At 63.4% G+C, this 57,671-nt stretch carries 42 protein-coding genes (2 of these 42 only partly in view); 29 read left to right on the forward strand and 13 right to left on the reverse strand.

All coding sequences use genetic code 11. The features are described from left to right. Window positions 1-383 carry the 5' portion of a helix-turn-helix domain-containing protein gene (locus B5D38_RS05560; protein ID WP_078707378.1) on the reverse strand. It extends 457 nt beyond the left edge of the window, so 383 of the gene's 840 nt are visible here — the first part of the coding sequence; the start codon lies at window positions 381-383; its stop codon lies off the left edge, out of view. A 273-nt stretch (window positions 384-656) separates the two neighbouring features. Here B5D38_RS05560 and rhaB point away from each other — a divergent pair, with 273 nt between their 5' ends. The 4 genes from rhaB (at window position 657) to rhaM (ending at window position 4,673) form a co-directional block, all read left to right on the forward strand. After that, window positions 657-2,105 carry a rhamnulokinase gene (gene rhaB / locus B5D38_RS05565; RefSeq protein ID WP_078707379.1) on the forward strand — a complete coding sequence of 483 codons (1,449 nt, stop codon included), beginning with the start codon at window positions 657-659 and terminating at the stop codon, window positions 2,103-2,105. A gap of 17 nt (window positions 2,106-2,122) precedes the next feature. Further along, window positions 2,123-3,394, forward strand: coding sequence for an L-rhamnose isomerase (locus B5D38_RS05570; protein WP_078707380.1), 1,272 nt, complete (start codon window positions 2,123-2,125; stop codon window positions 3,392-3,394). Continuing rightward, window positions 3,391-4,245, forward strand: a complete 855-nt coding sequence (gene rhaD, locus B5D38_RS05575) for a rhamnulose-1-phosphate aldolase (RefSeq protein ID WP_078707381.1) — start codon at window positions 3,391-3,393, stop codon at window positions 4,243-4,245. The genes B5D38_RS05570 and rhaD overlap by 4 nt, the downstream gene beginning before the upstream one ends. A 113-nt stretch (window positions 4,246-4,358) precedes the next feature. After that, entirely contained in the window at window positions 4,359-4,673 is a 315-nt protein-coding gene (rhaM, locus tag B5D38_RS05580) for an L-rhamnose mutarotase (protein WP_078707382.1), read from the forward strand. 596 nt (window positions 4,674-5,269) lie between these two features. On the opposite strand, the gene B5D38_RS22170 is transcribed toward rhaM, so the two are convergent. Then, complete coding sequence (locus B5D38_RS22170; RefSeq protein WP_165690793.1) at window positions 5,270-5,851, reverse strand: hypothetical protein; 582 nt, start codon at window positions 5,849-5,851, stop codon at window positions 5,270-5,272. Between the two features lie 63 nt (window positions 5,852-5,914). Between B5D38_RS22170 and B5D38_RS22175 the strand changes: the two genes are divergently transcribed. The 5 genes from B5D38_RS22175 to B5D38_RS05605 all read left to right on the forward strand — a co-directional run bounded on the left by B5D38_RS22175 (window position 5,915) and on the right by B5D38_RS05605 (window position 19,246). Then, window positions 5,915-6,391 (forward strand): helix-turn-helix transcriptional regulator, encoded by a 477-nt coding sequence (locus B5D38_RS22175; protein ID WP_165690794.1) that lies wholly within the window; start codon window positions 5,915-5,917, stop codon window positions 6,389-6,391. 280 nt (window positions 6,392-6,671) lie between these two features. Continuing rightward, a complete protein-coding gene (locus B5D38_RS22705; RefSeq protein ID WP_078707384.1) occupies window positions 6,672-12,296 on the forward strand; it encodes a beta strand repeat-containing protein in 5,625 nt (1,874 codons plus the stop codon). A 276-nt stretch (window positions 12,297-12,572) separates the two neighbouring features. Next, on the forward strand, window positions 12,573-14,306 hold the full coding sequence (locus B5D38_RS05595; protein ID WP_165690795.1) for a type I secretion system permease/ATPase: 1,734 nt from the start codon (window positions 12,573-12,575) through the stop codon (window positions 14,304-14,306). A gap of 156 nt (window positions 14,307-14,462) precedes the next feature. Next, a complete protein-coding gene (locus tag B5D38_RS05600; RefSeq protein WP_078707386.1) occupies window positions 14,463-15,788 on the forward strand; it encodes an HlyD family type I secretion periplasmic adaptor subunit in 1,326 nt (441 codons plus the stop codon). 1,112 nt (window positions 15,789-16,900) lie between these two features. Continuing rightward, window positions 16,901-19,246 (forward strand): hypothetical protein, encoded by a 2,346-nt coding sequence (locus tag B5D38_RS05605; RefSeq protein ID WP_078707387.1) that lies wholly within the window; start codon window positions 16,901-16,903, stop codon window positions 19,244-19,246. Window positions 19,247-19,417: 171 nt separating this feature from the next. Here B5D38_RS05605 and B5D38_RS05610 read toward each other — a convergent pair whose 3' ends face one another. Continuing rightward, window positions 19,418-19,660 carry a hypothetical protein gene (locus B5D38_RS05610; protein WP_078707388.1) on the reverse strand — a complete coding sequence of 81 codons (243 nt, stop codon included), beginning with the start codon at window positions 19,658-19,660 and terminating at the stop codon, window positions 19,418-19,420. 1,049 nt (window positions 19,661-20,709) lie between these two features. Here B5D38_RS05610 and B5D38_RS05615 point away from each other — a divergent pair. From B5D38_RS05615 to B5D38_RS05635, 5 genes are all read left to right on the forward strand, one after another. Then, window positions 20,710-21,519: an ABC transporter permease gene (locus B5D38_RS05615; protein WP_078707389.1), complete on the forward strand. Its 810-nt coding sequence runs from the start codon at window positions 20,710-20,712 to the stop codon at window positions 21,517-21,519. Further along, window positions 21,509-22,834, forward strand: a complete 1,326-nt coding sequence (locus B5D38_RS05620; RefSeq protein ID WP_078707390.1) for an ABC transporter ATP-binding protein — start codon at window positions 21,509-21,511, stop codon at window positions 22,832-22,834. The genes B5D38_RS05615 and B5D38_RS05620 overlap by 11 nt, the downstream gene beginning before the upstream one ends. Before the next feature lie 97 nt (window positions 22,835-22,931). After that, window positions 22,932-24,227 (forward strand): class I SAM-dependent methyltransferase, encoded by a 1,296-nt coding sequence (locus B5D38_RS05625; protein ID WP_165690796.1) that lies wholly within the window; start codon window positions 22,932-22,934, stop codon window positions 24,225-24,227. A 126-nt stretch (window positions 24,228-24,353) separates the two neighbouring features. Next, window positions 24,354-25,511, forward strand: a complete 1,158-nt coding sequence (locus tag B5D38_RS05630) for a DUF2793 domain-containing protein (RefSeq protein ID WP_165690797.1) — start codon at window positions 24,354-24,356, stop codon at window positions 25,509-25,511. A 123-nt stretch (window positions 25,512-25,634) separates the two neighbouring features. Beyond that, window positions 25,635-27,101, forward strand: coding sequence for a glucosyltransferase domain-containing protein (locus tag B5D38_RS05635; protein ID WP_078707393.1), 1,467 nt, complete (start codon window positions 25,635-25,637; stop codon window positions 27,099-27,101). A gap of 101 nt (window positions 27,102-27,202) precedes the next feature. On the opposite strand, the gene B5D38_RS05640 is transcribed toward B5D38_RS05635, so the two are convergent. Genes B5D38_RS05640 through B5D38_RS05655 form a run of 4 tightly spaced genes read right to left on the reverse strand, consistent with a single transcriptional unit; the run spans window position 27,203 to window position 30,567 of the window. Further along, a complete protein-coding gene (locus B5D38_RS05640; RefSeq protein ID WP_078707394.1) occupies window positions 27,203-27,583 on the reverse strand; it encodes a GtrA family protein in 381 nt (126 codons plus the stop codon). Further along, the gene (locus B5D38_RS22710) at window positions 27,567-28,511 is read right to left on the reverse strand and encodes a WxcM-like domain-containing protein (protein WP_078707395.1); all 945 of its coding nucleotides are present in this window, start codon (window positions 28,509-28,511) and stop codon (window positions 27,567-27,569) included. Before B5D38_RS22710 ends, B5D38_RS05640 begins: the two co-directional genes overlap by 17 nt. Further along, window positions 28,508-29,440 carry a glycosyltransferase family 2 protein gene (locus B5D38_RS05650; RefSeq protein WP_078707396.1) on the reverse strand — a complete coding sequence of 311 codons (933 nt, stop codon included), beginning with the start codon at window positions 29,438-29,440 and terminating at the stop codon, window positions 28,508-28,510. Before B5D38_RS05650 ends, B5D38_RS22710 begins: the two co-directional genes overlap by 4 nt. Then, complete coding sequence (locus B5D38_RS05655; RefSeq protein WP_078707397.1) at window positions 29,437-30,567, reverse strand: DegT/DnrJ/EryC1/StrS family aminotransferase; 1,131 nt, start codon at window positions 30,565-30,567, stop codon at window positions 29,437-29,439. The genes B5D38_RS05650 and B5D38_RS05655 overlap by 4 nt, the downstream gene beginning before the upstream one ends. Before the next feature lie 423 nt (window positions 30,568-30,990). Between B5D38_RS05655 and B5D38_RS05660 the strand changes: the two genes are divergently transcribed. The 7 genes from B5D38_RS05660 to B5D38_RS05695 all read left to right on the forward strand — a co-directional run bounded on the left by B5D38_RS05660 (window position 30,991) and on the right by B5D38_RS05695 (window position 40,366). Next, the gene (locus tag B5D38_RS05660) at window positions 30,991-33,738 is read left to right on the forward strand and encodes a rhamnosyltransferase WsaF family glycosyltransferase (RefSeq protein WP_165690798.1); all 2,748 of its coding nucleotides are present in this window, start codon (window positions 30,991-30,993) and stop codon (window positions 33,736-33,738) included. Window positions 33,739-34,019: 281 nt separating this feature from the next. Further along, window positions 34,020-34,601, forward strand: a complete 582-nt coding sequence (gene rfbC, locus B5D38_RS05665) for a dTDP-4-dehydrorhamnose 3,5-epimerase (protein WP_078707399.1) — start codon at window positions 34,020-34,022, stop codon at window positions 34,599-34,601. Then, window positions 34,598-35,662 (forward strand): dTDP-glucose 4,6-dehydratase, encoded by a 1,065-nt coding sequence (rfbB, locus tag B5D38_RS05670; RefSeq protein ID WP_078707400.1) that lies wholly within the window; start codon window positions 34,598-34,600, stop codon window positions 35,660-35,662. Before rfbC ends, rfbB begins: the two co-directional genes overlap by 4 nt. 4 nt (window positions 35,663-35,666) lie before the next feature. Further along, window positions 35,667-36,548 carry a dTDP-4-dehydrorhamnose reductase gene (gene rfbD, locus B5D38_RS05675; protein ID WP_078707401.1) on the forward strand — a complete coding sequence of 294 codons (882 nt, stop codon included), beginning with the start codon at window positions 35,667-35,669 and terminating at the stop codon, window positions 36,546-36,548. Then, a complete protein-coding gene (locus tag B5D38_RS05680) occupies window positions 36,538-37,509 on the forward strand; it encodes a rhamnan synthesis F family protein (protein WP_165690799.1) in 972 nt (323 codons plus the stop codon). The genes rfbD and B5D38_RS05680 overlap by 11 nt, the downstream gene beginning before the upstream one ends. Before the next feature lie 165 nt (window positions 37,510-37,674). Further along, the gene (gene rfbA, locus B5D38_RS05685; RefSeq protein ID WP_078707546.1) at window positions 37,675-38,547 is read left to right on the forward strand and encodes a glucose-1-phosphate thymidylyltransferase RfbA; all 873 of its coding nucleotides are present in this window, start codon (window positions 37,675-37,677) and stop codon (window positions 38,545-38,547) included. A 667-nt stretch (window positions 38,548-39,214) separates the two neighbouring features. Beyond that, entirely contained in the window at window positions 39,215-40,366 is a 1,152-nt protein-coding gene (locus B5D38_RS05695) for a glycosyltransferase family 4 protein (protein WP_245318845.1), read from the forward strand. 198 nt (window positions 40,367-40,564) lie between these two features. Here the strand turns inward: B5D38_RS05695 and B5D38_RS05700 are convergent, their stop codons facing one another. Beyond that, window positions 40,565-40,999 (reverse strand): hypothetical protein, encoded by a 435-nt coding sequence (locus tag B5D38_RS05700; RefSeq protein WP_078707404.1) that lies wholly within the window; start codon window positions 40,997-40,999, stop codon window positions 40,565-40,567. 72 nt (window positions 41,000-41,071) lie between these two features. Then, window positions 41,072-41,920 (reverse strand): 23S rRNA (adenine(2030)-N(6))-methyltransferase RlmJ, encoded by an 849-nt coding sequence (locus B5D38_RS05705; protein WP_078707405.1) that lies wholly within the window; start codon window positions 41,918-41,920, stop codon window positions 41,072-41,074. A gap of 212 nt (window positions 41,921-42,132) precedes the next feature. On the opposite strand from B5D38_RS05705, the gene B5D38_RS05710 reads away from it, so the two are divergent. Next, window positions 42,133-43,245 (forward strand): alkene reductase, encoded by a 1,113-nt coding sequence (locus B5D38_RS05710; protein WP_078707406.1) that lies wholly within the window; start codon window positions 42,133-42,135, stop codon window positions 43,243-43,245. Window positions 43,246-43,336: 91 nt separating this feature from the next. On the opposite strand, the gene B5D38_RS22500 is transcribed toward B5D38_RS05710, so the two are convergent. Then, entirely contained in the window at window positions 43,337-44,083 is a 747-nt protein-coding gene (locus B5D38_RS22500; protein ID WP_245318846.1) for a PadR family transcriptional regulator, read from the reverse strand. Between the two features lie 315 nt (window positions 44,084-44,398). Between B5D38_RS22500 and B5D38_RS05720 the strand changes: the two genes are divergently transcribed. Together B5D38_RS05720 and B5D38_RS05725 are read left to right on the forward strand one after the other, a co-directional pair. Continuing rightward, complete coding sequence (locus tag B5D38_RS05720; RefSeq protein WP_078707407.1) at window positions 44,399-45,634, forward strand: sensor domain-containing phosphodiesterase; 1,236 nt, start codon at window positions 44,399-44,401, stop codon at window positions 45,632-45,634. A 79-nt stretch (window positions 45,635-45,713) separates the two neighbouring features. Further along, entirely contained in the window at window positions 45,714-47,822 is a 2,109-nt protein-coding gene (locus tag B5D38_RS05725) for a molybdopterin-containing oxidoreductase family protein (protein ID WP_078707408.1), read from the forward strand. Between the two features lie 3 nt (window positions 47,823-47,825). Here the strand turns inward: B5D38_RS05725 and purN are convergent, their stop codons facing one another. Together purN and purM are read right to left on the reverse strand one after the other, a co-directional pair. Further along, a complete protein-coding gene (gene purN / locus B5D38_RS05730) occupies window positions 47,826-48,536 on the reverse strand; it encodes a phosphoribosylglycinamide formyltransferase (RefSeq protein WP_078707409.1) in 711 nt (236 codons plus the stop codon). Further along, window positions 48,533-49,603: a phosphoribosylformylglycinamidine cyclo-ligase gene (purM, locus tag B5D38_RS05735; RefSeq protein WP_078707410.1), complete on the reverse strand. Its 1,071-nt coding sequence runs from the start codon at window positions 49,601-49,603 to the stop codon at window positions 48,533-48,535. The genes purN and purM overlap by 4 nt, the downstream gene beginning before the upstream one ends. Before the next feature lie 114 nt (window positions 49,604-49,717). On the opposite strand from purM, the gene B5D38_RS05740 reads away from it, so the two are divergent. From B5D38_RS05740 to B5D38_RS05760, 5 genes are all read left to right on the forward strand, one after another. Beyond that, window positions 49,718-50,278, forward strand: coding sequence for a CDP-alcohol phosphatidyltransferase family protein (locus B5D38_RS05740; protein ID WP_078707411.1), 561 nt, complete (start codon window positions 49,718-49,720; stop codon window positions 50,276-50,278). Further along, entirely contained in the window at window positions 50,275-51,453 is a 1,179-nt protein-coding gene (locus tag B5D38_RS05745) for an AI-2E family transporter (RefSeq protein ID WP_078707412.1), read from the forward strand. The genes B5D38_RS05740 and B5D38_RS05745 overlap by 4 nt, the downstream gene beginning before the upstream one ends. Beyond that, a complete protein-coding gene (locus B5D38_RS05750; RefSeq protein ID WP_078707413.1) occupies window positions 51,450-52,190 on the forward strand; it encodes a P-loop NTPase family protein in 741 nt (246 codons plus the stop codon). The genes B5D38_RS05745 and B5D38_RS05750 overlap by 4 nt, the downstream gene beginning before the upstream one ends. Window positions 52,191-52,347: 157 nt before the next feature. Beyond that, a complete protein-coding gene (locus B5D38_RS05755; RefSeq protein ID WP_078707548.1) occupies window positions 52,348-54,552 on the forward strand; it encodes an RNA degradosome polyphosphate kinase in 2,205 nt (734 codons plus the stop codon). Continuing rightward, window positions 54,536-56,065 carry a Ppx/GppA family phosphatase gene (locus tag B5D38_RS05760; RefSeq protein ID WP_116002589.1) on the forward strand — a complete coding sequence of 510 codons (1,530 nt, stop codon included), beginning with the start codon at window positions 54,536-54,538 and terminating at the stop codon, window positions 56,063-56,065. Before B5D38_RS05755 ends, B5D38_RS05760 begins: the two co-directional genes overlap by 17 nt. A 33-nt stretch (window positions 56,066-56,098) precedes the next feature. On the opposite strand, the gene B5D38_RS05765 is transcribed toward B5D38_RS05760, so the two are convergent. Beyond that, window positions 56,099-57,671, reverse strand: partial view of an ArnT family glycosyltransferase gene (locus B5D38_RS05765; RefSeq protein ID WP_078707414.1) — the 3' portion only. Its footprint extends 110 nt past the window's final position; 1,573 of the gene's 1,683 nt are visible here — the last part of the coding sequence; its start codon lies off the right edge, out of view; its stop codon occupies window positions 56,099-56,101.

Raw genomic sequence — 57,671 nt, forward strand, 5'->3', positions numbered from 1 at the left:
GCGATCAGTGGTGCGATCTCGCCCAGCACGTCCTCCGTCACCTGCCAATGCCGGCGCACATTGTCCTCGCCGGCCGGCGCGCCGAGCATCACGCGCAGGAAATCGGGCGAGGGGGTGCGCTCGGGTCTAAAGAGGATGTTCGTGAGGTAGAGGTCGCTCACCTTTTCGTAGGAATGGTGGTCGTCCGCCTTGATATAGAAGAGTTCGCCGCAGGTGATGAAGTGCGGCTGCTCGTTGAGGATGTGCCAGCCGTTTCCGGAAAGCACGATCATGATCTCGTAGAACTCGTGATCGTGAAGCGGGAACGGGTCCTGCGGCGCTCTGGGTTCGACAACGACGGATTGCCTGTCGGACTCGAAAAATTCTCTGGCCAGCAGCTTCATTGCGAACCCACGGGGACCCCTGGAGCGGGACTCGCGGCGACTGTCGTGGAAGGGGCGCCGGCACCGCGCGATGCCGCTGATCTCCTCCTCCGCCCAACAGCCGTTCTTCTATCCCGTCGGCTTCATATGTGAGTGATTGTGCCCGAATTTCGCGGCCCCGTCGATATCTTCGATTTGCGCGCGAGGGCCGGGGGGATTTTGGCCGCATCTTCAAGGCGCGCCGCGCGCCGCGCGGCCATTGTCGCCACGTAGGGAAGAACCCACGGGGCAGACATGACATCGGGAAGCGTCGCGGTCGACATTGGTGCCAGCAGCGGCCGGGTTATCCTCGGCCATCTGGTCGACGGCCGCCTTGCCCTGACCGAAACCCACCGCTTTGAGACGCCTCTGGTGAGGGACCCTGCAACGGGTCTCCAGTCATGGGATCTCGTGCGGATCGAAGCCGAGATCCGCGCCGGCATCTCGGCCGCCGAAAGGCTCGGGCCGGTCGAGAGCGTCGGCATCGATACCTGGGGCGTCGACTATGTGCTTCTCGATGCGGCGGAGAATCCGGTCGGGCCGGCGGTGTCCTACCGCGACCACCGCACCGACGGTGTCATGGAAAGGATGGTGGAGCGGCTGTCGGCCGGCGACATCTACCGGCGCACGGGCATCCAGTTCATGCCGTTCAACACCATCTATCAGCTTGCGGCGACAGCCGAGACCCACCCGGAATGGCTGGCGCGGGCCCACCGCTTCGCGATGATCCCGGACTACCTCCACTTCCGTCTCTGCGGCGTTCTGGCGAACGAGTACACCAACGCGACAACGACACAGATCTTCAACGTTTCGACCGACAACTGGGACTCAGAGCTTTTGGCCGCGGCTGGCGTCCGCCGACCGCTCATGAGCCGGCCCGTCGAGGCCGGCACTACTCTCGGCGAATTCGTCTCGGCGGCGAGCGGGCGCGCGATCAAGGTCATTGCGCCAGCCACTCACGACACCGGGTCGGCGGTGGCCGCCACACCGCTGATGTCGGCCGACGAGGCCTTCATCAGTTCGGGCACGTGGTCGCTCATGGGCTTCGAGAGCCGCGTTCCCTTCCTCGATGAACAGGCGCGAGCGCTCAACTTCTCCAACGAAGGCGGCGCGGAGCGACGGTTTCGCGTCCTCAAAAACATCATGGGCCTTTGGCTTATCCAGCGCGTGCGCGCCGAGTTGGGGAGCCCAAGCCATGCCGATCTCGTCGCCTCGGCGGCCTCCTCACGTCCCTTTGCCGCGATCATCGATCCCGCCGATCAGCGCTTCCTCAACCCCGACAGCATGATTGAGGCGATCCGCGCGGCCTGCATCGAGACGGAGCAAGAGCCGCCGGCCGATGCCGCGACCCTGGCGCGCTGCGTCTTCGACAGTCTGGCGCTTTCCTATCGCCGGGTGAAGGAGGAGATCGAGGCGTTGCGTGGGCAGAGCCTGCGGCGCGTGCGCATCGTCGGCGGTGGATGCCACAACGAGCTGCTCGACCAGCTGTGCGCCGACGCGTGCGGCGTGCCGGTGACGGCCGGCCCGGTCGAGACGACGGCGCTCGGCAATCTCGCTGTTCAGCTGATGGCGCTCGGCCGCATCGCGTCTCTCGACGAGGCGCGGGCCATCGTTCTCGAATCCTTTCCACCCAGACAGTTCCTGCCGCGCGAGGCGGTGCCGGACGAGATCTGGCATCGCTTTTGTTCGCTTGCGAAGAAATGAGGGATCAGCAACCTTCGATGACAGACAACAAGACCATTGAATCCGTCTATGGTTCGGCGTGCGAGCGCTTCTCCGCTTTCGGGATCGACGTGGAAGGGGCGCTGGAGCGCCTGGACGCCATCCCGATCTCGATGCATTGCTGGCAGGGCGACGACGTACTCGGCTTCGAGAAGGGCGCCGGGCCGCTGACGGGCGGCATTCAGGCGACGGGAAACTATCCGGGTCGGGCAAGGACTGCCGACGAGCTGCGCGCCGATCTGGATTTGGCAATGGCGCAGATCCCAGGCGCGAAGCGGCTGAACCTTCACGCGATCTATCTGGAGAGCGAGGCGCCGGTGGCGCGGGAAGCCATCGAGCCGAGGCATTTTACCGGCTGGGTGGACTGGGCGAAGGAGCGCAAGGTCGGCCTCGACTTCAACCCCACCTGCTTCTCCCATCCCTTGAGTGCGGACGGAATGACGCTGAGCCATCCCGACGCGGCAGTGCGCGATTTCTGGATCGCCCACTGTCAGGCGAGCCGCAAGGTCAGTGCCTTCTTCGGCGAGACGCTCGGCACGCCCTCGGTCATGAACATCTGGCTGCCGGACGGCATGAAGGACCTGCCGGCCGACCGCTTCGCACCCCGCGAACGCATGGCGGACGCGCTCGACGCCGTCATCGCGGACAAGCTGCCGCGCGAGCACCACAAGGATGCCATCGAGAGCAAGCTCTTCGGCCTGGGGCTCGAGAGCTACACCGTCGTCTCGGGCGAGTTCGCGCTCGGCTATGCCACGAGCCGCGACATCCTTCTGTGTCTCGACGCTGGCCATTTCCATCCGACCGAGGTCATCTCCGACAAGATCTCCTCGACCCTTCAGTTCGTCCCCGAGTTGCTGCTCCACGTCTCCCGCCCGGTCCGCTGGGACAGCGACCATGTGGTGCTGCTCGACGACGAGCTCCAGGCGATCGCCGTTGAGATCGTGCGCGGCGGCGCGCTCGACCGGGTGAATATCGGCCTCGACTTCTTCGACGCCTCGATCAACCGCGTGGCGGCTTGGGTCATCGGCACACGCAACATGCGAAAGGCGCTTCTGCGCGCCCTTCTCGATCCGACGACGGCGCTGAGAAAGGCCGAGGCGGAACGTGACTTCACCACGCGCCTCGCCACCATGGAAGAGATGAAGTCGATGCCTTGGGGCGCCGTCTGGGACTTCTACTGCCTCAGCCGGAACGTGCCCGTCGGGCTCGACTGGCTCGAACCGATCAGAACTTACGAAAGAACCGTGCTCAGCAAGCGGAAGGCTGCATGACGATGGCACTGCATACCGAAGAATCCTGGTTCGTTGCCGGCATGGTCAAGGCCACGTCGGACATGTGGCTGAAGGGCTGGGACGAGCGCAACGGCGGCAACGTCTCCATGCGCCTGATGCCAGAGGACGTGGAGCCCTATCTCTCCTCCTGGAGCGGCACGCGGCTTTCACCGCTGGGAGAGCCCGTTCCCGAGCTTGCCGGCCAGTATTTCATCGTCACCGGCACCGGCAAATACTTCCGCAACGTCCAGCTCGACCCGGAAGCCAATCTTGGCGTCGTCCGCGTGCGGCCGGACGGTGCGGCAGTCGAGATCCTATGGGGCTATAGCGACGGCGGCGGCCCGACCTCCGAGCTTGCCTCGCACTTCAAGTCGCACCGCACCCGCCAGAAAGTGAGCGGCGGCACCGACCGCGTCATCATGCACTGCCACGCGACCAACCTCCTGGCGCTGACTTACGTGCTCGACCTCGACCCGGTGAACGTGACGCGCGCCCTCTGGGAGGCGAGCACCGAATGTCTCGTCGTCTTCCCGCAAGGGGTCGGCACGATGCCGTGGCTGGTGCCCGGCACTGACGTTATCGGCGACGCGACGGCCGGAGAGATGGCGAGTCACACGCTGGTCCTTTGGCCCTTCCATGGCGTCTTCGGCACCGGGGCAAGCCTCGACGAAGCGTTCGGGCTGATCGACACGGCGGAGAAGGCCTCCGAGGTGCTGGTCAAGGTGCTTTCGATGGGTGGGCCGCGCCAGACAATTTCCACGCAGAACCTCATCGACCTCGGCAAGCGCTTCGCCGTCCAGCCGATGCCGGAAGCGATCGCCCTGGAGAAGTGGAAACTCGCCGGCGAATGATACCGGCGAACCTTTGAAGCAGCGTTTTCAAAGGTTCACTGGAAGGCTCGCGCCGATGCGCGAAGCGGCCCGGGCGCGAGCTCGTGCCGCCTACCATTCGACAGGAGAGGACGATGATCCGCAAAGCCTTCGTCATGCAGGTCTTTCCCGACAGGCATGAGGAATATGAACGGCGACACGACGCGATCTGGCCGGACCTCGCGCGTACCCTCAAGGAGCACGGCGCCCATTCCTACGGCATCTGGCTGGACGCGAAGCGCAGCCTTCTCTTCGCGCACGTCGAGATCGAGTCGGAGGAGCGTTGGGCGGCCGTCGCCAAGACCGAAGTTTGCCAGCGCTGGTGGGCCTTCATGGCCGACGTGATGCCCGCCAATCCCGACAACAGCCCGGTCTCAGAGGATCTGAGGGCGGTGTTCTTCCTGCCCTGACGGTTACCGGACCGATCCTCGAGAGTTATTCGGCGTCTTTGGCGGCATTGACGAAGGCGATGGCCGCGAAGCTGCTGGCATACTCCGCAACCGCTCCCGTTTCGGGGGCAAGGGCCTGCGGCTAGAAATTGTTGGCGGCGCTACGCCGACCCGTTTCGGCAGCATCGCATCATCAATTGGTGGTGCTTTCTTGAATTGGCGTCAGAACGTCTCCCGGCACGTCGACGGCGTTCCTGGGCAGGCTTGCCGAACGCCGCACTACCTTCGACTTCATCGTAAGAAGCTTGCCCTCCTCGCGGATTTTGCCCGCAATGAGTCGGGTTTCGCTCCGCTTGAGGACGAGAGGGGTATGCGATGGGCCTGCCGTTTATTTGCCAGCAATCCAATGGCGGTGTTGCTCGCGTGAGTGTGTCGGATAGCCTCACTTCTTCAAGATAGTGACCTGCGGCGCTGACCAAACAACGGGCCTGTTCATTGCAATCAGGCCAGGAAGGCGACCGAACGGAAGTCTGTCTGACACAAGACTTTCTTCCTCATGATGCAAGTTGCGGTTGACTCTCCTCGACGAATTCTCAGATAGTAGTCCTAATTGACGCTTATGAAGAGAGATCGGCGCGATGGATCGGGCCAAGTGGAGGGCCGTCGCTGCCCTTATCGACTCGATCTACGACGGCGCTCTGAACGGGAATTTTCAGCCAGTCATCGATAGGCTTGCCGATGTGGCGCCGGAAGCGCTCGATGCGCTGCGCTTCCAGGGATGCGCTCTTGGCTGGGACCCCGCCCAAGCGGCCGGCGAGGCGATCTCGGCCCACGAATCCGACGAGGCTGTCGTCGCGCGATGCGCGGAATACAATCACGCCGTTAGCTCGACTCGTCCGACACGTCAGTCCATGGCGGCGAGGGATGATCGGGATGAGCGCGTCGCGCGTCAGAACCTCGAGAAGGACGAACACCGAGCCGGAGGGCGCCGTCTGCAACAGAATGGCCAGATCGGCGGCGGCGCCAACGAACGAAGGCCCGTCCATGAGCTCGCGCAGATCCTGTTGCCGCACCTTCGCCGCGCGAGCGAGTTGCGTCGCCGACTCGGACATGCCGAACTCCTGATGGGCGCGGAGGTCACGCTCGATCAACTCCGGCAGCCGGCCGCCATCCTTCGGGCGAATCGCGAAGTCGTTCATTCCAATCCTGTCGCAGAGAATCTAGCCGCACGTGGCATCCTGGCGATTCGGCAGGACAGGCTCGTGTTGAGCCCGCCCCAAGCCGACGATCAATTCGCCCAACTCGTGGAACAGGCGTGCAGTGGCAACGAAGATCCCGGCCGCCAGCCAGGATTCGTCATGGCGCAAGCGGCGGAAAGCGCGCGGCTTTGCATCGTCGTGGCGCGCCTACCTCTGGATCGTGCCGCAAGCCCGACAACGCCGTTCGATCGCTTCGGGGGAGACCCGTTGGCAGTCGCATTCATCACCGAGCTGAAAGGAACATCGATCGTTCCGCGAACCGTTCTGGAATCGGCCTTCGGACTCTCTCCGGCCGAGGCGCGGGTTGCCGTCGCGCTTGCCCAGGGACAGACGCTTGGTGAAATTGCCAAGAGCAGCCAGTTGTCGCGCAACACCGTGCGCAACCAGCTCGCCGCCGTCTTCGAGAAAACGGAGACCCGGCGGCAGGCCGAATTGATGCGCCTGATCGGTAAGTTGGGGCAAATTTTGCCCATCTTATAGTACATTTGTACCTTTTGGTTACGGTTCCATCACCCTTAGTCTGGCCAACGACACGATTTGGGAGGTGTCAGGCTGGCGGCGATTGCGGATGGAGGACTCGGAAGCGCTGCGTCGACTGCCTGCTGATGCTCAATCATAAATAGCAATATCTGGCGCGGAGGCATGCCTCCTCCGCGCCAGCTGATCAGCCTTACCCTGACGAGAGCAATACGGGGTGCATTCGCACCGGGATCGGCACTGGCGTCCGGCAACGGATCCAGGCGAACAAGGAGACTTTGCCGTGGCCACCTTCACCGTTTCGGACAGCACATTCTTCAGCATCGGCAATGCAGATTTGCATGACTACCTGAGTACCGATCTGCATTCGAGCACTCTGTTCATCTACACCACGACCGGCGGCAATCAGGTGGCCATTTCCGGAACCGGATTCACCTACACCGGGAATACGCCGACGGGCGGCACGGTGACCGGGATCCAAATCTTCAACGGTGAAGGCGATCTTGCGGTCGACATCTCGGGCCTCGACGATGCGTTGGCCGGCCCCGGTGGCGTGTTCAGCCACAACGGCACCGAACAGTTCTACGCCGATCTGCTCGACGGAGCAGACACGGTGACTGGGGCTGACGGGGACGACGCTTTGTTCGGCGGGACGGGCGACGATACCATCGACGGCGGCGCCGGCCAGGATGTGGCGGAATTCGCAGGCGCGCGGGGCGACTACACGATCACCGCCGACGGCAACGGCGGCTACACGATCACCGGCGCTGACGGGACGGACACCCTCACCGGCATCGAGGGCGTGCGGTTTAGCGGCGAGCCGGGCATCGTCTATGGTCTCGACGCGAACAGCCCTGACTATTCCGCCGGCCTGTTGCGGTTCACCGAGGATTTTAGCGACGGGTCGGGCAGCGGATCGTTCTTCACGGGTGAGGGCTATGGCAACCTGACCGTGTCCAACGGCACGGACGGCATTCCTGCCTTGGATGGAGCCTTCGCGATCCTGGAGGAGAGCGGCGGCTCAGGGCCATTTTCCAAGTTCGACGGCTACCGCCTGGATCTTGGCGGCGGTCTGCAGACGACCATGCAGGTCTATCTCGATCCCAACTGGCTGCCGGGCCAGGGCTTCGACGTCTCGCTGGCGGCGAACCGGCAAAGTGGCACTTTTCTGCGTGACTATGTGATCCATGTCGCGGCGGATGCGAGCACCGAGCAGCTGCTCATCGGGGCGAGCAACAATTCGGGCGCTCCGCTTGAGAATCTCGAGACCATGAATCACGGCGTGGTCACCGAAGCGGGCTGGTACACCTTCCAGTGGGGGATGTACGAAGGGGCAAACGGCGCTCTCGAGGTCGCGATCAACGTCTATGATCAGGACGGGGGCTTCGTCTTTTCGCAGGTTCTGAACACGCCGGACGATTTGGTCGCGGACCTCGCGGGCGGCAACCGCTATCTCTGGTTCACCGATATCAACGTGGACGGCGGCATCGGCGTCGACAACATCACGCTCACCACGCTCGACACCAACCCGGTTCAGCTCGTGCTGGGCGAGGGAACGCAGGAGTCGGTCGACAGTTCGACGATCCTCGACAGCTATGCAACGGTCGCCGATGCGCTGGAGGATGCGCAGGGCGGCAACATCGTCGATCTCGCGGCCGGCGACTATTCCGCCGAAGGGGCGGTTACGGTCGCTACGGAAGGCCTCACCTTCCGCGGCCCGGACGGCGCGACCGGTCTCGACCTCGTTCTCGGCGAAAACATCGTATCGCTCCATCTCGACGGATCGGCGCCGATCGACGTCACGGGCAACGAAGGGGCGAACATCATCCTCGGCAATGACGGGGCCAACACCCTTTCCGGCGGCGGTGGCGAGGATCAGATCGCTGGCGGCGGCGGCAACGACGATATCCGCGGCGGTGACGGCAACGACACAGCTGTCTACCAGGGAGCAGCGAGCGGTTATCAGTTCACCGTCACGCTCGACGACAGCGGTCGCGCGGTCAGCTTCGCCTCGGTGACGGACAACAATGCCAACGACGGCGACGACGGCACCGACACGCTCTCCGGCGTGGAGAGCTTGACCTTCGGCGACACTACGACCGTCTCCGTGCTCGGCGCCGTCCAGGTGTTCGACGCGGACGGCAATTTCGTCAACAGCTACGCCACCATCCAGGAGGCGGTGAACGCCGCGGGCGAGAACTACACGATCAACGTCGCCGCGCGCGAGTACAATGAGGACGTAACGATCACCGTCGCCGGGCTGACGATCGTCGGCGCCAATGCCGGCGTCTCGGCCTCAGGCGTGCGCGGCGAAGAGTCGGCGATCCACGGCGGCATCCGCATCACGGGTGTGGCCGGCGTGACCATCGACGGCTTCACCATCGACGGGTCGATCGCCAGCAACGAGAACTCCAACATCTTCGTCCAGGGCGACGACGCGTCGATCCTGAACAACATCGTCACGGCCGATACCGAGGCGGACACCGGCATCGTCAACAGCTCCGGGATCGACGGGCTGACGGTGTCGGGCAATTCGATCACCGGCTTCAGCGCCGGCGTCTACGTCAATCCGAACGACGACCACGACGTGGTGGTGACCAACAACACCTTCGCGGACAACTACGAGGGGCTGATCTTCGAGGCCGGGCCGAGCGTCGGCGACGTCAGCGGCAACATCTTCGTCAACAGCGACGAGAACGACATCCGCGTCTCGCTGCGCACTTCGGGCACCACCGACCTGTCGACCGTGATCGGCCTGAATACCTATTCAGGCGACGGAACGACCGAGGTGTTTGTCCGGTCCTCCGGCGCATCCGAGGTCACGGGAACGGTCTTCAATGATTACATGGAGGTCTCGACCTACGACACCTATGAGAACACCAGCCTCGGCGTGACCTTCCACGGCGCCGGCGGCGATGATGTGCTCACCGGCGGGGTCGGCAACGACGTGCTCTACGGTGACGCCGGGAATGACACGCTCATCGGCGGTGCCGGCTACGACACGCTCTTTGGCGGCGAGGGTGACGACCAGTTCGTATACAGCACCTTCGGAGCCCTCGACTTCCGCGTCGCGGCGGACTACGGCAGCGGCCAGGACACGATGGACGGCGGGGCCGGCAGCGACACGCTGTTCCTCGTCGACGAGCCGGTCTTCACCCCATCCCTAGTGTCCAACATCGCCTCCGAGCCCGGCTCGATCATCGCCGTCTCCGTCAATGACGGCACCGGCGCGGTGGAGGTCGATGTCGCGTCGATCGGAGCCGAGGGGCCGGAAGTTACCGCCACGAACATCGAGACTCTGAATATCGATCTCCGCTCGGGCGCCGATCATCTGACGCTCAGCGGCGATCTCGGGGCGGCAGGCGTTACCACCATCACCGTCAACGCCGATCAGTTTGCTGCCCGCCAAAGCTCTCCCGTTGCTGCGCCTGAGCTGACGGAAGACGACGACTCGGTCGATGCGTCCGGCCTCACCGGCTCGACCGGCGTGACCTTCAATGCCGGCGACGGCAATGACACCTTCGTTCTCAGCGCGGCGAACGATGTCTTCCGCGGCGGCCAGGGAACCGACACGGCCGTCTTTGCCGACGCCTTCGCCAAGGACGCCCTCGTCTTCGACGCCAATGCGGGCACGATCACGGTGACGACCCAGTCCGGCGGCACCGATATCCTCGATTCGGTCGAGATGCTGCGGTTCAACGGCCAGACCGTCCGCATCGTCGACGCGTCGGGCACGTTCGGCCAGTACACCTCGATCCAGGCCGCCGTCGACGCGGCCGGCGAGGGCGACCTGATCTACGTGCTCGGGGGCGACTACGAGGAGAATGTCTCGATCAGCACTGCCGGGCTGACGATCGTCGGCGCCAATGCCGGCGTCTCGGCCTCAGGCGTGCGGGGCGAAGAGTCGGCGATCCACGGCGGCATCCGCATCACGGGTGCGGCCGGCGTGACCATCGACGGCTTCACCATCGACGGGTCGATCGCCAGCAACGAGAACTCCAACATCTTCGTCCAGGGCGACGACGCGTCGATCCTGAACAACATCGTCACGGCCGACACCGCGGCGGAGACCGGCATCGTCCACAGCACCGGGATCGACGGGCTGACTGTGTCGGGCAATTCGATCACCGGTTTCCACTACGGCGTCTACGTCAATCCGAACGACGACCACGATGTGGTGGTGACCAACAACACCTTCACAAACAACGATGAGGGTTTGATCTTCGAAGCCGGGCCGAGCGTCGGCGACGTCAGCGGCAACGTCTTCGTCAACAGCGACGAGAACGACATCCGCGTCTCGCTGCGCACTTCGGGCACCACCGACCTGTCGACCGTAATCGGCCTGAATACCTATTCGGGCGATGGCACGCCCGAAGTGCTGATCCGGTCCGCCGGCGCATCCGAGGTCACGGGAACGGTCTTCAACGATCATATGGAGGTCCCGACCGACGGCGTTTACGATAACATCAGCCTCGGCGTGACCTTCCACGGCGCCGGCGGCGATGATGTGCTCACCGGCGGGGTCGGCAACGACGCGCTCTACGGTGACGCCGGCGACGACATGCTTGTCGGCGGCGCCGGCGACGATCTGCTCGACGGCGGCGCCGGCATCGACATGATGCAGGGGGGCATCGGAAACGACACCTATGTGGTCGACGACGAAAGCGATCTGGTGTTCGAGCTGCCGGGGCAGGGCACCGACACGGTGGAGTCCTCGATCTCCTACGCGCTGGCCGCCAGCCTGGAGAACCTGACGCTGACGGGCGACGACGCCATCAACGGCACGGGCAACAACGTCGCCAACGTGATCCTTGGCAACGACGCGGCCAACACGCTGCGTGGCCGCGGCGGTGCCGACGTGTTGAACGGCGGTCTTGGCGACGACACGCTCGACGGCGGCACCGGCAACGACCGGTTGCAGGGCGGGCTGGGCAACGATCACCTGGACGGTGGTGCCGACAACGACATCGCGGTGCTGCGGGGGTTGAACGGTGGGGGCTTCGACATCATCCGGGTCGACGACACGGTCTATGCCCTCGACCGGGCCAATCATTCCTTCGATACCATCGTCAATGTCGAAAGTTTCGAAGGTGTGGGGCAGACGATCGGGTTGGCCGGCGTGGAGGGCTTCGACGCGCTCGCCTACGCCGCTTCCTACAACGACCTTGCCCAGGCGTTCGGAACCAACACAGGCAGCGCGCTTGACCAGTACCTCAACAGCGGCTTCTTCGAGGGTCGCGAGGTGTCGTTCGACGCCGCTCAGTATCTGGCCAATTATCAGGACCTGCAGACGGCGTTCGGCGATGATCTGACGGCTGCAACGGAGCACTTCCTGACGACAGGTGTGAATGAGCATCGTCTGGCCGAGAATCCGCTGGACTACATTGCCAGCTATGGCGACCTGATTCAGGCGTTCGGCGGCCAAAGTCAGTCGGATCTGGTCGCAGCGGGTCTCAACCACTACCGGGCGGCCGGCTTCGACGAGGGGCGGCGGGACGGCATCGACTTCGATGTCGATCAATACCTGGAGAACTACAGCGATCTGCAATCGGTGTTCGGCGCTGACGAGGGCGCGGCGACGGCGCACTACATCAATGCCGGCTATCTCGAGCATCGGCTGGCCGAGGACCCGCTGGACTACATCGCCAGCTACGGCGATCTGATCCAGGCGTTCGGCAGCGGCAACGAGGAGCAGATCATCCAGGCGGGCCTCGTCCACTACCAGTCCGGCGGCTATGCGGAGGGCCGCGAGGCGAGCTTCGACGTCGATTCCTACCTGGCCAACTACGACGACCTGCGGGCGGCGTTCGCGGACGAGATGGGCGGCTACAACGAGGAGGCGGCACTGCTGCACTTCATCCACACCGGCTACGCGGAAGGTCGCACCGACGATCTGATTATGGTGTAAAGTAAAGATGGCAGGCGTCGGCGGAGGGGGCATTCCGGGCTTTCCTGTGCCGACGCTTGCTGTTCAGAGGCGAAAAGTCGCTTGGCGTTAGGCTGTTGAACCGTCTTTCAGCCGGCTTCGCCCCCGACCGCAGGTGCCGGGGGCGTTTGTTTCGGATGGAGGGACCATCGCTTGCCATCCTCCGCCGTGGAGCCAGGAGTGCGTATGGGCATGAACAAGAGGAACTCGCCAGCCACCGGTCGCGGCAAGTTGTTTCTGCAAGCGACGAGCGGCCTCTTGGTGCTGGCGTTCTTCACCTTCGTCGTCAACGTGCTCGTGCTGGTGCAGCCGATCTACATGCTGCAGATCTACGACCGGGTGCTGACGTCGGCGTCTTTCGATACGCTCACCTTCATCTCAATTCTCGCCGCGGCAGCGTTGATCCTGCTCGGGATCGTCGATGCGGTACGGGCGATCATATGCGGTCGCATCGCGGCACGGCTTCAGGTTGAACTCGGCGCCGACGCCGTTGCCGCCGCCATGCGAGCGCCGCGCGCTTCGCTGGGGGACGTGCAGCCTCTCCGCGACCTCCAGACGGTCCGGAACTACGTTTCGTCGCGAGCGCTGCTCGCCTTTCTCGATCTGCCCTTCGTACCGTTCTTCATCGGCATCCTTTACTTCATCCATCCTGGGATCTTCTGGATGACCGTTGGTGGAGCGGCGATCCTGGCGCTGATGGCCTTCGCCAATCAACGGGCCACGCGCGCGTCCGCCCGTTCGGCTGGTGACCGCTCGATGGAAGCCGTGCTGTCGGCGCAGGCTTTCACCCGGTCGGCAGAAAGCCTGCAGGCGATGGGCATCGTCGGCAATGCGATTCGGGTGTGGGGGCGCTCCGAGGCGGAGGCCCTGGCGGCGCAGGATCGCCTGCTGCAAACCAACGCAATGTGGGCCGGCCTGTCCCGTACGCTGCGCATGGGCTTACAAGTGGCGATCTACGGCTACGGCGCCTATCTCGTTCTGTCGTCGGAAATGTCCGCCGGGATGATCTTTGCTGCGTCGCTGATCGGCGGACGCGGACTGCAGCCGATTGACCAGGTGATTGGCGGCTGGAAAGGGTTCTCCGACGCGCAGAACGCATGGAAGCGCCTGTCCACGGCGCTGGAAGCGGTCGCATCGAGCGGCCGTCCGACCGAACTGCCGGCGCCCGAGGGGCATCTTTCGCTGGAGGCGGTCTTTATCGGCGCGCCGCATAGCCAGGGAGGAGAGCCGTTGGTCAAGATGATCTCCGCCAACATCCCGGCCGGCGACCGTGTGGCGGTGATCGGCCCCTCCGGCGCAGGAAAGTCGACGCTCATGCGGGCCATCGCCGGCGCGATCGAAATTCGATCCGGCACCATCCGGATCGATGGGGCCGACATCCGCAACTGGGATCGCGAAAAGCTCGGGCGTTATTTCGGCTATCTGGCGCAGGAAGCCGAACTGCTGCCGGGGACGATCGCAGAGAACATCGCCCGCTTCGATCCGGAGCGCCGCGACGAGATGATCGTCGAAGCGGCGGTCCGGGCGCATGTGCACGAGATGATCCAGCGGCTTCCGCGCGGCTACGACACGGTGATCGGTCCAATGGGCCTTCAACTCTCGGGGGGGCAACGGCAGCGCATCGGCCTTGCCCGCGCCTTCTATGGCTCTCCCAGGGTGTTGGTGCTCGACGAGCCGAACGCCAACCTCGATCGCGATGGCGAACTCGCGCTGGAACAGGCGCTGGAGGATGCCCGCGCGCGGAAGGTGTCGGTGTTGATCGTTACCCAGCGACGGCAGGTGGTCGATGGCGCGGACAAGCTGATGATCCTCCAGAACGGATCCTTGGAGGATTTCGGGCCGCGCCAGGAGGTGCTGCAGCGGCAGGCGCAGAAAGCCCAATCGCGGCAGGCGCCCACTGCTTCCGCGCCCTTACGGCCCGCTGCTGCTTCGACCGTCGTTACCGCTCGATTCCCAACGCTCGCCACGACCGGACGCGCGGCTGCGGAGTGAGGACGGCGATCATGTGACCGCGCTGCTTGCAGCGCAGGTCGGTCACCCCGGACCACAACCCAGCGGGCGCCGAAAGTCAGAACGGGCCGGCAGTTCGATCCATTGTAGCGATAGCGCTGAAATAAGCCGGACTGGCACGGAGGACGGAGAGGCAGAATGGACACGGCGGGCGCGAACGATGGATGGGCGACGAAGGTCAGGACCGGAATCGGACCGTTCGCCGCTGTTGGCTTCGTCGCGACCGGCGTCTTCGTCGGCAGCTTCGGCGTCTGGGCCGCGCTCGCGCCGCTGGCGGGAGCCGCGGTGGCTCCCGGCGTCGTCGCGGCCGCGGGGCGTAACCAGCAGGTTCAGCATCTGGAAGGCGGTATTGTGCGCCAGATCCTGGTGAGAGAAGGCGAGCGGATCAAGGCGAACGAGCCGCTGTTCGTGCTGGATGCGACCTCGGCACAGGCCAGTCGCAATCGTTTGCAGAAACACCAGATCGGCCTCGCCGGTAAGATCCTGCGTCTGATCGCGGAGCGCGATGGTCTGCGTCAGCTGGCCTTTCCTCCGACGTTGATTCAGAAGGCTCGGAAGGAGGGCGTAGAGGATCTCCTGACCGAGCAGGAACGAGAGTTCGTGGCGCGCCTGAGCCGACATCAGCAGGAACAGACCATCATGCAGCAGCGAATCAACTCGCTGCACGACCAGATCGACGGAATGAGCGCGCAGGACGTCGCGATCGAGCAGCAGCTCAAGCTGGTCCGCGACGAAGCCGCGCGCAAGGAATCGCTTTTGGCGAAGGGACTGACCAACCGGTCAGAGTATACGGCGCTGCTTCGCAGCGAGGCGGATCTCGTAGGGCAGTCGGGACAAACAATCTCCAGCATTCTCTCGGCCAAGGCTCAACTGACCGAAGCGGAGGAGCAGCTCACGCGCCTGGGCACGCAACGTGTCGAGACCGCACTGACCCAGCTCAATGAAGCCAGGGAGCAGGCGGCGGACGTGGACGAACAGCTGCGCGCCGCCGAGGACATCCTCGAACGGCTGGTCGTTCGCGCTCCCAGTGACGGGATCGTCATATCGATGAAGGTCAATACCGAGGGCAGCGTCGTCTCGCCCGGCCAGGGGCTGCTGGAGCTTCTCCCTACCAACGACGATCTGCTGGTCGAGGCTCACGTCCCACCCAAGGATATCGACCTGGTGTCGGTGGGCCAGCCGGCGCGTCTGCGCTTCAGCGCGCTGAACACCCGCACGACACCGACCGCGCAAGCCGTGGTCACCTATGTCTCGGCCGATCGGCTGGTCGACGAGAAATCCGGACAGCCGTTCTATACCGCTCGCCTGAAGATCGCCGACGCACTACCCGCCGGCCTCGATGCGGACCGAATCTATCCTGGCATGCCGGTCGAAGCCTACATCGCCACCGGCGAGCGGACCTTCCTCGAATATCTGGTCAAGCCGATCGCCGACAGCTTCAGCCGTGCCTTTCGAGAGGATTGAGATGGAAGGGCGGCCTCACCCGTCCGCCCGGGTTCTTCCGCCAACGCCGGCTCGCCTTTGGGCCGCCGTCAAGTCGGCCGTTCAGCCGTCCATAATCGCGAAGCGGGCACCAAGTGGTGAGGCGGGTAACGACAGGCGGCTAAAGACATAGAAGTTGGTTGACAGGCGCAGACGTCAGTTTCTGTGCCTCGTGATAGGTGGTTCCGTATAGTCGAGGCTATAGACAGTCCTCGTTTTATGGAAGTCGCGACTTCTGTCGCACTGGCAGTGGTGGAGACGGTCACGGCTGGCCTCGTCGCGGCGGCCCGCGCGAAGGTCACCAAACAACATCTGCAGCGGGTGACCGCGCGGCGCACTCGGCATAAGCCGCCGTCATGCTGTCATTGGCCCTCATGCCTTCAGGCTGGATCACCATGCGCAGGGTCGACGGCTGACAGGCGCTGCGATGCGAGCCGCGCGCTCGCGCTCGCGCTCGCGCCCGACGGCAACCCCATCCTCGCCGGAAGCCTCTCCGCTCTGTTCCGACGCTCCTTGCGACGCGGCGTCTTTTTAAGCCGCATCCGTCGGTGACGTTCTTGGCAAAGCCACAGCATGCGGATTGCGATGCGGATAGATCAACCCGGCGGAGCGGTGAAGTAGCAGGATCGAGCTCTCGTGGACGTCATTATGTGTACAGCATGCGGCCTGCGCAGGTTTATGGTGCAAGCTGCCGATCGAACCCAAACGTTTCGAGCCGCGTCTGGCAGGTTCCGCCACTGCCGCAAGGATCTCGCCGGATAGATTCATTCTGATTATCTCCTCCTAAGAGGATGTTGACATCGATCTCTTGCTTGGCAAGTATACATTCACAAAACTGGAATGAAGCACAAGTGGCCGAAGCCAGAGGGGACAACGTCCACCTTTGGTAGAGCGTGATCGATGAAAAACACTTTCACGCGATCATGATCGGGCGCGGAAAGTGGCGGATCTGCGAAGATTTCCGTCAGGAAAAGTAAGCGCGTTCTCGCGCTGAGGAACGCCCCTTGGATGAGCGGGGCTGCACGCGTGGCCAGCGTGCTCCCTAAATACAGAAACAGTGTGCTGCAGCGTCAACGAATCTTGGGAGAAGATCAATGCCGGTTATCACAGGGGATTCGGGTAATAACGAGCTGGTCGGCACTGAAGCGGACGACGTCATCTCCGGGCTGGATGGCGATGACGATCTGTCCGGGCTTGGTGGGTCGGATACGCTCGATGGCGGCGATGGCTACGACTCGATTCGCTATGTCGGGAACAGTCAGGGAGTCGTCGTCACGTTCACGGGCCAAGGCTCGGGCACCGTCGAGGAGAATGCGATCGACACCGACAGCTTCACCGGTATCGAGTCGGTGGTCGGGTCCCAATATGGCGACGTCTTCACCAACAGCAGCAGCGGCTATGCCCGGTTCCGCGGTCTTGACGGCATCGACACCTACAATGGCAGCGAAACCGGCTTTGATTTCCTCGACTTCCTCCGCGATGCGAATTTCGGCGGAACGGGCGGCGTCACGGTTGATCTTCGCAGCGGCACCGCGATCGACGGCTTCGGCAACCTGGAGAGTCTCTCCTATATCGACGGCGCTCGCGGCACCGAGCAGGACGATTTCTTCATCGGCGACGACGGGGACAATCAGTTCCGCGGCGAGGGCGGCAATGACGACATGCGAGCGACGGGCGGTTCGGATTCCTTCGACGGCGGAGCCGGTTCCGATTCGATCCAGTACAACGATGCCACTCAGGCCATCGTCGCCCATTTCACGGGCGATCTCTCGGGCTACGTCTTGGAGGGAAGTGAATTCACCGATACTTTCGTAGATGTCGAGGCGGTGTTCGGAACGGCGTTCGGCGACACGTTCGTCAACGAATCCAGCAGCTTTGCCCGGTTTCGCGGGTTTGATGGCGTCGATTCCTATACGGGGAGTGCGTCCGGCTTCGACATGATCGACTTCTACCGCGACGCGCGCTACGGTGGAACCAGCGGCGTAACGGTTGATCTGGCTGCCGGAACGGGTACGGACGGCTTCGGCAACGTCGAAAGCTTCTCCAATATCGACGGCGTGCGGGGCACGGACTTCAACGACGTCCTGACCGGAAGTGCGGGCGCTAATACGCTCGACGGGGCCGGCGGGGCCGACCTGATGCGGGGTCTTGCCGGTGACGATGTCCTGGTGGGGAGCGGGGCGGACGGAGACACCGCGGACTACAGCCTTGATGTCCTCTACGGCGCTACTCACGGCATCAGGGTCAATCAGCTTGGCAACGGGAATCAAGGCGGTCTTCCGCCAGATACCGTCATCGATTCCTTCGGTTACACCGACACGATTGTCGACGTCCGTAACATCATCGCGACCGAATTCGACGATGAAGTCTACGGCGGCACGCATGGGAACACTCTCGTGCTGGGGGATGGCGATGACTATGCCTTCGGCAATGCGGGCAACGACACGCTTTACGGCGGTGCCGGCAGCGATCGCATGGACGGCGGGGCGGACACGGATACGGTTGTTTTGGGCGGCCTGAACGGCGGAGGGCATGATCTGCTTCAGTTCGGCGGGGTGGTCTATGCGCTGGACCTGCGCGACCATTCCTTCGACACGATCACCAATGTGGAGCAGTTCCAGGGGGTGGGGCAGACGATCGGCCTGGGCGCGGTGGAAGGGTTCGATCCGCTGGTCTATGCGGCGTCCTACAACGATTTGGCCCAGGTGTTCCGGTTCGACTACAACAGCGCGCTGTCGCACTATGTCGGCACCGGCTACTTCGAGGGCCGCGAGGCGACGTTCAACGCGGCGCAGTATCTGGCCAACTATCAGGATCTGCAGGCGGCGTTCGGCACGAACTACGAGGCGGCGCGCAACCACTTCCTGGCGAGCGGGGTCGACGAGCATCGTCTGGCCGAGGACCCGCTGGACTACATTGCCAGCTATGGCGACCTGATTCAGGCGTTCGGCGGCCAAAGTCAGTCGGATCTGGTCGCAGCGGGTCTCAACCACTACCGGGCGGCCGGCTTCGACGAGGGGCGGCGGGGCGGCATCGACTTCGATGTCGGTCAGTACCTGGAGAACTACGGCGATCTGCAATCGGCGTTCGGCGGCGACGGCGACGCGGCGACGGCACACTACATCAATGCCGGCTATGGCGAGCACCGTCTGGCCGAGGACCCGCTGGATTACATCGCCAGCTATGGCGACCTGATCGAGGCGTTCGGCAGCGGCAACGAGGCGCAGATCATTCAGGCGGGTCTCGTCCACTACCAGTCCGGTGGCTGGTCGGAGGGCCGCGAGGCCGACTTCGACGTCGATTCCTATCTGGCCAACTACGACGACCTGCGGGCGGCGTTCGCGGACGGGGCGGGCGGCTACGACGAGGAGGCGGCGCTGCTGCACTTCATCCACGCCGGCTACGCGGAAGGTCGCACCGACGATCTGATGGCCGCGTAAGTCTATTATCAGGGCGCGCCAAGTGTTTGGCTTCAACATGTCATGGCGGGGCATTCGAGAGAAGAGCCCCGCCTTGCTCTCTCTGATCCGCTGTATTGCGCCGTAGCGCCTGTTGGGCGTTGCAGCCTTTGGCTGGTTAGCATGGAAGCATCATCGGAGTATCAGCGCTGATCAGAACTCGTACGCCCAAACATGCGCGCTTATGGAGATGATCTTACTCGGCTGATCGGCGAGCTTGTTCCAGGCCTCGCGGCAGCGGACGAGGATGTCGTCGCAGTCGAGGAAGACGCGGTTCTTCGGCGAGTTATAGCGTGTGAACTGCCAGACGGCTTCGATCGGGTTCGAATCGGGGGCGCCGGCAGGAACATCAGGGTGATGTCGTCCGGCACCTTGAGCTTCGGCGTGATGTGCCAACGGCCCGATCGGGAATGAACTCAGCCTGCCCGCCGGGATCGATGGGCAGACCGATCTCCGTCATGCGCTCGTTGATGGATGCGGTATCGCAACGAGGCAGAACAGGGCCGGCGCCCTTGCTCTTCGTCGGGTAGATGGCGCTGAAGATGTAGGCTCGCGGAGTGTGTTGGTCGCGCGGGGGCAAGGGATGTGTGCGGCGCCTGACCCGATGCCGAACGACCTTCCGGCCAATGCGCGCCCCATCTGCCCGCTGGAGCTCGGCTTGCGTGCGTTGTGAAGGTTGGCCGTGATAGTCGCCAACTTGCCGACATGGCGAGGCGGCCGGGCCGACAGGAGCGAAGCCCTTGGCCTTCAGCTCGCGCCCGACCCGCGTCTCGTCAAAGGAGATGCGGAACCCCCCGAGGATCAGCGGCCAGATCCTTGCGCGGCCAGCGCACGACGCCGTGGATCGCCGGCATCGGGGGCTGGCGTTGAATATCACCACCTATCTTGGATGGTCTGCAGGATCACATCGCCGAGTTGGGCGTCGTTGCTGCGCGAGCCGCCATCGCAGATGTCAGTCACGTCATAAAACAGACCTGGGCGGCATCCTTTGTCGTCGTTGCCAGCCTGCGCAGTCCCGGGCCGTCAAGATCGTCTCAAAAGGGCCATTTCATGAAACCGTGCGCAAAATGTCTTTCTCGAACGGTCCGTGGGCGAGCCTTTGTTGCAGAAGAACCTACCAGGGTCGGGATCTCGGGGCTCCTGCTTTCGTGAGAGGTCCGGTTAGACATCGGCGGAATGGTTTAGGCGGCCACTTCTGGGGTCAACGCGTCGCCCACCGTCATTTGAGTTCGCTGTCCTGAGCATGGCAGAAGCGCGATTGATGTTCGCGCAGGATACGAGTACACGCAGCTCTCATGCGGGCACGAAGCGAACAATCTGGCGGCAAGGCGGGCCCCGCTTTCACCTTTCGGTCTCGGGTTGTCCGGGACTGATTGCAATCCACCCCGTGTCGACGGTTGCAGGCAAAGGTGCGTCGTGAGTACGTTCGAGGTGGCGGATAGACAATGTTTGGTTTTCTGACGACGGCGTGGTGCAACAGGACTCTTCTGCTGCGGCTTTCCCGCCGTGAGGTCGAGGCGCGCTACAAGGGGTCGTTCCTGGGAATCGCTTGGGCCGCGTTGATGCCTCTCATCATGATCGGCATTTACTCCTTTGTATTCGGCAACATCATGCGTACGCGCTGGTTGACGGCGGAGACGGGGGCTGAAAATTCGGTATACAGTTTTGCAATGCTCATGTTTTGCGGCTTCATTCTCTTCGGGGTCTTTTCCGAGGCGCTCGCGCGGGCGCCAGGGCTGATGCTCGAGAACACCTCCTACGTGAAGAAGGTCGTCTTTCCGCTCGATATCCTGCCGTGGGTGGTGGTCGTCAGCTCGCTGATCAATGCGGGTATCGCCTTTCTGGTATTCCTGGCCCTGTTCGTCGTGTTCTATGGCCTGCCGCCGCTGACGATCGTCCTGCTCCCGCTGGTGGTGATTCCTGTGACGCTGATCACGCTGGGTCTGACCTACTTCCTTGCCTCCTTCGGCGTATTTCTTCGGGACCTGCGCCAGTTCGTGCCGATGATCACGACCGCTCTGCTCTTTCTGTCGCCTGTGTTCTATCCGCTCGATGCCGTACCGGCCCAGTTCAAGTTTCTGATTTCGATGAATCCGATCACCATCGGCGTCAGCGAAGCACGCGACGTGATCTTCTGGGGGCGTGTGCCATCGCCGGTGGAATGGGGCATCTACACCGCAGCCGGCATTGTCGTCGCGGCCTTGGGCTATGCTTGGTTCGCCCGGACGAGGAAGGCCTTTGCCGATGTCATCTGAGGTTGTCGTCAGCGCTCGCGATCTCGGCAAGGCGTACATGATCTATGCCCGTCCCGAGGACCGTCTGAAGCAGATGTTCTGGCGTCGGCGCCGCAAGTTCTACGAGGAGTATTGGGCGTTTCAGAACGTCGACCTGGAGATTCGGCGCGGCGAGACGGTCGGCATCGTCGGCCGCAACGGTTCGGGCAAGTCGACGCTTCTCCAGGTCATTGCCGGAACGTTGCGGCCCTCTGCGGGCGAGGTCGTCGTCAATGGTCGGATCGCACCGCTGCTGGAGCTGGGGGCGGGCTTCAATCCGGAATTCACCGGTCGCGAGAACGTCAAGCTGGCTGCCTCGGTGCTCGGCCTGTCGGCGGCGCAGCTGCGCGAGCGCTTCGACGACATCGTCGGTTTTGCCGGGCTTGGCGATTTCATCGATCAGCCGGTGAAGAGCTACTCCTCGGGCATGTATGCCCGGCTTGCCTTCGCGGTCTCGGCGCATGTGGATGCCGACGTGCTGATCGTCGACGAGACCCTGTCGGTGGGCGATGCCGCCTTCACGCAGAAATGCATGCGCTACATCCGCAAGTTCAAGGAGACCGGCACGCTGCTGTTCGTTTCGCACGACACGGCTGCGGTGAACGCGCTGTGCGATCGGGCGATATGGCTCGACCGTGGACAGGTACGCGGCGACGGCCCGGCCAAGGACATCAGCTTTGCCTATCAGGCGTCCTTGCAAGAGGAGGGAGACGGCGCCGGCTTTTCCATTTCGGGCCGCCGTCGGCAAATGCCGGACGCGAAGACCGACCGGGACTTCCGCCACGACCTGATCGCCGCGTCGGACAAGCGCAACGTGATCGAGGTGTTCGAATTCGATGCGGAGGCGCCAGCCTTCGGTCAAGGCGGCGGGCGCATTGTCAATGTCCGCTTTGTCGACGAAAAGAACGACGACATTTCGGTCATCGAAGGCGGCGAGGAACTGACGCTGGAAATCACCTGCCGCGCGAACCGCCCTATTTCCGGGCCAATCATCGGATTCTACATCAGAGACCGGCTTGGGCAGGACCTGTTCGGAGACAACACGTACCTCACATATGCCTCCGAAATGGTGCAGGTCGCGGAAGGCGAAACGTTCTATGCGCGTTTTGGCTTTCGGATGCCCTATTTACCCACCGGCGACTATTCGGTGGTGGTCGCATTGGCGGAGGGAACCCAGCATGACCATATTCATCACCATTGGCTGGATGAGGCCATGCTCTTTCGATGCGAAGGAAGCCATGTTGCTCGCGGTCTGATCGGTATCCCGATGCATGAGGTTAGAATCGATCGCCAGTAGAGCCGTGAGGGCCGTGCGCGCGCTATGGGAGGCGGTAGTGGGGGGAGCCTATCGTCTTGAGGCCGGAGCTCCCGATAATCGAAATAATGGATACCTGATGACAACTAATCCTGCTGAGGGTGCTGACGTTGCCGAAGGAAAGGAAGGAAGAGGCGGACGAGCGAAGGAGGATCGCGTCCTCTCTTATGCCCTTCCGGTGACGCTGATGCGTCCGGAACGCTTGGTGGAGCCGCCGCCGTGGGTGGGGCACATTCCCTTCGCGTTCTGGATCATCGATGCGCTGCGGCCTCGCCGCTTTGTCGAACTGGGCACCCACAGCGGCAATTCCTTCGCGGCTTTTGTCCAGGCCGCAGACGCCTTGGGCCTGGATGGGGAGTATAACGCCATCGACCACTGGCGTGGTGATGAACAGGCCGGCTTCTATGGGGATCAGATCTACGAGAGCCTGAAGCAGTACTTCCAGGCGCGATTTCCACGACTGGCAAAGCTGATGCGCAGCAGCTTCGACGACGCTGCTGGGACGTTCGAGGAGCGGACCATCGATCTTCTGCATATCGACGGCCTGCACACATATGAAGCCGTCAAGCATGATTTTGAGAATTGGCTCCCCAAGATGAGCGAAAGGGGCGTTGTTCTTTTGCATGATAGTGCTGTCCGGCGGGGAGACTTCGGCGTCTACAAGCTGGTGGACGAGCTGCGTCAGAAATACGATGTGTTCGAATTTCAGCACTCGCACGGGCTAGCCGTGATCAGGGTCGGTGAGCGCGTTCCACCGCTGGTGGACGCTCTTTTGCATGCACGCCCTGACGTCAACAGCAACTCACCGCAGGCCTATTTTGGTCGACTCGGCAACGCTCTTGTTCAGGAGGCTCATTCGGCGATCATGGTTGAGCATCTGGTGGCCAAGGAGGAGGTCGAGGAATCGCTGGCCCGCGTCATTAATGAAGAACGTCTGCTGCGTGAGCGGCGCGATAGCTTGAGAAGCCGGACGGACTATCTCTTGCACATTTTCGTGGATCAGCTCGGCTACGATCCGGCGGTACAGAAAGCCGAGGCGGCCGTATACGAGATCGCCGCCAGTCCCTATTTCGATGAGGACTTCTACCGCAGTGTGAGCGGACAAAGCGAGATGGACCGGCTTTCGCTTGCCCGCCACTATATCACCAGGGGAGAAAAAGCGGGGCTTCATCCATCGTCGGAGTTTGACCCGACCTTCTATGCCTCGCGCAATCCGGATTTGGCGGGCACCACGCTCAATCTTCTGTTGCACTACATCCAGTTTGGCCTCCGGGAAGGCCGCCAGGCAGTCCCCGCCCTTGCGGTGGACGGCACGGCGCATGGGGCGGATGCCTTGACGCCCGGAAGCAACGACGAGAGCGCCCCTTTCTGCTGAAGGTGGCTGGCTGGGCGGAGAAACGACCGCAGCGTGAGTGTGGGGACGATGCTTTCGAACCCCGCCGGTTGTCCCCGGCCGAGGAAATGGTGGCATGCTTTCCTGAGCAGCGACAGGAGGCCCGCCATGGACAAGACAGCCAATCTCGCAATGCCCTTCATTCTGCCCGCCCAGGCGCAGAAGCACGTCACGCACAACGAGGCGCTGGAGATCCTCGATGCGCTCGTCCAATGCGCGGTGGTGGATCGCAGCCGCTCCGCGCCGCCGGAGGCCCCGGTCGAGGGCGAGCGCTATCTCGTGGCCCCTGGCGCGACCGGCGCCTGGACGGGGCAGGAGGGGGCGATCGCCGCCTTCCAGGCCGGCGACTGGGCCTTCCTGCGGCCGTCAGCCGGCTTTCTCGTCTATGTCGAGGCAGAAGCGCTCGTGCTGCTTTACGATGGCAGCGGCTGGCGCGCCCCGGTTCGCGCCACCGATCGGCTCGGCGTCAATGCCACGGCGGACGACACCAACCGCCTGACGGTCGCCGCCGCGGCGACACTGCTCACCCACGCGGGCGCCGATCACCGGCTGGCGGTCAACAAGGCGGCTCCCGCCGACACGGCGAGCGCCGTCTTCCAGGATGCCTATTCCGGCCGCGCCGAGATTGGGCTTTGCGGCAGCGACAGCCTGGCCTTCAAGGTCAGCGCGGACGGCGCGGCATGGACGGAAGCTCTGACGATCGACAACGCGACCGGCAATGTGGGGATCAACGCCGCGCCCGACTGCCGGCTGCGTGTCGAGGGCGGCACGGTACGCTTCGGCTGGCACCTGCTTGCTGCCACCTCCAGTCCGGGCGGCGCGGCCATGGAGGTGATGTACTACGGCAGCGGCGACCGCGACGCCTATTTCGACTTTCATGCCTGCGACGAGTATGCGGACTATTCGGCGCGCTTCATCCGCGAGCAAAGCGCGAACGGCCGCTTCACGGTCGACAATCGCGGCGGCGGCGGCATATCGCTGATCAATCGCGAAGCCGCGCCGATCAGTCTCTACACCGACGGTCAGAAGCGCCTGACGGTGACAGCCTCCGGCGCCGTCGGCATCGGCACCGAGACGCCGGCCACGGCGCTCGACGTGCGCGGCCTGATGCGCATGGGCAGTGTGGCCGTGTCCGCCTTGCCGGGGGCCGGCGCGGCGGGCGCCGGTGCGTTCGCCTTCGTGCCGGACCTCGCTGGCGGCCCTGGTCCGGTCTATTCCGACGGCAGCGTCTGGCGGAAGATGACAGACGGGAGCATAGCCTCTTAGCTCTTGTCTGCGGGGCGTGGTCGGCGCAATACGGGCTAAACGTGGGGGGCATTCTCCGCCGCGTACTTGACGCATTTTATACGCTGCGTGCATCGCCGCGCTAGTGAGTTCAGTGAGGGCGCAATGGTAGAAAGAGACCGAAACCTACAATTTCTCCCCCGAGCATTCATTGTTTTTGTAGTAATATACTTTGCAATGCTTACGCGGCCGTTGCTGACTATCGATGCTGAGACTGCCATCATCGAAGAGAATCCGTCCTTGTGGTTGCCCCAGGGCCGCTGGTTTGCGTATCTGATACAGAGATTCCTATTTCCCGATCCAGTTATACAATACTGGACGCTTGCCTTTTTCGGCCTCTGCGCAGCCACTGCGTTTTGGCTTCTGATCAAGGCTTGCGAATTGGGTGAGGGAAGATCGAGCTTGATTGGATTCGGTATATTTATCGGATTCCCGATCTGGTCATTGCTGTTGGAATTCCCTGCGAATACACCGTCATCAGGTATAGCGTTAGTATTAATTGGTGCGGCGACTTATTCAATGTCGCGAAAAGACTGGGGTATGGGTGTCGATGGCCCAAATGTTCTGAGAACAATATCAGAGATAGTTCTGGTGACGCTTGCGATTGGCGCCTATCAGGCATTCTCTTTTATTTTTGTGACAGCGGTGCTTTGCTTGGCTTTCTTTCGAGAGCGATGGGTTCGCATCCTGGTGGACGGGGCGGGAGTTACCGTTGCGGCGTTGGTTGTGTATTTTTTGATAAATAGAATTTCTCTGCATATAAGTGGCATGAATGAAGACTACATTAGTGGATTTTTAAATACAGATATAATTATAAGTCATCCAATTGTTGCTATCACGGAGACTATGCGGGTTGTAATATCTGTCTACAGTGGTGCGCCGTTCATTTATGGTGTCGGGGTCTGGGGTGCGGCTGCTATTGTAGTCGTGGCGATGATCTCGGTGGTAGTGTCTCGCGAATTCCGGCGCATTATGATACTAATCGCGACGCTTTTGAGCCCCTTCCCAATGGTCCTTCTTAATGGAGGCCTTTTGCCGCTTAGGATATTAATCGGCGTGCCAGTCGCAATTTGGCTCTGCGCAACCATACTGCTCAACCATCGTAGCCGTTATGTCAGATGGTTCGGAACGGTAGTATCTGTAATTTTGATTCTCGAAAGCGTTTCGGCCGTAAGCCAATATGAGACGGAGCGTCATTTTATCGCTAAGCACGATCAGGAAATGGCGGGAATGATCTACGAACGGATTTCCGAGTTAACAGACCTAAGAAATATTCAAAAGGTTGATTTTTTTGGCCGTCTGGAGGTGCCCCGCTATTATGATGTCGCTCTAACATCGAGTGCGGACGGTAGCTTCTTTTCGTGGGATGGTGGAAATCCGTATAGGATAGTGCGATACATGAAGGTTCTTGGGTATACGAACATTAAATATTTGACAGATAGCAAACGGGCTGAGCTTAAGCCACTCTACGCGGCTATGCCGTCTTGGCCGGCACAGGGCAGCGTCAAACTTCATGATGGCGTTGTTATGATTAAGCTCGGCGACGTTCCCGGCTATTACGGAGCTTTCTGACGCTTCAAGAATTGATCAGCGAGGAGAAGGTCCGAAACTCGGGATCGGGAAGAACAGGAAGGTGACGGCGCGTTGAACGGGGTTTTGGCTCTGCAAAGTCGTTATCTCCTGAGCACCGTCCGTGCGAGGATGAAGTTCAGCGCGGTGGTGAGGCACAGCGTGATGAGATAGGGGACCACCCGAGCCTGCATCGCGCGCGTCAGCCCGTCGACGACGACGATGCCGACGAGGAAAACTGCGATCGTCACGGCGCCGACGGCGAGGCGATCGCGCAGCTGGCGCCGTCCGCCGACGAAGACCTTGTTCGGGTAGACCACGGCGACGAAGACGATGCCGACCGCCCAGGCCAGCGCATAGGACAAGGCCGGGGACAGCACGGTCAGCGCGGCGAAATAGATGGCGGTGGTGATGGCGGTGTTGATGCCGCCGGCGATCAGGAAGCGGACGGCGTCCGGGCCGATCCGCCTAAGCCGAGGCAGCATCCACGGCCTGCAGAAACGAGGAATAGTCGCGGATGTAGTCGCCCGCGTCGTAGGGCAGCGAGGCGAAGACGAGCAGCGCCGTATCGGCGCGGAACTTGTACTGGATGCCCCACACCATTGGCGGAATGTGCAAGCCGAGGCCGGGTTGGTCGAGGACCACCTCCTCGCGCACCCGGCCGTTGTCGACGACCACCGAAAGCTGGCCGTGCGCGGCGATGAGGAACTGGTGGCAGGCGTGGTGCGCGTGCTCGCCGCGCACCTTGGCGGTCGGCACGTCGTAGACGATGAAGGATCGCTGCGGAACGAAGGGCAGATTCTGTGCGAATTCCAGCGGCGCCAGTTCGCCCCTGAGATCGGCGAAATGGGGCAGGCGCCACAGGGCGCAGCCGGTGGCAAGCTCCGTGACGGTCTCGTCCGCCTTCAGTCCGCTTGCGCTGTGGCGCGCCGCGGCAGGGGGCGTCTCGGTCTGATAGCCGACGATCTCGGCCGGATTGCCGACGACGATGGCGTTCGGCGGCACGTCCTTGGTGACGACCGCGCCCGCCCCGACCATGGCGTTCCGGCCGATGGTCAGGCCCGGCAGAATGGTCGCGTTGGCGCCGATCGATGCGCCGTCCTCGCAGGTCGTGACGGAGAATTTCTCCGGGTACTTCTTCGAGCGCGGAAACCGGTCGTTGGTGAACGTCGCGTTCGGGCCGACGAAGACGTTGTCGCCGAGGCGCACGCCGTCCCAGAGCTGAACGCCGCACTTCACCGTGACGTTGTCGCCGACGACGACGTCGTTCTCGATGAAAACGCCGTCGCAGATGTTGCAGTTCGCGCCGAGCTTGGCGCCGGGCAGCACGTGGGCGAACGCCCAGATCCGGCTGCCGTCTCCGACGTCCTGCGTCTCGCAGATGCCGCGGTCGTGGACGAAGAATGAGGTCATGAGGCCGGCCGTTCAACGATGTGGCTGATGATGCGCAGTGGGCGCCGCTTGGTGTTCTCCAGCGCGCGCCACAGATAGCACCCGAGAATCCCCTGCACCAGGAAGCCGAGCGAGGCAAAGAGCGCCATGAGGACGACGAGTGTCGTGTAGCCGGGTTCGCGGACATAGCCCAGCGCCCAGCTCACCACCGTGACGACGCCGACGAGGATGCTGAAGATCGTGCCCAGCGCGCCGAGCCAGAGCACGACCAGGATGGGCAGGTCGGAAAACGAGAAGATGCTGTCCATCATGTAGCGGAAGCGCCGCGACAGGTTCCAGGCGCTGGTGCCGTGCTCTCGCGCGCGCCGCGCATAGCTGACGAAGCGCCGCCGGTAGCCAACCCAGAAGAGCTGGGCGACGAGCGAGCTGTTGCGCTCCTCGATCGACAGGATGCTGTCGACGACCTTGCGGTTGCAGCCGAAGATGTCGACGCCGCCCTTGGGGATCGCCGGGATAACGAAGCGGCGGTAGAACCCCCAGAAGACGTTCGACAGGAATTTGCGCACCGGCGGATCGGAGCGCGCCATGCGCTCGCCGAAGACGACGTCGGCCTCGTCAGCGCCAAGGATCGTGAAGAACTGCAGCACCAGCTCCGGCGGCTCCTGCAGGTCGGCCGCCATGGCCGCCACATACTCCCCGGAGGCTTTTTCCATGCCGGTGCGGATGGCGGCGAAGGCGCCGAAATTGCGGCTGTGGAAGACAACCTTGCAGGGAAACCGGCACTCCGCCTCGAGCAGCAGACGACCCGATTCGTCGGGGCTGCCGTCGACGACGAACACCACCTCGAGATCCTGATCGAGATCCCGCCACAGTGTCTCGAGCGCCGCGATGAGAGTGGGAATGTTTTCGGCGTTCCGGTAGATTGGAACGACGAGAGATCGCGTCGTCATGCGGCGGGAAACTCCGCAAGGGCCGCGCCGATGTGATCCACCTCCTCGGCGCTCATGGCGATGAAGCAGGGCAGCGACAGCAGCTCGCCGACGCTGCGGCGCGAGACGGGAAGGCCATTCGGCGCCAGGCGGGAGGGCAGGGCCTGCCAGCCCTCCTGATCGCAGTCGAGAATCGGATAATGAACGTCGGTGGCGATCCCGTGCTCTGCAAGGAAGGCCCGCAGCGCGTCGCGCCGGGAGCTCCGCACCACCGCCAGATGGACCACCGAACCCGGCGCGCGCACGAGCGGGTGAACGTGGCTCGGGCACGCCGCGGCGAAGCGCGCCATCACTTCGGCGCGTTCGGCATTGAGTGCTTGAAGATTCGGCAGCAGCACGTCGAGCGTCGCCGCCTGAACCTCGTCCATGCGGGAATTCCGGCCGCCGGCGCTCGAAATGCGGTACTTCGCCGACCAGCCGTACTGCCGCAAGGCGCGCGCGGTATCGGCCAGCGCCTCGGACGAGGTCAGCACGGCACCGGCATCGCCGGCGGCGCCGAGATTTTTGGTCGGATAGAAGCTGAAGGCGGCGATGTCGCCGAGCGAGCCGACAGGGCGGCCCTTGCTCGTTGCACCATGCGCCTGCGCGCAGTCCTCGATGATCGCGACGTCCGACCGACCGAGGCTCTCGAGCCGCTCGCGCAGCGCCGCGACATCCACCACGCCGCCGTACAGATGCGTAGCGACGATCGCCAGCGTCTCATCCGAGAGGCAGGAGAGGGCGCTGTCGATGTCGAGGAGTTGGCTCGCCTCCTCGATGTCGGCATAGACAGGCACCAGACCGGCGGCGCGAAGGGCCGTCGTGGTGTACCCGCCGGCATTGGCGACGGTGATCACCTCGCGCCGGCCTGGCCGCGCCGAGGCGGCTGCCTTTAGCGCGATCTCCAGCGCGTCCGTGCCGTTGGCGACGGGAATGCAGTGGGCGACGCCGATGGCTGCGGCGAAGTTTCGGGCAAAGGACTCTGCCCGCTCGCCGTTGAGCCACCAGCCGCTGCGCAGGGTGGCGACGACCGCGGATTCGATCGCTGCCCCGTATCGCTCGTAAAGGCGACCGACATCGTTGAACGGCACGCGCCGACTAGTCTTCATAATAGGGAAGCTCGCTATCACTGAATGGCGACCGTAATAGTTTGATGCCCGCGGATGATCAAGCGTCCCCGGCGCAGGCCAGAGGTGTCGAACGCAGCAAGATCTTTTTGATCCGGCTTCGGTTCATGGTCCGGGATTTCCCCGATATGGCTTGCGATTGGAGGCCATTCATGTCACGGCTGCGGCGCGACAGGTAGTGGCGCTCCTCTCCGAGCGATGCAGATGCTCCTGCGCGGGCCCATGGGGTCGGTCCTGTGGTGTGGCTGCAACAGCATCTTGGCTTATTATATTCTATGCCACGTTGTATGCGACGCTCTCGCGTGCGTCACAGGTTTCTATGTTCTATGCGCGCTCTCGGTTCCAAGCGCGCGTTCCCGCGCGCGGCGCTAGGGAAGCGACCGATATTTCGAAGGGTAGACGGCATTGGATACGAGTTTGGGCGCTGAGGTCGAGACCAAGCTTCGGTATTATCTCGATACACCGCTGCCGGGGGTTATCGAGGTTGGCGAGGGCGCTGTGCTGCTCTTGCGCGGGTGGGCCTACTGTCCAGGCGTTGCCCTGCGCAGGCTGTCGTTCGTCTTCGCGGACCAGGTCGTAGAAGCAGAAGAACATTCGCAGGCGCGCGTCGACGTCTTCTTCAACCAGGAATCGGCGCTGGATCCGAGCGGCGACAGCTTTTTCAGCGGCTTCTGGGCGATGATTCCGGTCGAAATGGCGACGGCGAGGAAGACCGAGCGCCTGATCATGCGGGCCGAGACCGCAGGCGGGGCCATTGTGGAGCAGGAGCTCGGCGAGATCGAGCTGACCAGTTCGTGCAATATCGAAAAGGCCGCAGTGACGTGGCCGTCACAGGGGGATCGGGTTGCCATCTGCATGGCGACCTACAATCCGCCTATCGACCTTTTCGAGCGCCAGATCGAAAGCCTCCGGCAGCAGACGCACGAGAATTGGGTGTGCATCGTCACCGACGATCAATCGCCGGCAGAAAAGTTTGAGGAGATCAAGCGGGTCCTCGGTAAGGACGAGCGGTTCGTCCTGTCACGCAATCCTGAGCGGCTAGGCTTCTACGGAAATTTCGCGCGCAGCATGTCGCTCGTGCCCGACGACGCCGAGTACGTCGCCCTCTGCGATCAGGACGACAAGTGGGATGCGATCAAGCTCGAACGGTTGCTGCAGGCGTTCACGGACGATACGGCGCTCGTCTATTCGGATGCGCGTATCGTCGACGAGGCGGGAACCGTGCTCTCGTCGACGTTCTGGCATAACCGCCGCAACAATTATAAGGATCTGCCGACGCTGCTCGTCGCCAATACTATAACCGGCGCGGCCAGCATGTTCCGGGCTTCTTTGCTTGCGAAGATACTGCCCCTGCCGGAGCGGATCGGCGACGCCTACCACGACCACTGGATCGCTCTGGTGGCCTACGTGAATGGCGGCATCGGCTATGTCGAGCAGCCTCTCTACGAATATGTCCAACACAGCGGAAACGTCATCGGGCACTACGACCATCGCTCCCTCGGATTGCTTTCGCACTCCTACAAGGTTCTTCGGCTGATGCATCGGCCGCGACGGGCGCTGCACAGTTTTCGGTCGTCGTTAAGTAGTGGCTTGGCGAACTATCGCTATGTCATTCGGACAGCCTATTTTTCCAGGTTGCTGCTGCTTCGGAACAAGGCGATGCCCGAAGGTATGCGCCGCCGCCTATTTAAATTCTCTCAGTACCATAGAAGAACACGCCAGGCGCTGGCAGACAGGATCGAGTCGATCGTACGGCGCAGGCCGACGCTCAACGTAGACGGCCTGCTGCTGCATTCCTCGGTCAGCTATCGTGGCTACACGTTCTATCACCGGCTGCGTCGTCGACGTCTGGCTGCCATTCAGCGCCAACCGCTCTTGCAGCAGCCAGCGCTGGCGCCGGTGGAGACGACAGCCGTGAAATTGGCATCTGTGGCAACCACGGGGCGCGAGCCCGAAGCGGTAGAGCTTCCGGGGCTGCAGTGGATATTCCACAACCTCGAGCCGCTGAAAACCAAGGTGTCGGAGCGCTATCCGCGGCGGATCAACATGCTTCTGGGCATGATCGACTTCAAATATGTCTTCGGCGGCTATCTGGGAATGTTCAATCTCGCTCTGCGACTGGCACGCGAGGGGCATCAGGTTCGGATCGTTCTCCTGGAAAAGACGGATTTCCAGCCGGACAACTGGCGCCAGGAGATCAAGAACTATCCAGGCGTGACCACGCTCTTCGATGAGGTGGAGGTTATCTACCGCTACGACCGGTCGGAGCCGGTCGAGATGAATCCAGACGATGGCTTCGTCGTGACCAACGGCTGGGGCGCCCATGTGGCGCACGCGACGATGAAGGATCTCACGCGCGAACGCTTCCTTTATATGGTGCAGGAGTACGAGCCGTTCTTCCTGCCGATGAACACGATCAGCGCGCTGTTCCTGCAGTCCTATCAGTTTCCGCAGTTCCAGCTCTTCTCGACGGCGATCCTGCGCGACTTTTTCAAGCAGGAGAAGTACGGCGTGTTCGCTCACCCCGAAGGAGCGGAGAATTCAGCGATTTTCTCCAATGCGGTGCTCGGTTTCGACCCGACCCGGGAGGATCTCATCCGCGACGAGCGTAAGCTTGTCTTCTACGCACGGCCCGAGGCGCATGCGGCGCGCAACATGTTCGAGCTGGGCATCAAGGCCCTGTCCGACATCGCCCGTGATCCGACGCTCGACCTGTCGAACTGGTCGTTCTACGGCATGGGATCGATCGGCGGCGCATCCTCGCTGCTGCTGGCGCCCGGCAAGCGGCTGCACATGTTGCCCAAGACGGGGCTGACCGAATACCAGAAGGCGCTGCCGCGGCACGACGTCGGCCTGTCGCTGATGCTGACGCCGCATCCGAGCCTTGTGCCGCTCGAGATGGCGGGGGCAGGCATGTGGACCGTCACCAACACCTTCGCCAACAAGACCAGCGATCGGTTGCGCGAGATCTCGACCAACATCATCGGCGTCGAGCCGACCCTGGACGGCATTCGCGCCGGTCTCGTCGATGCCATATCGCGAGTCGACGACATCGACGGGCGCCTCGCCGGATCGAAGGTCAACTGGCCTACGAGCTGGGAAGAGGCCTTCCCCCCGGATGACATGCAGAAGGTGCTGAAGTTCCTGAGCTGATCCGAGCTGCTTCGCGCGGGGAGGGGATGCTGGCGTGTTCCCAAAACACTGCCTTTATTGGCGTTTAATGATCCACGGTCTCCGGTCGGGCCGGAGGCGCGAAGACGGAACGGCGTCTGCCTTTTCGGTTCAGTGACCGCTTGATACTTGATTGATCCTGGCGATCCGCTGGAGGCCTTCGACGATCGCAGTGTGTCACTCGAATTGGCGTTGCTTCAGCATTCAAGATCGCGCAGAAGGTCGGTGTTTCTGCCGAAAGTGCAGCCGACGGAGTTGACGAGATGATAAACGTGCGTCGATTGGGTCTGCCCGACGTTATCGAAATCACGCCGAAAAAATTCGGGGACGATCGCGGCTTCTTCGCCGAGACGTTCAATCGGGCACAGTTGGCCGAGGCGGGAATCGATCTCGACTGGGTTCAGGACAACCAATCGCTGTCGGCGGCGGCGCTGACCCTGCGCGGCCTGCACTATCAGGAACCGCCGTTCGCCCAGGACAAGCTTGTGCGTGTTCTCAAGGGTCGGATCTTCGATGTGGCCGTCGATATTCGCGCGGGTTCGCCGAGCTTCGGCCGATGGGTGGCCGTCGAACTGTCCGCCCAAACCTTCAACCAACTTTTGGTGCCGGCCGGCTTCGCGCACGGATTCCTCACGCTCGAGCCGGACACCGAGGTGTTCTACAAGGTTTCGGCTCCCTACTCCAAGGCGCATGACCGCTCGATCCGCTGGGACGATCCCGACATCGGCATCGAATGGCCGCTCGGCGGCGGTCAGCCGACGCTATCCGACAAGGACCGCGCGGCGCCGCGTCTGGCGGAGGTGGCCACACCCTTTCACTATTCGACGGAGGCCGCAGGCCGATGAACATTCTCGTCACGGGCGGCGCCGGCTTCATCGGCTCGGCGGTGTGCCGCCATCTGATCGCCAGAACCGAGCATCGCGTCGTCAATCTGGACAAGCTCACCTACGCGGCCAATCTGGATTCCCTTGCGCCGATCGCCGATCATGATCGCTACCGCTTCGTGCAGGGCGACATCGGCGATCGCGATCTGGTGCTCGACCTGCTGAAGGAAGAGGCGGTGGATGTTGTTATGCATCTTGCCGCCGAAAGCCACGTCGATCGTTCCATCGATGGCCCCGCCGCCTTCATCGAGACCAACATCGTCGGCACCTATCAGCTGCTCGAAGCGGTCCGCGGCTACTGGTCGGGGTTGCCGACAGATCGCCGGGAGCGATTCCGCTTTCACCACATCTCGACCGACGAGGTCTACGGGGCGCTGCCGCTTGACAGCGGGCTCTTCACCGAGGAGACGCCCTACGCGCCGTCCTCTCCCTATTCGGCCTCCAAGGCCGCGTCCGACCATCTGGCGATGGCCTGGCACGAAACCTACGGTCTGCCGGTGGTCCTGTCGAACTGCTCGAACAATTATGGGCCGTACCACTTCCCGGAGAAGCTCATTCCGCTGATGATCCTCAACGGCCTGGAAGGCAAGGATCTGCCGGTCTACGGCAAGGGCGAGAACGTGCGCGACTGGCTCTATGTCGAGGATCACGCGCGGGCGCTGGAACTGGTTGCGACACGCGGCAAGCCTGGCCGATCCTACAATATCGGCGGCCATAACGAGCGTTCGAACCTGACGGTGGTGCAGGCGATCTGCGACACGCTCGACCGGCTGGCGCCGATGCGTGGCGGTGGCTCGCGGCGGGAGCTGATCCGCTTCGTCACCGACCGGCCGGGACATGATCTGCGTTACGCCATCGACGCGAGCCGCATCGAAAATGAGCTGGGCTGGCACGCCGAAGAGACCTTCGAGACCGGGCTGGCGAAGACCATTCAGTGGTATCTCGACAATGAAAGCTGGTGGCGGCCGATCCGCGACGGCCGATATTCCGGCCAGCGTCTCGGCGTCGGGGCCGACGGGTAACGGTATGAAGATCATCGTCACGGGACGCGACGGTCAGGTTGCCCGTTCGCTGGCGGCCCTGTCGTCGGAGACCATCGAGTTCGTCACGCTCGGCCGGCCGGAGCTGGACGTGACCAAGCCGGAGACGCTGCGCCGGGCCATCGCCGAGCTGGCGCCGGCCGCGCTCGTCAACGCCGGCGCCTACACCGCCGTCGACAAGGCGGAAAGCGATCAGGAGGCGGCGTTCGCGGTCAATCGCGACGGCGCGGGCAACGTTGCGGCGGCAACCGCCGAAGCGGGCATACCGATCGTCCACATCTCCACCGACTACGTCTTTTCCGGCACCAAGTCCGTGCCTTACGACGAGACCGACGCGGTCGAACCGCAGGGCGTTTACGGGCACTCGAAGCTCGCGGGCGAGCGCGCCGTGGCCGCGGCCAATCCGGCTCACGTCATTCTGCGCACCGCCTGGGTCTACAGCCCGTTCGGCGCCAACTTCGTCAAGACGATGCTGCGGGTTGGCAAGGAGCGCGACGTGCTGCGCGTGGTCGCCGACCAGCACGGCACGCCAACCTATGCGCCCGACATCGCGGCGGGCATCGCCGCCGTGCTCGCGCGCGTGGCAGCCGAACCGGAGGGGGCGGACTGGCGCGGCATCTTCCACATGGTTGCCGCGGGCGAGACCTCCTGGGCTGGTTTTGCCGAGGCGATCTTTGCCGAGTCGGCTCGGCGTGGCGGCCCGTCGGCTCGCGTGGAGCCAATCACTACGGCGGACTATCCGACGCCGGCCCGGCGGCCCGCGAATTCGCGGCTGGCGACCGCCAAGTTCCAGCGCACCTTCGACCACACCCTGCCGGCTTGGCGAGACGGCCTTTCGCGCTGCATGGATGCGCTCCTTGCCGAATGATGGTCCGCAGCAGCGGGCGAAGACCATGATGGCCGAAGGCGGGAACGGTGTGCGGCCGGCCTTCGTGCTCTTCGTTCACGTCTTCTATCCCGACATCTGGACCGAGATGGCCGCGCACGTCGCGGCGACGGTGCGTGTTCCCTTCCGGGTGGTGATCACCACGCCGCACGACCCACAGAAAATCGATGTCGTGCCATCCGATTTTCTGGTGTCGCAGGCTGTGCGGCAGGTGGAAAATCGCGGTCGCGACGTTCTTCCGTTCCTGCTCGCGCTCGAGGCGGAGGGCGAGGGGTTCGAGATTGGCCTGAAGTTGCACACCAAGCACTCGCCGCACCGCGCCGACGGCGGCGCGTGGCGCCGCTCGATCATCCGCTCACTGCTGCCCTCGGCGCCGGAAACTGCGGCGATCGTCGACGCTTTCGATCATCAGCCCCATCTCGGCCTCGTCGCGCCGCGGGGGCTGCTCCTGCCGCTCCGGGACAGGCTCAACGACAACCGCGGGTCGATCCGCCGCGTCGGCAGGGCTACGGGGAAGGCCTTTACGCGACGGGAGATCCGGCAGGGCTATTTCCCCGCCGGCTCGATGTTCTGGTTTCGCCGCGACGCGCTGAAAGACCTCTCCGCCCAGCGCCTCTTCAGCGAGTTCGAGGCGGAAGCGGCTCAGCTCGATGCCACGGCCGCGCATGCGCTAGAGCGGATGTTCGCTCTAGCGGCTGAGCGCCGCGGCTATGTTGCGCTGCCGGTCGACCTGATCGATGCGGCGGGCACCCTTCGCACTGCGGGCGAGGCGCACGAGGCAGTCGCGAACCAGCCGATCAGCGAGCATGCATGGCAGCCGCCGCGCCTCGTGCTCTTCGTCCTGCGTTGGGTGCCTTTCGCCCATCAGGCGCTGCTGCGCCTACCACGGCCGGTTCGCCACTTCATCCGCAATCTGATCATGGGAAAGCCGCCGCAGACATAGCTGGCGGCGTCAACGCCAGGGCGCCCGAGCTAGCAGCGCTGGAGGCGTACAATCCCGCTGCGCGGCCTCACTGCATCGCCCTACGCCTCTGGATTTCAGCGCAGTGCCGAGATAAAAGCGCCGAAGAACCAGCAAGACACATTTTATCAACTGATGGAGTCGTTGATGAAGGGGATCATTTTGGCGGGCGGTAGCGGTACGCGCCTGCATCCCATGACACTGACCACGTCCAAGCAGTTGCTGCCGGTTTACGACAAGCCGATGGTCTATTATCCCCTCTCGACGCTGATGCTCGCCGGCATCCGGGATATTCTGATCATCTCGACCCCGCACGACCTGCCCCACTTCAAGCAGCTGCTGGGGGATGGCAAGGCATGGGGTCTGGAACTGAGCTATGCCGAGCAGCCACATCCGGGCGGTCTCGCGCAGGCTTATCTCATCGGTGAGGACTTCGTCGACGGCAAGAAGTCTGTGCTGATCCTCGGCGACAACCTCTTTTACGGCCACGGTCTGCCAAACCTGCTCGCCCGCGCCGCCGCGCGAGAAAACACGGCGAGCGTATTCGCATATCAGGTCAATGATCCCGAACGTTATGGTGTCGTCGCCTTCGATCAGGAGGGGCGGGCAACCAGCCTGGAAGAAAAACCGGAAAAGCCGAAGTCGAATTGGGCCGTCACTGGTCTTTATTTCTATGACGGTCGCGCGCCCGAGATCGCCAAGACGCTGAAGCCCTCGTCCCGCGGTGAACTCGAAATTACCGATCTCAATCGCGTTTATCTGGAAGAGGGATGCCTTGCGGTTGAGACGATGGGACGCGGTTATGCATGGCTCGATACCGGCACGCCCGAATCCCTCCTGCAGGCAGCCGAATTCGTAAGGACGCTGGACAGCCGCCAGAGCTTCAAGATCGCGTGCCCGGAAGAGATCGCCTACCGCAGCGGGTTTATCGACCGGGAGGCACTTCTCGAACTGGGGAGGAAACTCGGCAAAAGCAGCTATGGCAAGTATCTCGCGCGCATTGCCGACGAAGCGCTGTGAATGGCCGTTTGCTTGGCCTTGCTATGACCACGGCTGGGAAGTTTTTGAATCCTCTACCTAAAACTGGTTGTGGGCACGACGACTTAGGCAGGCGGACAGTTTGGAAATGACCATGGGCCTCAGTTCGTGCCCGCCATCGCGCCCAAAGAGATGCGCGGCTCGTCGAAGACCCCGCGTGACAGATCCCGGCGCCGCTAGCGCACAGCGTCGTGGATCGCCTGCATCGGGCGGTGATTGATCATTTCGGTCAGAACCCGGGGCTGCCAGCCGTGCAGGTTCGGCCTGTCGCCCGCGCTTTGCCGTTGATCCGCTGTCCGAACCGCGGGCGTCCAACCGCTCCCCGAGTCTCGGATGATCTGTACCGTCACATCGCCGAGCCTTCGTGACGAGGACAGCATTGAGCATTGACCAATTGCGCCCGGCCACCCGTGAACCAAGACGAGGGAATGCGCGAACGGTCGAGGCAAGGGCCGGTTGATTTTTCGCAACGGCCTCGATCAATGGTCCGCGCCGCCTCATCTGCGACTGTCCGCGGTGCGCGAATGCGCCAATCGGCGCAATTGTCTGAAGAGAGAACCTACAGGATAGTAGGGAAAACAGAATTTATCATTCAATCGCGTCGCATCATCGTAGGGTGAATTTACATAATTCGTCTGATGGAGATCTCGTGCAGGCAAAATTAGTCTATTTTATTACGGAGGACTGGTTTTTCGCGTCCCATTTTCTTCCGATGGGCCGTCAGGCGTCAGGGATGGCTCTCGCCCCGATGCTCGTTGCACGTGTGCAAAACCACCGTCGAGCCATCGAGGCTACCGGGATTCGGTTGGAACCCCTGGAATTCGATCGGCGGCAGAACGGTCCACTTTATCTGATTTCCATCATCGCGCGCCTACGTCAAATCCTACGGCGCGAGCGCCCAAAGATCATTCATTGCATCGGCATGAAGTCGATTCTGATAGGCGGGGTTGCTTCCGCGATAGTGGGCATTCCAGGACGAATCTTCGCGGTGACGGGATTAGGTTATCTCGGGGCTCGTCAAGATGTCCGGGCGCGTTTGACGCGAGCGATGCTGGGCCTTTTGATGCGGCGGATCTTGGCGAACGCGAATACCATTTTTCTTATGGAGAACGTCGATGACGCCAAGATCCTGGGCATCGATGTTGCTTCCGACCGCGTCGTAGTCATCGGCGGCGCCGGCGTTGATCCCGAGGCATTTCCGGCCCTCCCTTTGCCGGAGGATGATACCCTTAGGATTGCTGTCGTATCGCGTATGCTTTGGTCCAAAGGCATAGATGTGGCGGTCGCAGCGGTTAAACTTGCCAGGTCGCGAGGAGTTGCGGTCAAGCTTGCGCTTTATGGTACTCCTGATCCTCAAAATCCTCGGTTTATCCCGCTCGATACGTTAGAGGAGTGGGCTGAAGATCCCGCGATCACTTATCATGGTCAAACCAGCGATATCCGATCCGTCTGGTCCACCAGTCACGTGGCCTGTCTTCCTTCTCGTGGAGGGGAGGGGTTGCCGCGTACACTGTTGGAATCCGCCGCGTCGGGCCGCCTTTCGCTCACGACCGACGTCCCGGGATGCCGAAATTTCGTCCGTCATGGAATCGACGGATATGTGCTCCCGGTCGATGACGTTGAAGCGTTCGCCAGGGTAATCGAGGCGCTCGCGGCAGATCGCGAAGCTGTGCGCCAGATGGGCGAAGCAGCAGCCCAGCGTGTGCGAAACGGCTTTACCGAACGCGATGTCATGAATGATGTTGGGAAGATATATGATGTCCTGCTTGAAAACGTTCAAAAAGGCAAGAAGTCGTATTAGGTAGAAGACGCTGCTTGGGAGAAAGTTCAAGCCGGGTCGGCGCGGAGGATGTAAGGTTGTCGGCCTCGTCGCGTCAGATTTTCTCGCCGGGCCGACGGGGCGCTGTCAGAAGTTCCGTTCTCCCGTAAACCTTCTGAACAAGAGAGTAGACCTGCAGGAAGAAGCGGCCGGCCTTAGCCCGCCGCCTGTTCTGACCGGTTAGAAGCGGCGCAGAGACTGACAGTTTGCGCCGTAGACGTGCCAGGGATCGAGCCCCAGGACGCAGCCTTCCGCGCGCCGGCCCATGGAGGCAAAGCCCATCGGATCTTCGATGACATAATAGACCATGTGGTAGCGTCCGTCGGACATCAGGGCCTGACCTTGGCAGTAATGACGCTCGATGGGGGACGTCTCTGTCCGGGGCAGATAGCCACGCTCGCGCAGATTGCTGAACTCGACGATCTGGAGCTGCGATCCAAGGGTACGCGGGGCGCCATATTCGAACTGGTCTTCCACATCGGCCAAAACATCTCCGTCGCCGCAAGGGCCGATGGCCACCGGCGCGACAAGAAGATCGGCCGCGCGGGCAGCCGGCACGGACGACGCCGCGGCCGCGGCGGCAAGGGTGAGGACGGCAAGGCGCTTCAGAATCATCTTTCCCTCTCCATGGCGCCTTGATCAAAAATGGCGCGGGACTTCGACGCATCGGCCGAAGCGCGAATGAAATTAGGGCGTCTCGGCAGCAATCGCAACGAGCGAAGGGGGGAGGCGCCCTCCTTCTCCAAGCACCTGTCGCAGCGCGGCCATAATCGTTTCGGCCTCGGCGCCGAAGGTAAAGGGCGGATTGACGACGGCCAGGCCGCTTCCGACAAGGCGCTCGTCGTCCGAAAAAGGCTCGCGAAAGAACTCGGCGGCGAGGATGTCGGGAATGCCGGACGCCTTCAGCAAATCATGGAGCCGCTGGCGCTCGCTCGCCCTCTTGATGGGATACCAGAGCGCGAAGACGCCGCCAGGCCAGCGGCGATGCGCCTTTTCAAGTGCGCCCACCATCCTTTCGATCTCTCCCGACTCCTCATAGGGCGGATCGATCAGGACGAGGCCGCGCTTTTCCTTGGGTGGGAGATGGGCACCGAGGGCGAGCCAGCCGTCGAGCGCGATCGCCTTGGCCTGAACATCGCCGGCAAAAAGCGCCGCAAGAGCCTGCCCATCCTGCGGGTGAAGCTCGTAGGCGGAAAGCCGGTCCTGGCGTCTCAGCAGACGGCGAACCAGGAGGGGAGAACCGGGATAGGCCCGCGCCCCGTGCTCCTGGCGTACCTCCTCGATCACGCGGAGATAATCGGCCAGGAGGGGCTCCGATGCCACCAGCGATCCGATCAGCCGGTCGATGCCGGCAAGATGCTCCCCCGTCCGCAGCGCCTCATCGCCTGAGAGATCATAGAGGCCCCGGCCGGCATGGGTATCGTAGACGCGAAACGCCCGGTCCTTGCGCTGAAGATAGAGGACGAGCCGAGTCAAAAGCGCGTGTTTGACCACATCGGCGAAATTGCCTGCGTGAAAGGCGTGGCGATAATTCAACGGCGCGTTCCTCGGGATTTTGTGCAGCGATAGGGCCGGAGCGGGGAGAAAAGCAAGCCGCGAGCGATACGCAAAATAGCAGCCGGCGACCATGAATGGTTTGCCGCACCCGATTGCCGGCCTGCGCGGTGACTCCTATGTCTGTCGCGGATTTCTCCCCATGGGCCGCTCACGGCCCCTGCCATCTGCCGACAATCTGAAAGGACGGAGCGATGACTGCCCCGAAGCTCTTCGAGCCGATCGATCTTGGGCCCATCAAGCTGAAAAACCGGATCGCCATGGCGCCATTGACCCGCAGCCGCGCCACGTCCGACGGCGTACCGAAGGCCATGCACGCCGAATACTACCGTCAGCGGGCGAGCGCCGGCCTGATCATTGCCGAAGCCACCAACATCAGCCCCGAGGGCCGGGGTTACGCCTGGACGCCTGGCATCTATTCCCAGGAGCAGGTGGAGGGCTGGAAGCCGGTCACGGACGCGGTTCACCAGGAAGGCGGCCGCATTTTCCTCCAGCTCTGGCACGTCGGGCGAATTTCGCATCCCGATCTTCAGCCGGGCGGGGCGCTGCCGGTCGCGCCTTCGGCGATCAAGCCCAGGGCGCAGGCTTTCACCGAAGCGGGGATGCAGGATATCCCGACGCCGCGAGCGCTCGACGCCAGCGAGCTGCCGCGTGTCGTGGAGGACTTCGTGAAGGCGGCGGAGAACGCGAAGGCGGCGGGCTTCGACGGGGTCGAGATTCATTCCGCCAACGGCTATCTCCTCAACCAGTTTCTCTGCGATAAGACCAACAAGCGCGACGACGAGTTCGGCGGCTCGATCGAAAACCGCATGCGCTTTCCGCTCCAGGTGGTGGATGCGGTGCTGGGCGTATGGGGTGGCGAGCGCACGGGCATCCGCATTTCGCCGGTCAGTCCCGCCAACGACGTCGCCGATTCAAATCCCGGCGCCGTCTTCACGGCCTACACGGACGAACTCTCCAGGCGCGGACTTGCCTACCTCCACGTAATCGAGGGCGCGACGCGGGGCGATCGTGACCCGGCGCGCTTCAAGCCATGGTCGCTCAAGGAGCGCTTCTCCGGGCTCTACATGGCCAATAATGGCTATACCCACGACCTCGCGGTCGAGCGGGTGGAGCAGGGGCTGACGGATATCGTGTGCTTCGGTCGGCCGTTCATTTCCAATCCGGATCTTGTCGCCCGTCTTGCCCTGAACGCGCCTTTGGCACCCTGGGACGAGGCAACCTTCTATGGCGGCGATGAGAAGGGCTACATCGACTATCCGGCGCTGACGCCGGAGGAGAAGGCGCGTCTGGCGCCGGGCGCCTGATCGCTTCGAAGCTGGAAGATGCAATGCGAAGGGGGCAGGGCACATGCGTGTCCTGCCCCCTTTTATCTTGTTCGTCAGAGACGCCGCAGGATCAGCTCCGCTCGATCTCGCCCGCCGCCCGGTCAAGCGCGCCGGTGATCGCCTGAAGTGTCTCGGAAGAGATGTCTCCCTTGGACAGACGGACCATCAAAGCCGCGCGCAGATTGTGCATGGCGCGGTGGATCTCGGGCCGGGGGGCATCTCCGAAGCGCTCGCGAGCCTCGTCGAGACGGGCACGAACCGCGCCCACTTCCTCGATGTGACCCTCGATTTCGGCCTTGCCCTCCTCGGTGATCGAATAGAGCTTCTTGGAGCCTTGCGTCTCGCCAGCGATGAGGCCGGTTTCCTCGAGCAGTGTCAGTGTCGGATAGATGGCGCCGGGGCTCGGGCTGTACTGGCCGCCGAACGCCTCCTCGACGGCCTTGATGATCTCGTAACCGTGGCGAGGCTGGGCGGCGATGAGATCGAGCGCCAGCCACCGGAGGTCGCCCTGGGCGAGCGGCCGGCCGCCACGGCCGCGGCCCATCCCTGGGAAGCCGGCGCCGAAACGCTCGCGCATCAGGCGCAGCCGCGGGTCCCACCCTGGGCCCCCACGGGAACGCCGACGGCCGAAGCGTGGCTCCTCATGGTCGGACGTGGCCTGCCGCTCGTCCTCGTCTTCGCCGGGAAAAGTCTCGTCCTCGCGCTCGTCCATCTCGGGGCTGAAACCCTCCATTTCATCGTGCTCTCGCTGCTGCCACCTACCGCGACCGTGGCCGCCTCGGCAATGGCCCTCGTGGTGGTTGTCATGATGGATCATGTCTTAGTTCCTTCTTCGATATATCGAAATATCATAGCCCAATTAATCCTGCTCGCCGTTCGATGCAATATCGATATATCGAAGACTGTCTAAATTTTCATCGGGAGGCTTGAGAAGGCGATGCGGGATTGTCGTCCGTTCGGCAAAAAACGACGGGATCGGCGCATCACTGCCGCGCTGTCACGTCGCCCGGCCCAAATGCCTGCGCCGCTGATCTTTAAGGGTTTTCGGGGCAAGTTCAGACTTCGTTCCGGAAGATCGTGCTAACGGGGAAGCGGGGTCTTGTTCTCCCGCGACGATCGTCCAAGAGGCTGCATGCCGCAACTTGCCATTAAGGAACCGCATACGCCGGACGAGCTCGTCGGAACCCTTCGGGCGATCCGCGAGCATCTTGGTATGGAGGTCGCCTATGTCTCCGAATTCGTCGGTGAGCGCTCGGTCTTGCGTGCAGTGGACGCGCCCGGCTTCGAAGCCGTGGCGCAGACCGGTGCATCCTTTTCCCTCGATGATGTCTATTGCCGGCACATCCTCGCCGGCCGGCTACCGGAATTGATGGCGGACACGGGCGAGTATGAACTCGCGCGGCAGATGCCGATCACAAGCGCGCTGCCGATCGGCGCGCATATCAGCGTGCCGGTGAACGGGCCGGATGGCACGGCCCTCGGCATGTTCTGCTGTCTCAGCACGCGCCCCGACCACAGCCTCAACGAGCGCGACGTCGAGGTGATGCGAGTGTTCGCGGAGATGGCGGGCAAGCCTCTGGCGGAGGCGATCGCCGAGCGCCAGCTGCGCGATTATGCACGGAGTCGGATCGAGAACATCCTGGCCGGCGACGGCTTGACGATCGTCTATCAGCCGATCTGGACCTTGAGCGGGCGCACCGTTCGCGGGTTTGAGGCGCTTTCGCGCTTTGCCGCGGAGCCCTACCGCTCGCCGGACAAGTGGTTCGCGGAAGCCTTCGATATCGGAATGGGCGTCGATCTTGAGATCGAGGCCATTCGGCGAGCGCTAACGGCCCTGAACCACTTACCAGCCGCCATCTACGTCTCGGTCAACGCCTCGCCGGAAACGGTCCTTTCAGGGCGCCTGCCGGAGCTGTTTTCCGCCCGGCGCTATTGTCCCCAGCGCATCCTCCTCGAAATCACCGAACATGCCGAAGTGGAGGACTACGAGGCCTTTGCCAAGGCCCTGGCTCCTCTGCGCAAGGCGGGCGTGCGCCTGGCGATCGATGATGCGGGAGCGGGTTATTCCGGGCTGCAGCACATCGTCAAGCTCGCCCCTGACAAGATCAAGCTGGACATGAGCCTGACCAGCGGCATCGACACCGATGCCGCGCGGCGGGCGCTCGCGTCCGCCCTGGTGTTCTTCGCGCGAGAGACAGGCTGCGCCATCGTCGCCGAGGGCGTCGAGACGGAAGAAGAGCTGATGACGCTTCGTCTTCTGGGCGTCTCCTACGGCCAAGGGTTCGGGCTCGGTCGGCCAATGGCGCTGCCGCAAGCGCTGGAATTGGTCCGCGCTCCTCTGCGTGTCTCTCCCGGCGCGAGGGCTTAGGATCAGGAGGCAAATCGCGGAATCCTCGTGTCGAAAAAAGCGATGTGACGGCGCCGGGCGTTTCGGATAAATCCAGGGGATGAACAAGCCGCTCCCCATCGCCCTCGGCCATAGCGCCTGCCCGCACGATTGCCCGTCGACCTGCGCGCTCGATGTCGAGATCATCGATCGCAACACGATCGGCCGCGTTCGTGGAGCGGAGGGAAACAGCTATACGGCCGGCGTCATCTGCGCCAAGGTCGCGCGCTATGCAGAGCGCGTCCATCACAAGGACCGTCTGCTGAAGCCGCTCCAGAGGGTTGGCGGCAAAGGTGAGGGCGGCTGGCGCGAGATCGGCTGGGACGATGCGCTGGACCTGGTGGCAGAGAAGTTTCTCGCCGCCGAGGTGGCTTACGGTCCGGAAAGTGTCTGGCCCTATTTCTACGCCGGCACCATGGGCCTGGTGCAGCGCGACGGCATCCACCGCCTGCGCCACGCCAAGCACTATTCCAACCAGTTCAGCACCATCTGCACCAACCCCGCCTGGACAGGCTGGTTCGCCGGCACAGGGCGCATCGCCGGCGTCGATCCGCGCGAGATGGAAGAGGCGGACGTCATCGTCATCTGGGGCACCAACGCGGTTGCGACCCAGGTGAACGTGATGACCCACGCCACCCGCGCCCGCAAGCGGCGCGGGACCCGGATTGTCGTCATTGACATCTACGATAACGCGACGATGCAGCAGGCGGATCTCAAGCTGAAGCTCAGGCCGGGGACGGACGCGGCGCTCGCCTGCGCGCTGATGCATGTGGCATTCCGCGACGGCACGGCCGACCGCGATTACCTTGCGCGCTACACCGACGTTCCGGCCGAGCTCGAGGAACATCTGAAGTCGCGCACGCCGGAATGGGCGGCGGAGATCACCGGGCTGACGGTCGAGGAGATCGAGGCGTTCGCCGCGCTCGTCGGGCACACGCCGAAGAGCTATTTCCGTCTCGGCTACGGCTTCACCCGCCAACGCAACGGTGCGGTGGCGATGCACGCGGCTCTCAGCGTGCCGGCGGTTTTCGGCCATTGGCGCCATAAGGGGGGCGGTGCCTTCCACAACAACGACCAGATCTTCTCCTTCGACAAGGGCGAGATCACCGGCAAGACGCTCGCCGATCCCTCTGTGCGCCATCTCGACCAATCGCGCATCGGCGCGGTGCTGATGGGCGATGCCGATGCCCTGTCGAACGGCCCGCCGGTAACGGCGATGCTCATCCAGAACACCAATCCGATGAATGTCGCGCCTGACCAGAGGAAGGTGCGGGCGGGCTTCTCACGCGAGGACCTCTTCGTTTGCGTCCACGAGCAGTTCATGACGGATACGGCCAGAATCGCCGATATCGTGCTGCCAGCGACCACCTTCCTCGAGCACGACGACATCTATCGCGGCGGCGGCCAAAGCCACATCGTGCTCGGGCCGAAGCTGATCGATGCGCCCGACACCGTGCGCACCAACCACTTCGTCATTGAGGAGCTGGCGCGCCGTCTCGGCGTCGGGGATCGTCCAGGATTCGGCCTCAGCGAGCGCGAGCTCATCGACCGGATGCTGACGAAAAGCGGCTATGGCTCTCTGGCTGACCTCGAAGCAGGGCGGTGGATCGATTGTCAGCCGTCGTTCGAGGAGGCCCACTATCTTGACGGCTTCGCGTGGGCGGATGGCAAGTTCCGCTTCCGTCCCGATTGGACCGGCAGTCCGGCGTCGACGCGCCCGCCGGCCTCGCTCGGCATCCAGGGACCGGCGGAGCGCCTGCCGGCGCTGCCCGATCATGTCGATCTCATCGAGGTCGCGGACCCCGGCCACCCGTTCAAGCTGGCGACGTCGCCGGCCCGCCATTTCCTGAACTCGTCCTTCTCCGAAACGCCCGGCTCGCGCGGGGCGGAGGGCGGTCCGGTGCTGATGATCCACCCCGAGGACGCGGCATGCTTAGGGCTCGCCGAGGGCGAAAGGGTCGAGATCGGCAACGAACGCGGGGAGGTGGTCCTGCCGTTGAAGGTGACGGAGAAGGTGAAGCCGGGCGTTCTCGTTCACGAGGGGCTGTGGCCGAACTCGGCGTTCGAGCGGGGGGAGGGGATCAACACCCTGACGGGCGCCGATCCTGTCGCGCCCTATGGCGGGGCGGCGTTCCACGACACTAGGGTGTGGCTGCGCCGCGCCTCCTGAGAATCAGTCGCGCCGGGGATCGGGAGAGACGAGGATTCTCGGCGCGGCCGAAGACGTATCGTCCTCGGCGTCGGCGGGGGGAATCGGGCGGAATATGGCATGTCCGCCCGACAGGCGCGCGTCCCCATCCAACACCAGCTTCAGCGCATGGGGATAGAGGCGATGCTCGGCGTGAAGAAGCCGGGCCGCGAGCGTCTCTTCCGTATCCTCGCCGCGAATGGCGATGGCCGCCTGGGCAATGATTGGCCCCTCGTCCATGCGCTCGGTGACGAAGTGGACGGTGCAGCCGTGAACGCGCATGCCAGCCGCCAGCACCCGCTTGTGGGTGTCGAGACCGGGAAAGAGCGGCAGCAGCGACGGGTGGATGTTGATGAGCCTGCCGCGATAGCGCTGGACGAAGGGCTCGGTCAGAAGCCGCATATAGCCGGCAAGGCAGACGACGTCGGGCGAGAACCGGTCGAGCTCGGCGGCGACGGCCGCCTCGTGGCTGGGGCGGTCGGAGAACCTGCGCTGGTCCACCGCGATCGCGGCAATGCCATGGCGCGCGGCCACTTCCAGCCCTGGTGCCTCGGGCCGATTGGCGATCACCGCGACCACCTGTCCGGGGTAGGCCGGGTCCATCGCCGCGGCGATGATCGCGTTCATGTTGGAGCCGCGACCCGAGATCAGAACGGCGACGCGCTTGCGCTCGCGCGAGTTGGCGGTCTGGCTCATTTCAGATGAAGGTTGCCGTTGAAGGTGACGGCGGCGTCGCGGCGGGGGCGGATGCGGCCCAGCGGCACGACATGCTCGCCCTCGCTCTGAAGAATGGCGCTGACGGTCGCCGCTTCTGCCTCCGAGACGATGACCACCATTCCGAGGCCGCAATTGAAGGTGCGCAGCATCTCGGCTTCCTCGACGCCGCCCTCGCGGGCGAGCCAGCCGAAGACCGGCGGAACGTCGATGGCGAAAAGATCGATGTCGGCGCGCATCGCGTCGGGCAGGACGCGGGGGATGTTCTCAAGAAGGCCACCGCCGGTGATGTGGGCGAGGGCCTTGATGTCCTCCACCTGCCTCAGCGCGGCCAGCAGCGGCTTCACGTAGATGCGCGTCGGGGCAATGAGAGTTTCGCCGAGGGTTTTCGCCGAGTCGAACGGGGCGGAATCATCGAACCGCGTGCTGGAGAGTTCGACGATGCGCCGCACCAGCGAATAGCCGTTGGAATGGACGCCCGACGAAAGAAGCCCGAGAATCATGTCGCCGGAGTGGATGTCGCCTCGTGGCAGGAGCCGGCTCCGCTCCACCGCGCCGACCGCGAAGCCCGCGAGATCGTAGTCGCCCTCACCATAAAGCCCCGGCATTTCCGCCGTTTCGCCGCCGATGAGGGCGCAGCCCGCCTGCCGGCAGCCCTCGGCAATGCCCGAGACGATCGCCGAGCCTTGCTCGACGTCGAGCCGGCCCGTGGCGAAGTAGTCGAGGAAGAACAGAGGCTCGGCGCCTTGAACGACGAGATCGTTGACGCACATCGCCACCAGATCGATGCCGATGGTCGAGTGCTGCCCTATGTCTATCGCGACCTTCAGCTTGGTGCCGACGCCGTCATTGGCGGCGACCAGGAGCGGATCTGTAAAGCCGGCGGCCTTGAGATCGAAGAGGCCGCCAAAGCCGCCGATCTCACTGTCGGCGCCTGGCCGGGCTGTGGCCTTGACCAGCGGCTTGATGCGCCGGACGAGTTCGTTGCCGGCATCGATATCGACGCCGGCGTCGCGGTAGGAGAGCGAGTTCTTGTTTTCGCCGATCATTCATCGCACCTTTTCTCTGGGAGTTGACATGATCGGCCCGCCTCGGCAAGGCCCTTTTCCGCGTCGACCGACCGGAGCCCCGCCGATGGGGCATAGGAGCGCGACGGACACCCCGTGACCATACCGAATTTCATTTCGATTGCCCGGCTTTTATGCGTGCCCGCCATCGTCTGGTCTCTCATCGCCGGCGAGTGGCTTCTGGCGTTCTCGCTTTTCGTCCTGTCCAGCCTTTCCGACGGCATTGACGGCTACATCGCTCGGCGTTTCGACCAGCAGTCCCAGCTTGGCGCCTATCTCGACCCGATCGCCGACAAGGCGATGCTCGGCGCCGTTTTCGTGGTTCTGGGCATTGTCGGCGGCCTGCCGGCCTGGCTCGTCATTGTCGTCGTTTCGCGCGACATTCTCATCGTCGCGGCGGTGATGCTCTCCTTCGTCATGGGGCTGCCCATGAAGGTGCGCCCCCTTTTGGTCTCCAAGGCGACGACGGCGGCGCAGATGGCGTCGGCGACCCTCGCTCTGGCTCATCCCGCCTTCGACTTCTCGACCGGCGCCGTGTTCGTCGGACTGATATGGCTGACGGCGCTCTTGACGGTGCTTTCGGCGGGCGCCTATCTCATCGATTGGCTTCGTCACATGGCAACGGGAGAGATCCCGGCAGACAAGGATCAGGGATGACGACGGATCGTGCCCTTTCGATTCGGCGCCAGATTCTGTTCTGGAGTCTTGCCGCCGTTGTTCTCGTGCTGCTGCTCTGGGTGTTCAGCGGCATTCTCCTGCCGTTCGTCCTGGGCATGGCGATCGCCTATTTCCTCGATCCGGTTGCCGATTGGCTGGTGCGGCGGGGCCTCTCGCGCGTTCTGGCGACCGTCGCGATCCTGGTGGTCTTCGCCATCATCCTCATTGCCGTGATCGTGATTCTCGTGCCCGTCGTGTCCCATCAGGTGGGTGGATTCCTGGAGCGCGTGCCGGACTATATCCGGCGATTGCAGGAGTTGATCACGACGCTGCGCTCCGGCCGGCTCGCCTGGCTGTTCGAGAGCGGAAACAGCGACATTCAGGGCAATTTCGCCAAGCTGGCCAGCGACGGCGCGAGCATCGTCACGCGCTTCATTGCCCAGCTCTGGACGTCGAGCATGGCGGTGGTCAATTTCGCCTCGCTCTTCGTGGTGACGCCAGTCGTCGCCTTCTACATGCTGATCGACTGGGATGCGATGCTGGCGAAGATCGACGGCTGGGTGCCGCGTCCCCACGTCGTCACCGTGCGCCGCCTGGCTCGCGAGATCGATCGCTCAGTGGCCGGTTTCGTTCGCGGCCAGAGCACGGTCTGCCTGCTTCTTGGCACCTTCTATGCCGTCGGCCTTTCGCTCGTCGGCGTCAATTTCGGCCTCCTCATCGGCCTTTTCGCGGGCTTCGTCTCCTTCATCCCTTATATCGGCTCCATGCTGGGGCTGGTGCTTTCGGTCGGCATTGCGCTGGTGCAGTTCTGGCCGGACTGGATCTGGGTGATCGCGACGGCGGGCGTCTTCTTCGTCGGCCAGTTCATCGAGGGCAACATTCTTCAGCCCAAGCTCGTCGGCGCCTCGGTCGGGCTGCATCCGGTGTGGTTGATGTTCGCGCTCTTCGCCTTCGGCGCGCTTTTCGGCTTTGTCGGGTTGCTGATTGCCGTGCCGGCCTCGGCGGCCATCGGTGTTCTCGCGCGCTTTGCCATCGGCCAGTATCTCGAAAGCGAGATGTATCGCGGGCCGGAACCGCTGTTCGCCGACGAGCCTCCACGAATCGAGGGCGAGGACGCGGGCATTCGCCGCGCCATCCAGAAGACGTTCACCCCCAAAGGAAACGAGGGGGCATGACCCAGGGAAACCGGCAACTGCCGCTCGATCTGCCCTACGCGCCTTCGCTTGCCCGTGACGACCTCATCGTCACGACCTCCAACGCGCTGGCCGCGGCCGCCATCGACGGCTGGCCGGACTGGCCGCACCCGGTCACGGTGATCGTCGGCCCGCCCGGCACCGGCAAGACCCATCTTGCCAGCGCATGGCGGGAGCGCGCGGACGCCACGCTGTTTTCCGGCGGTGGTGCGCCGCGAGGCGGAGGGGGCCAGCCCTTCGCGGTCCTGATCGACGATCTCGAAACGCAGCTCGCCGACGAGGAGGCAATCTTCCATCTCGTCAATGCCGCGCGCATGGGCGAGGGCACGGTTCTCGTCACGGCGCGCTCGCGGCCCGCCGATCTGCCGCTCCATCTGGCCGATCTCAAATCACGCCTCCAGGCGGCGACCATCGTCGAGGTGGGAGCGCCGGACGACGCTCTGCTCCAGGCGGTGCTGGCCAAGCTCTTCGCGGATCGCCAGCTTGTCATCTCTCCGTCACTCATCGCCTATATCGGCTCGCGCATCGAGCGCTCGCTCGACACCGCGCGCCGGTTCGTGGCGGCTGTCGATCGTCAGGCGCTCGCCGCCAAACGGACGATTTCGCGTCCGCTTCTGCAACAAATCCTGGCCGAATTTTCTTCTTCGTTCGACTCTGTTGCCGACGACGGCTATGAGAGAAGCGAGGAAGCGAGCCATTCCCCGAAAACGGAGAGTTGACGCTTTGGACGAAAAGGTATCGAGCAGCCGAACCGCTCCCCGGCGCCGACGCGCGCCGCGCCGATCGACCACGTCCAAGCCTGCCGAGGCGACCGAGTCCAGGATCGGTAACAACGATGAGCCCACCGCTTCGGGCGATGGTCCGATCGTCACGGACATGCCGGCGGTGCTTGCCGAGAGCCATTGCGAGCCGGCCGCCGCGCCAGAAGCCTCGGCCGCTCTCGCCGAATTGCCGGCGGACCGCTTCTTCAACCGTGAGATTTCCTGGCTCCAGTTCAATCGCCGCGTGCTGGAGGAGGCCAAGAACACCGACCATCCGCTGCTCGAGCGGCTGAGGTTCTTGTCGATCTCGGCCAACAACCTCGATGAGTTTTTCATGGTGCGCGTGGCCGGTCTCGCCGGGCAAGTGCGTGAGAAGATCGCGGTGCGCAGCATGGACGGGCTGACGCCTCAGGAGCAACTCGAACGGGTGCTCGAAGCGGTGGTGGAGCTCGAAGCCGAGCAGCAGGCGACGCTGGCCGATCTCGTCAAGGAATTGAGGGCCTCCGGCATCCACATCGTCGGCGCCGGGGAGCTCAAGGGAGCTGACAAGACCTGGCTCGAAGAGCACTTCAACGAGACGATCTTTCCGGTCCTGACGCCGCTGTCCATCGATCCGGCCCATCCCTTTCCCTTCATCCCAAATCTCGGATTCTCGATCGCGCTCTCCCTGGTGAAGGAGGGCGGCGCCCAGAGCATGAATGCGCTGTTGCGCCTGCCGGTGGCGCTTCAGCGCTTCATCGAGATGCCGATCGGCGAGGGCGGCGAGGCGCGCTTCGTGCCGATCGAGAGCGCCCTGGCGCTGTTCACGAACCGGCTCTTCCCGGGGTATAGGGTGCGCGGCGCCGGCACCTTCCGCATCATTCGCGATTCCGACATCGAGGTGGAGGAAGAGGCGGAAGATCTGGTGCGCCTGTTCGAGACCGCGCTGAAGCGGCGACGCAGGGGGTCGGTGATCCGCATCGAGTTCGATTCGGTAATGCCGGAAAGCTTGCGCAACTTCGTCGCAAGCGAGCTGGAGGTTCCCGAGAACCGCGTCGCGGTGATGGAGGGCATGCTCGCTCTCGACTCCTTGTCGCAGATCGTGAAGCTGCCCCTCGACAACCTCAAGTTCACGCCATATCGCCCGCGCTTTCCCGAGCGTATCCGAGAGCATAACGGCGACTGCTTTGCCGCGATCCGCGAAAAGGACATCGTCATCCACCACCCGTACGAGTCCTTCGACGTGGTGGTTCAGTTCCTGCGCCAGGCCGCATTCGACCCCAACGTCATCGCCATCAAGCAGACGCTCTACCGGACTTCGAACGACTCGCCCATCGTGCGCGCGCTGATCGACGCCGCCGAGGCGGGCAAGTCCGTGACTGCGCTGGTGGAATTGAAGGCGCGCTTCGACGAGGAGGCGAACATTCGCTGGGCTCGCGATCTGGAGCGTGCCGGCGCCCAGGTCGTCTTCGGCTTCATCGAAAAGAAGACCCACGCCAAGCTCTCGCTGGTCGTGCGGCGCGACGAGGGGCGGCTCACCAACTTCGTCCATATCGGCACCGGCAACTACCATCCGATCACGGCGCGAATCTACACGGACCTGTCCTTCTTCACCGCCGACCCGGTGATCGCGCGGGACGTCGCCTTGATCTTCAACTACATCACCGGCTATGCGGAGCCGACCGACCTCCAGCGCGTCGCCGTCTCTCCGATCAGCCTGAGGCCGCGCATTCTCGAGCATATCGAGCAGGAAATCGCCCATGTGAAGGCCGGCCGACCCGGCCAGATCTGGATGAAGATGAATTCGCTGGTCGATCAGAAGGTGATCGACGCGCTCTACCGGGCAAGTCAGGCGGGGGTCGAGATTGATCTCGTGGTGCGGGGCATCTGCTGCCTTCGGCCGCGCGTGCCCGGCCTTTCCGACAACATCCGGGTGAAATCCATCGTCGGCCGCTTCCTCGAGCACAGCCGCATCTTCTGCTTCGGCAACGGCCACGGTCTGCCGTCCGAGCACGCGTTGGTCTATATCGGCTCAGCCGATATGATGCCGCGCAATCTCGACCGGCGGGTGGAGGCTCTCGTGCCCATCACCAACCCGACGGTCCACAGCCAGGTGTTGTCGCAGATCATGCTCGCCAACATCCTCGACAACCAGCAGAGCTGGTCGCTGTCTTCCGACGGCACCTCGCGGCGGATCGTTCCCACCGAGGGCGAACGCCCCTTCAACGCACAGCGCTATTTCATGACAAACCCGAGCCTTTCGGGGCGCGGCAAGGCAGTAAAATCGGATGCCCCAAAACTCATCGCCCGACAGCGCGCCGAACATGGCCGATTCGATTGATTCCGACGCAAGGGGACGCCTGCCGGGGCGCGAGCCTGTCGCGGTGGTCGACATCGGCTCGAACTCCGTGCGCCTCGTCATTTACGAGGGCCACACGCTGGCGCTGACGCCGCTGTTCAACGAAAAGGCGCTATGCGGCCTCGGTCGTGGTCTGGCGCAGACCAATCGCCTCTCCAACCAGGCGATGGAGCTTTCTCTCGCCGCCCTGAAGCGCTTCAAGGCGCTCGCCGCCCAGTCCGGTGCAGAAAAGGTCTATCCCATCGCCACGGCCGCCGCCCGCGAAGCGGAGAACGGAAGGGAATTCATCGCTGCCGCCGAGGAGGCGATCGGCCGGCCGATCACCATCCTCTCGGGACAGGACGAGGCCCATTACGCGGCGCAGGGCATTCTCAGTGGCTTTTATGCCGCCAACGGCGTGGTGGGTGATCTCGGCGGCGGAAGCCTGGAGGTGGTCCGTGTCGCCGATGGCAAGATCGACGAGGGCATGACCATGCCTCTCGGCGGCATCCGGCTTCAGGATCTCTCCGGCAATTCCATCGCCACGGCGAAGGCCATCGCCGACAGCCACATCTCGACCTGCTCCATCGCGGTTCAGGGGCAGGGCAAGAGGCTGCCGTTCTATGCGGTCGGCGGCACTTGGCGAAACCTCGCCAAGCTCTTGATGCAGCAGACCGGCTATCCGCTGCACGTGATGCATGCCTATACGCAGCCGGCGGATGTCTGGGTTCCCTTTCTCGACGCGGTCATCGCCAACGACCCGGAGAAGCTGCCGGGCATTGCCGCCGTATCCAAGAACCGGCGCACCCTTCTGGCCTTCGGCGCGGTGGCGCTGCGGGCGGTCATCCGCCACATCCAGCCATCGTCGATCAATCTCTCTGCCCTCGGCGTACGCGAGGGCTTCCTTCACGCCATGCTGTCGGAGGAGGAGCGCGCGAAGGACCCGCTGATCGTCGCGGCGAAGGAAATCTCCATCCTGCGCACCCGCGCTCCCCGGCATGCCGAGGAACTGATCGACTGGACGACCCGGACGATGGTCGCCCTTGGTATCGACGAGACGCCGTACGAGGAGCGCTTGCGACATGCCGCCTGCCTGCTCGACGATATCGGTTGGCGCGCCCATCCCGACTACCGGGGAACGCAGAGTCTCTCGGTGGTGGCCCATGCCTCGCTTCCGGCGGTGGACCATCCGGGCCGCGCCTATCTCGGCCTCACCAACTATTATCGCCATGAAGGCAGCTTTGAGCGGCTTGCGATGCCGGATCTCGAGCGGCTGGTGGATGCGCGGCTGCTCAACCGGGCCCACGTCCTGGCGTCGCTTTTCCGCTTCACCCACCTGCTTTCGACCTCGACGCCCGGCCTGCTCGAGCGGCTGCGCTGGGTCCAGGACCCGCGCGGCGGCTTCACCCTGGCTGTTCCGCCGGAGCTGGGAGGGTTGATCGGTTCCCGCGTCGACAACCGGCTTCAGAACTTCGCCAAGCTGGTGGAACGGACCTTAAGGCTGGAGGCGCGCTGACAGTCACGTTCGCCGGCGTCAGCTCGCCGGCCCTCAAGGGGCGCGGCGAAAGACGTCGATGGTGACGGGTTTGCCGCGCGAATAGTTGAAGCCGTCGACGCTGTCGATCTGCTCGGCCTTAAGCCCTCGCGCGGCAAGGGCCTCCTGAAACTTATCAAGGCTCTTTTGCTCGACCAGAGCGAGACCGCCGGCCCCAAGCCTGTCGGCCGCGTCATCGGCGTTGGACAGGAGTGTGCCTGTGCCAAGGAGAAAGCGCAGGCTGGGCTCGGTGAAGCCCACGGCGGCGGGAGGTGGGGCGTTCGGGGTCGATGCGGTCCCGACGCTTTCAGCGAGGCGCGGGCTCACCCAGAGTCGGTCGAGAGCGGGAACGAGGCCGAGCGTCAGCGTGGGATAGAGGATGAAGGCCGAGAGGACGGCGAAGCCGGCTGAGCGGCGGAAACGTCCCCCCCGCCACGCGGCGAGCGCGAGCACCCCGGCCGCGACGAAAAGCGCGACGGGAAGCACGAGCAGATAGGGAAAGCCGTCACCGTAGAACAGCGGCACCACGAGAGCCGCAACGGCGAAGCCGACCAGCGCGAGTCCGTATTCGAGACCCGCAAGGGTCCAGAGCCATCGCGACAAGCGATCCCTCTCGGCTCTAGTCGCCCCTTCGGCGAGAACGACGGCCGCCATCATCGCCAGCGCGGGATAGGTCGACAGGATGTAATGCGGCAGCTTCGTCGGCACGAGCTCGAACATCAGCCAGGTCGGAATCGCCCAGCCGAGGAGAAAGCGCATCGCCGGCTCGGCGCGGCGGCGGAACGTGGCCAGCAGTCCCGGCAGCAGAAACAGCGTCGTCGGCCAGAACGTCGCCCCCGATAGGAGGAAATAGTAGCCGGGGGGAGCGCCGTGGCTCTCCTGCCCCGAGGCGACCTTGGCGAGAAAATCGTGGCCGAGCGACTTCTGGAAGAAGGCGCCCTCGCTCTTCACGGCGATGGCGATGAGCCAGGGCGCCACGATCACGGCGGCGATGGCGAGCCCCATCAACGGGCGCGCGGGCTTCAGCCACTTCGCATCGCGATCCCAAAGGGAGACGGCAAGCGCCGTCAAGCCCGCCACCGCCGGCGCCACGGGGCCCTTCACGAGGATGGCGAGGCCAAGCGCCGCCCAGGCGGCGGCGGCCATCGCTCGTCCCGGAGGCGCGAGAGCGCTACGCGCGGACTGGTGCAGGCGGAAGAGAAAGCCCTGGAAAACGAGGATCGCCGCCGTCAGGACTGCGTCCGTTGTGGCAAGCGTCGCCTCGACCGCGAGGAGCAGCGAAGCGGCAAAGAACAGCGCGGCCCAGAATGCGGTTTCGATGCTGGCGAAGGCCCGCGCGCACCAGAAGGCGAGAAGTGCGGCGGAAAGGGCCCCGAGCAGGGAGGGCAGGCGGTAGGTCCAGATGTGGTTGAGATGCCCCCCGCCGGCGATCTGGGTCGCCGTCGCCTGGAGCCAATAGATGCCGACCGGCTTCTTGTAGCGCGGCTCCTCGCCAAAGCGGATGTCGACATAGTCGCCGCTTTCGATCATCTGCTTGGAGGCTTGGGCGAAGCGCGCCTCGTCCCGATCGATGGGCGGCACACTGAAC

Source organism: Consotaella salsifontis (assembly GCF_900167365.1).
Lineage (GTDB): Bacteria > Pseudomonadota > Alphaproteobacteria > Rhizobiales > Rhizobiaceae > Consotaella > Consotaella salsifontis.

Coding starts and splice junctions, on each gene's coding strand:
- rhaB (WP_078707379.1), top strand. CDS start 657: ATGACATCGGGAAGCGTCGCGGTCGACATTGGTGCCAGCAGCGGCCGG.
- B5D38_RS05570 (WP_078707380.1), top strand. CDS start 2,123: ATGACAGACAACAAGACCATTGAATCCGTCTATGGTTCGGCGTGCGAG.
- rhaD (WP_078707381.1), top strand. CDS start 3,391: ATGACGATGGCACTGCATACCGAAGAATCCTGGTTCGTTGCCGGCATG.
- rhaM (WP_078707382.1), top strand. CDS start 4,359: ATGATCCGCAAAGCCTTCGTCATGCAGGTCTTTCCCGACAGGCATGAG.
- B5D38_RS22170 (WP_165690793.1), bottom strand. CDS start 5,851: ATGAACGACTTCGCGATTCGCCCGAAGGATGGCGGCCGGCTGCCGGAG.
- B5D38_RS05600 (WP_078707386.1), top strand. CDS start 14,463: ATGGACACGGCGGGCGCGAACGATGGATGGGCGACGAAGGTCAGGACC.
- B5D38_RS05605 (WP_078707387.1), top strand. CDS start 16,901: ATGCCGGTTATCACAGGGGATTCGGGTAATAACGAGCTGGTCGGCACT.
- B5D38_RS05615 (WP_078707389.1), top strand. CDS start 20,710: ATGTTTGGTTTTCTGACGACGGCGTGGTGCAACAGGACTCTTCTGCTG.
- B5D38_RS05620 (WP_078707390.1), top strand. CDS start 21,509: ATGTCATCTGAGGTTGTCGTCAGCGCTCGCGATCTCGGCAAGGCGTAC.
- B5D38_RS05625 (WP_165690796.1), top strand. CDS start 22,932: ATGACAACTAATCCTGCTGAGGGTGCTGACGTTGCCGAAGGAAAGGAA.
- B5D38_RS05630 (WP_165690797.1), top strand. CDS start 24,354: ATGGACAAGACAGCCAATCTCGCAATGCCCTTCATTCTGCCCGCCCAG.
- B5D38_RS05635 (WP_078707393.1), top strand. CDS start 25,635: ATGGTAGAAAGAGACCGAAACCTACAATTTCTCCCCCGAGCATTCATT.
- B5D38_RS05640 (WP_078707394.1), bottom strand. CDS start 27,583: ATGCTGCCTCGGCTTAGGCGGATCGGCCCGGACGCCGTCCGCTTCCTG.
- B5D38_RS22710 (WP_078707395.1), bottom strand. CDS start 28,511: ATGACCTCATTCTTCGTCCACGACCGCGGCATCTGCGAGACGCAGGAC.
- B5D38_RS05650 (WP_078707396.1), bottom strand. CDS start 29,440: ATGACGACGCGATCTCTCGTCGTTCCAATCTACCGGAACGCCGAAAAC.
- B5D38_RS05655 (WP_078707397.1), bottom strand. CDS start 30,567: ATGAAGACTAGTCGGCGCGTGCCGTTCAACGATGTCGGTCGCCTTTAC.
- rfbC (WP_078707399.1), top strand. CDS start 34,020: ATGATAAACGTGCGTCGATTGGGTCTGCCCGACGTTATCGAAATCACG.
- rfbB (WP_078707400.1), top strand. CDS start 34,598: ATGAACATTCTCGTCACGGGCGGCGCCGGCTTCATCGGCTCGGCGGTG.
- rfbD (WP_078707401.1), top strand. CDS start 35,667: ATGAAGATCATCGTCACGGGACGCGACGGTCAGGTTGCCCGTTCGCTG.
- rfbA (WP_078707546.1), top strand. CDS start 37,675: ATGAAGGGGATCATTTTGGCGGGCGGTAGCGGTACGCGCCTGCATCCC.
- B5D38_RS05700 (WP_078707404.1), bottom strand. CDS start 40,999: ATGATTCTGAAGCGCCTTGCCGTCCTCACCCTTGCCGCCGCGGCCGCG.
- B5D38_RS05710 (WP_078707406.1), top strand. CDS start 42,133: ATGACTGCCCCGAAGCTCTTCGAGCCGATCGATCTTGGGCCCATCAAG.
- B5D38_RS22500 (WP_245318846.1), bottom strand. CDS start 44,083: ATGATCCATCATGACAACCACCACGAGGGCCATTGCCGAGGCGGCCAC.
- B5D38_RS05720 (WP_078707407.1), top strand. CDS start 44,399: ATGCCGCAACTTGCCATTAAGGAACCGCATACGCCGGACGAGCTCGTC.
- B5D38_RS05725 (WP_078707408.1), top strand. CDS start 45,714: ATGAACAAGCCGCTCCCCATCGCCCTCGGCCATAGCGCCTGCCCGCAC.
- purN (WP_078707409.1), bottom strand. CDS start 48,536: ATGAGCCAGACCGCCAACTCGCGCGAGCGCAAGCGCGTCGCCGTTCTG.
- purM (WP_078707410.1), bottom strand. CDS start 49,603: ATGATCGGCGAAAACAAGAACTCGCTCTCCTACCGCGACGCCGGCGTC.
- B5D38_RS05745 (WP_078707412.1), top strand. CDS start 50,275: ATGACGACGGATCGTGCCCTTTCGATTCGGCGCCAGATTCTGTTCTGG.
- B5D38_RS05750 (WP_078707413.1), top strand. CDS start 51,450: ATGACCCAGGGAAACCGGCAACTGCCGCTCGATCTGCCCTACGCGCCT.
- B5D38_RS05755 (WP_078707548.1), top strand. CDS start 52,348: ATGCCGGCGGTGCTTGCCGAGAGCCATTGCGAGCCGGCCGCCGCGCCA.
- B5D38_RS05760 (WP_116002589.1), top strand. CDS start 54,536: ATGGCCGATTCGATTGATTCCGACGCAAGGGGACGCCTGCCGGGGCGC.